This window comes from Streptomyces olivaceus (genome assembly GCF_000721235.1).
Taxonomy (GTDB): Bacteria; Actinomycetota; Actinomycetes; order Streptomycetales; family Streptomycetaceae; genus Streptomyces; species Streptomyces olivaceus.
Window position 1 is genome coordinate 168,157 of record NZ_JOFH01000004.1, and the last position, 56,079, is coordinate 224,235.

A 56,079-nucleotide genomic window follows, 5' to 3' on the forward strand; every position below is an offset into this window, starting at 1 on the left:
CCGCCCTCGGCTGGAGCCCGGCGGTCCGCGACGAGCCCGCACCCGCAGGAGTCTGACATGAGCGAGCACACCGACCACCACGCCCCCGACGGCCTGCGCACCCGCGGCACGGTCGTCGTGGTGCCCGGCCGCGGCGAGACCCGGGCGACCTACGGCCGCCTCGCGGCCCGCCTCGCGGCCGACGCCTACCGGGTCCGCGTCGTCGACGCGCCCGGCCTGGACGCCGAGGACTCCCACGGCGACGCCGCCCTCACCCGCTTCGGCGACGCGCTGGCGGAGGCGGTCGACGGCGCCGCCGGCCCCGACGGGGTCGTGGAGCCCGTGGTGCTGCTGGGCGCCGACGCGGGAGCCGCCGCGCTCGCCGCGTACCTCGGGCGGAGCGGGCGGCTGCCCGGCGGCCGGCGGCCCGACGCCGTCGTCCTCGCCGGACTGCCGGGCCGGGCGGCGACCGGCGTCGGCACCTGGGACGAGGAACTCGACGTCCGCACCTCCTGCCCCACGCACCGGGGCACGCTGAGCGACGACACGCAAGTGCGGCGGGGTTCGCTGGGCGAGGCCCTCCCGGACGGCCTGCTCGCCGCCGCCTACGAGGCCGAACTCGCCCTGCCGGCACTGTTCCTGATCGGCGGCACCGACCCGCTCGCGGACCGGGCCGCGCTGCTCCACACCGCCAAGTCCCTGCCCCGGGCCCGCCTGTCGGTGGTCCGGGACGCCCGTCACGACGTCCTCAACGACGTGCAGCACCGCTCGGTGGCCGCCGAGATCGTGACGTTCCTGGAGAGCCTGCGGGGCGGACTGGTGCCGGCGGTCGCCGTGGAGACGAGCGCCTGGTGACTCCCGCGGCCACCGCCGCCGGCCGGCGCCCCCGCTCCGGCCCGTCCCGTCGAACCCGACCGCGAAAGGGTGCCCACATGGCCGCCATCCTGTCCGTATCCGGAAGCCCCTCCCCCACCTCGCGCACCGCGCGCCTGCTGCGTCACCTGGACGACCGGCTGCGGCGGCAGGGCCACGACGTCACGCCGCTGGACGTCCGCACCCTGCCCGCGCAGGCGCTGCTGGGGGCGGACTTCCGGCACCCGGCGATCACCGACGCCACCGCCCTGTTCGAGCGCGCGGACGGGGTGGTGATCGGGACCCCGGTGTACAAGGCCGCCTACTCGGGGCTGCTCAAGTCGCTGCTCGACCTGCTCCCGCAGTACGCGCTGGCCGGCAAGACGGTGTTCCCGCTGGCCACCGGCGGGAGTACGGCCCATGTCCTGGCCATCGACTACGCGCTGCGTCCGGTGCTCAGCTCGATGGGGGCGCTGCACATCGTCCCCGGCTGGTTCACGCTGGACCGGGACATCACCGTCGACGACGGCGGGGCGACGGTCGTCGCGCCGGGCGCCGCCGAGGCACTGGCCCAGGTCACCGACCAGTTCTCGGCGGCGCTGGCCGGGCGTCCGGCCACGCTCGCGTCGACGGGGTGAGCGCCGGCCGGGCGGGGGACGTGCCCGGGTCTCCCCGTCCGCCGGGGGCGCGGGCAAGGTCGTGGTCACCGCGTGCGCCGGGGCCGGGGCGACGGGGGTGGCGGACGCGATCCGGCCGGCGGTGAGACGGGCTGTTCGCGGAATCCCCGATGGCAGTGGCTGACATCAGGTGTTACGGTCGATGGCAGCGACTGACATCGACCGCCGTCGGCGATGCCCCCGTGTCCGTCCGCTTCCGCGGCACGGACGGTCGCACGGCCATACCAGGAGGATTCTCATGCGTGTATTCGTCACCGGCGCCTCCGGCTGGATCGGCTCGGCCGTCGTTCCCGAGCTGATCGGGGCGGGGCATCAGGTCGTGGGACTCGCCCGTTCGGACGCTTCGGCCGACGCCCTCGCGGGCGCGGGGGCCGATGTGGTCCGCGGCACCCTCGACGACCTGGACGTCCTGCGCAGCGCCGCCGCGGCCTCGGACGGTGTCGTCCATCTGGCCTTCAAGCACGACATCGCCTTCACGGGGGACTTCGCGGGCGCCGGTGAGGCCGACCGGCGTGCCGTCGAAGTGATCGGAGAGGCGCTCGTGGGCTCCGACCGGCCATTCGCCGTCGCGGCCGGAACACCCTCCGTTCCCGGGCACGTGGCGACCGAGCGCGACGGCCACGACCCGGACCTGGCCGCCGCCGCCCGGGGCGACGCCCAGCACGTCCGGGCCGCCACCACCGAGCTGGCTCTCTCCCTCGCCGCTCGCGGGGTCCGCTCGTCCGCGGTGCGGCTGGCCCCCACCAACCACGGCGAGGGCGACAACGGGTTCGTCGCGGCTCAGATCGGGATCGCGCGGGACAGGGGTGTCTCCGGCTACATCGGGGACGGCGCCAACCGCTGGTCGGCCGCGCACCGCTTGGACTCCGCGCGCCTGTTCCGCCTCGCGCTGGAGCAGGCCCCCGCGGGCTCGACGCTGCACGCGGTGGCGGAGGAGGGGCTGCCCGTGCGGGACATCGCCGAGGTGATCGGCCGGCAGCTCGGCCTGCCAGTGGTCTCGGTGGCGGCCGCGGACGCGGGTGCCCACTTCGGCTGGCTGGCGGGTCCCCTGGCCTCCGAACGCGCCGCGTCCGGCGCGCTGACCCGCGAGCTGCTGGGGTGGGAGCCCGTCCATCCCGGGCTGGTCGAGGACCTGGAGCAGGGCCACTACTTCAAGTAGTCCCGCCCGTCACGCCTCCCCCGGACCCCACTCCCCCGCCCGCCTTCGTTACTCGCGCGTCCGCCCGCGGACGGGGCTCACACGAGTTCGGGCCGGGGTTCCGCGGGCTCCGGCGGTTCCGGCGCCCTCGCCGGTGCGGCCCCCGGCTCCCGGGCCCTGGTGGTCCACACGTGGCCGAGGACCACGGAGGCCGCCGCGAGGACGAGCAGCGGTCCGGCCGCCCACCGGTGCTCGGCCATCTCGACCGGCAGCACGCGGTACGCCACCAGGAGCACGGCGAACACCGTCGTGCCGTGGGCGACCAGCACGATGCCGGCCCGGTCCCAGCCCCGCGCGGACGCGCGCATCGCGGCCTCGACGGTGAGCGCGAAGACCACGCCGGCGATCAGGTCGACGCCGTAGTGGTAGCCGAAGCCGAGCGTCGCGGTGAGGGTGGCGACCAGCCAGAAGGTCCCCGCGAACCGCACGGCCCGGTTGGCCCTGCGCGAGTGGACGAAGAGCGTGGTCGCCCATGCCGTGTGCAGGCTGGGCATGCAGTTGCGCGGGGTGACCTCGTCGAACGGCACCGCGTGCGGGACACCGGGCGGCGGCAGGACGTCCGGCCACAGCTGGGCCACCGCCCACGGCCCGCCGTCCCCGCCGTAGGCGTAGACCGGCCCGACGACCGGGAAGAGCAGGTAGACGGCGGGCCCGAGCAGGCCGATGACGAGGAAGGTGCGCACGAGGTGGTGGCTCGGGAAACGGCGTTCGGCCGCCACGTGCCGCAGCTGGTACAGCCCGACGAGGGCCGCCGCCAGCGGGAGCTGGCCGTAGACGAGGTGGAGCACGTGGCCGCCGACCGGCTCGGTGGCGTGCACGAACCGGCCGACCAGCCACGAGGGGTCGCCCAGCGCGTGGTCGGCGGTGGCCACGTACGGGTCGAGCACGGCCCGCCGGGTCTCCGACGTGATGAGCAGCCAGGTGTCGCCCGTCTTGTGGCCGGCGACCAGCAACAGCCCCAGCCCGGCCCCTTTCAGCAGCAGCGTCCGCTCGCTGCCTCTGCGGCGCGTGACGGCCACGGCCGCACAGCCCAGGACCACCCACAGCGCGCCGTTGCCGAAGTTCATGTCGGCGCCGGCCGCCCAGCGCACCAGCCAGAAGACGACGTCGATGCCGACCGCGGCACCGGCGGCGAGGAGGCGCTGCCGCCAGGTCAGCACGACCATGGTCAACGCGAGGCCGGCGTAGAGCAGCGGTCCCGAGTCGGGGGCGAACACGACCTCCCGGGCCTGGTTGGTGAGCGGGCCCCGCACGCCGTAGTGGCGCGCGGCGCATTCCAGCGCGACGAGGAAGCCGGTGGTCACCACACCGGCCGCGGCCCACAGCGCGACCCGCGGCCGACGCCCGGTGGCGGGCGGACGGCCACCGTCCCTGCGCGGGGATATTCGTGTTGACGTGGTCTTCACTTGTGTGCCGTTTGCTAGAGGTTCGGACGAATGGGTCACTCGTGCCGATCGTCACGAGCTCGAACATGCTAACGGCACGCTGTGCGGGGCCGATGCGTCCGATCCGCCCTTCTCGGCGTCGTACAGGGCCTGGATCAGGGCCGCGCGGGCCCGGGCGACGCGGGAGCGTACGGTGCCGACGGGACAGTCGGTCAACTCGGCCGCTTCCGCGTAGGGCAGTCCGAGGAGCTGGGTGAGGACGAAGGCCTCCCGGCGCTCCGCGGGCAGCGCGTCGAGCAGTCCGGTGAGCGCGACACCGTCGTCGAAGCCCGGCAGTCCGGGCTCCCGGGCGCGCTCGGCGGCGGCCTCCCAGTCGTCGGTGCGGGCGGGCCACGGCCGTGCCGAGGCCTGCCGGCGGCTGTCGAGCACCGCGCGGCGGGCTATGGCCAGCAGCCAGGTGCGCGCGGAGGAGCGGCCCTCGAAACGGTGCAGGCTGCCCAGGGCCCGCAGGAAGGTGTCCTGGGTGAGGTCCTCGGCGGACTGGGGGTCGGCACCGAGGTGGGTGACGAAGCGGCGGACGTCTCGGTGGAGGGCGCGGACGAACTTCTCGACGGCCTCCGGATCACCGGCGCGGGCGGCCAGCGCCCAGCCGGTCGCCGGGTCGTCGCGTACGGGGGACGGGACGGGAGCGGTCACGTGCGGTCCTTCTCGTGGGTCCGGACGCACGGCACGCGAGGCGCGCGACGGAGCACCGGCGCACGAGAGACGGCGCACACGGGCCGGCGTACTGGAGGCGGCGTGCGCGTACGGCGTGTCACGTGTCGACGGGTCGCGCACCGGCGCACCGCGTGCTCGCGCACCCGGCGGGGCGCGGCGCACACGAGCGCGTCCGGTGCCGGACCGCCGGCCCGGTACGGGGCTCGCGGTCCGGCAAGGGCGGGGAAGCGGTGGGCGTACGTACGCACAGGTGGCGGACGTCCGCACGGGCCCGAGCGGGCCGCGCCCGGTACGCGGCACCGGGCGGCCGCCCGCTCGGGGGTCCGGCTGCCTCAGGCGGCAGCGGAGCCCGCGGGCGGCCCCCTGGACGTGAGCGCGTACACGAGGAGCAACCGCCGCGGCCGGCGGGCCGCGCGGCCGGGCCGGGCGGCACCGCCCGGGCGGTGCGGAGGTGCGGGGAGGGCGAGGAGCAGCCGCAGCGGGGCCGCGAGCCGTGCGGCGGCGGCCCGCAGGACGCGGAAGACCGCGCGTTCGCCGTACGCCAGCCACACTCCCGTCAGCAGCGCGGCCAGCAGGTGCGCGGCGAGCATGCCGGCGGAGGCCCCGGGCATCCCGGACATGGCCGGGTCGGGGCCCGGCACGGGACCTCCGGCGTGCAGGGCGTGACTCATGTGCGGCATCGGCGACGGCGCCGGGGAGGCCTGCGGCGTAGACAGGTCCTGCGCGCAGGAGAACCACAGGTGCAGCGCCGCCTGGGCGGCCACCACGACGGAGGAGACGGGAAGGAGCCCGCGCTCCCGGCCGGCCAGCGACCACCCCGCGCCGCCGGTCGCCGCCACCGCGGCGACGAGGGCGCCGCCGGGCAGCGGAGCCCCCGACATGAGGACGTGGCCCAGGGCGGCGAGCAGCACGCAGACCGCCGCGAGGACCGCGGCCCGTGTCGCGCGCAGGCACCACCCGGCAGTCATGGCGGCCCACCCCCGCATCCCGGTCCCGGCGTCTTGAGGGGGATACGCACGTTCTCCGTCCGGCAATCGACCTCGGTCATGTGATTCACCACACACGACGAGATTCGCCTAACCTGATTAGGCAGGACGACAATCGGTTGCGGATGCTCCGGAGGCGAGTCCGGAGGTCGAGGCGGAGGACACAGGTGGCACGCGTAGGGCTGACGACCGGAACCCTGATCAGGGCGGGGGCCGAGACGGCCGACGAGATCGGGTTCGAGCGGACCACGCCCACGGAGCTGGCCCGGAGATTCGGCGTCCGGACGGCGAGCCTGTACTCGCACGTGCGCAACGCCCACGACCTGAAGACCGGCATCGCGCTGTTCGCCCTGGAGGAACTGGCCGATCTGGTCTCCGACGCGGTGGCCGGGCGGTCCGGCAAGGACGCGCTGACGGCGTTCGCCAACGCCTACCGCGACTACGCGCGCCGGCACCCGGGCCGCTTCACCGCCACGCAGTTCCCCCTGGACGCCGAGGCGGCGGCGGCCGGCGCCGGTGCGCGGCACGCCCAGATGTCACGCGCCGTCCTGCGCGGATACGGCCTGGCCGAACCGCACCAGACGCACGCCGTGCGCCTGCTGGGCAGCGTCTTCACCGGTTACGTCACTCTGGAGAGCGCCGGCGGCTTCAGCCACAGCGCGCCCGACTCGCAGGAGAGCTGGACCGAGATCCTGAACGGGCTCGACGCCCTCCTGCGCACCTGGCCGACCGGCTAGTTCAGCCCGGCGATAGGGTCGGATCCGCCAGTCCCGGACGCAACGGACAAGGAGTCGGCCATGGGCCCCCAGGACCTGCGGGAGGCACAGCCCGCCGAGGACACCGCCGCCGACCTGAGGGCGATCGGCGACGAGTTGTCGGACCGGTTCTACGAACGGGCCGACGTGGTGCGGACGTTGCTGGTGACGCTCCTGGCCGGTCAGCACTCGCTGGTGCTCGGCCCGCCCGGGACGGCAAAGTCCGAGATGGCACGGGAGCTCACGGGCCGGATCGAGGGGGCGTCCTACTGGGAGATACTCCTGTCGAAGTTCACCGCGCCGACGCGGATGTTCGGCCCCATCGACGTCGCCGCGCTGGCCCGGGGCGAGTACCGGCAGGTCTACGACGGCCGCGCCACGACGGCCCATGTCGCCTTCATCGACGAGATCTTCAAGTGCTCCACGGCCGCGCTGAACGAGACCCTCGGCTACCTGAACGAGCGGATCTACCACCCCGAGAGCGGTGGTGAACCCGTCCGCTGCCCCCTGATCGGCGCCATCACGGCGAGCAACGAACTGCCCGACGGCGAGGACTCGGCCGCGATCTACGACCGGCTGCTGGTCCGGATCGAGGTCACGTACCTGGAGGACCCCTCGAACTTCGCCGCGCTCGTCCGCTCCGCCGTCAGCCGCCCGGCGGCGCCGACGCGGACCACCGTGGAACTGGCCGCGCTGCGGCGTGCCGTGGCCGAGCACGTGCCCGCCGTGGACGTCCCCGACCTGATCGTGGACGCGGTGTGCACCCTGCGGGCCGCCCTGCGCCGCAGGGAACTGGTCGCCTCCGACCGGCGCTGGCGGCAGGCGGTGGGCCTGCTCCAGGCGTCCGCGTACCTGGACGGCCGCCGGTCGGTCACCGAGAACGACCTGTCGGTGCTGACCCACGTGCTGTGGAACTCCCCCGCGGAGCGCCCGGCCGTGGAGCGCGAGGTGCTGCACCTGGTCAACCCCGACGCCAAGGAGGCCCTCGACCTCGCCGACACCATCGACGAGCTGGAGGCGCAGCTCGACGCGATGGCGGGGCAGTCCCGGGAGGCGCTGAGCGAGTGGGTGATCACGAAGGCCCACCACCAGCTCGCCACCGCGGGCAGGCGCCTGGAGAGACTCCGCGAGGAGGCGGTGGGCGCCGGCCGCTCCACCGCCGCCGTCGACCGGGTCACCGGCCGTCAGCGCGCCGTCCGCGCCCGCGTGCTCACCGAGGCCCTCGGGGTGGACGCGAGCGCGGTGCAGGCACAGCTCTGAGCGCCGGGGCGGACAGAGGGACAGCCCCGGGGCGGGGCAGAGGGACGGAGAAGGCCGTGGCGGAGACACCGGGCCGGGACGACGGCGGGCAGGCGAGCCGGGCCGGGGCGTGGCCGGCCCGTTCACAGACCGCGACCGCCGGGCACACCGGGGCGGTGGTCGCCGACCGCTTCGACCGCATGACGTGGTGGGACACCTACGAGCAGGCGGCCGCCCTGCGCGACCTCGCCGGGGAACTGGGCGGGCGCCACGCCCACGCCGCCGACCTCCTCGCCGACGTCTTCCTGGCCGCCTACCGGGTCGGCCCGCGCCTGCGCGAGCACGCCGAGATGGACCCGTCCCGGCTGGTCAACCACCGGATCCTCGGCGCGCTGCTGGAGTCTCCGCGCTTCGCCGAACTGCACCGCGAGACGGGCGGCGACCCGTACGCCGCCGCCATGGCCGTCCTCGCCCAGTCCGGAGCGCTGCGGCGCATGCTCGACGACTCCCGGCAGGCCCAGGAGCACGGCGAGCGGGCGAAAGAGGCCGGGCAGCGTGCCGAGGACGCGGCCGCGGCCGTGTCCGAGGCGCTCGGGCGGGCCGCCGACGCCGGTGAGGAGGACGGCACCGTACCGGACGCGGCGGCCGAGGCGGTCCGGCGTGCCGCCGACCGCGCGAGGACCACCGCGGAACAGGCCGCGCGGGAGGCCCGTCACGCGCTGGCCGCCCCGCTTCCCGGCATCGCCGCCGCCGCGCGGAGCGCCGTGGCGCAGTCGGCCGCCGCGGCCCGGCAGGAGGCCGCCCTGATGCGGGCCTGGGGCGTCGGACCGGGCGAACTGGAGCGGATGCCCTTCGGCGAACGGGCGCGCCTCGCCGAGCGGCTGCGCGCGGGCCGGCTGGCCCGGTGGGCCGAACTGATCGGCCGCTTCCGGCAGATGGCCGCGGGCGAGCGCGCCCGCAAGGTCGAGAACGCCACCGGGGAGCTGATCGGCGTCACCCTCGGCGACGACCTGTCCCGCGTCGTCCCGTCCGAACTGGCGAACCTCGGCCTGCCCGAACTGCGCGCGGTCTTCGCCGCCCGCTACGCGGCCGGGGAGCTGATGCTCTACGACAGCCAGGGCGAGCAGACCACCGGCCGGGGCGCCGTCATCGCGTGCGTGGACACCTCGCACTCCATGTACGAGGCGGGGCCCGGCGGCATCACCCGAGAGGCGTGGTCGAAGGCGTGCGCCCTGGCCCTGCTCGACCAGGCGCGCGACGCGGGGCGCGACTTCGTCGGCATCCTGTTCTCCGCCGCGGACAAGCTGCGGGTCTTCCGCTTCCCCGCCGGCCGGCCTGCCCCGCCCGGCCGGGTCCTCGACTTCGCGGAGTCCTTCCTCGGCGGCGGCACCAGTTACCAGCGGCCGCTGACGGCCGCGAGCGAACTGCTGGAGGAGGAGTTCAACGACGCCGGCCGGGCCCGCGGCGACATCGTGATGCTCACCGACGACGACTGCGGCGTCACCGAGGAGTGGATGCGCGGCTGGAACGAGGCCAAACGGCGGCTGGGCTTCCGCGTCTTCGGCGTCGCGATCGGTGCCCCGCGGGTCGCCGCGGCCGGTTCGGTCCTCGAGGCGCTGTGCGACAACCTCCGCTCCGTCGAGGACCTCACCGACGTGGACGCCGCCGCCGACCTCTTCCGCGTGATCTGAGGCCGGCGGCGGCCGCCCGGGACCGTTACGGCTTGCGGGCCACCGCTCCGTACATCGCGATGTCCTCGTCGCGGATGCCCTTCTCGCCGGTGCCGTCCGGATGCCACTGGTGGACCTGGACGATGCCGGGCTCGACCAGGTCGAGTCCCTCGAAGAACTCGTGGGCCTCGTCGATGGTCCGCAGCCGCATCGGCATGTCGCGGGCCGCGTACTCGCGGGCGACCCGGCCCACCTCCTGCGGGGCGAACTCGGCGGTGCCGATGGTCATGGCCAGATAGCTCCCGGAAGGCAGCGGTTCCAGGAGGCGGCGGACGATGCCGACCGCGTCGTCCTCGTCGAGGACGAAGTGCACGATCGCGATCACGGTGAGCGCGACGGGCTCGCCCAGGTCCAGGGTGCTGCGGAACTCGGCGGACTCCAGGACGGCCTCGGGGCGCTGGAAGTCGGCCTCGATGTAGGTCGTCCGGCCCTCGGGCGTGCTGGACAGCAGGCCCTGGGAGAGGGTGAGGACGATCGGGTCGTTGTCGACGTAGACCACGCGGGAGGCGGGCGCCACCGACTGCGCGATCTCGTGCAGGTTCGGGGAGGTGGGGATGCCGGTGCCGATGTCGAGGAACTGGCGGATGCCGGCCTCCTCGGCCAGCCACCGCACCGCGCGGTTCATCCAGTCGCGGTTGGCGCGCATGTGGACGGGGAGCGCGGGCCACTCCGCGGCCATCGCGTCCCCCGCCTCACGGTCGGCGGGATAGTAGTCCTTCCCGCCGAGGATGTAGTCGTAGATCCGGGCCGAATGCGCGTGCTCGGTGTCGATCCGGTCGGCCGGCCATCCGCTGTCGGACAACGTTCGCCCCTCTCCATTCGGGTCATGCTTCGGGTCGTACGGTACGAGTGAATTCCACTGAACTCCACGCGCCGACCGGCTTGTCCGGCACCGGAGGCCGTCGTGAGCACGTCCGCGTGGCCACCTCCGTGTGCCCACGCCCGCGAGGTCACCTCCGCCAGATCACCGCCGCCAGGTCACCGTCCGCGAGGTCACATCTCCTTGCGCAGCGCGCCGAGGACGCCCTCGGTGCCTCTTGCCGGCACGGCCTGGGCTCCCAGCCGGTCCAGGGCCTCGCGGTAGACCACCACGTCGTCGCGCTTGTCCAGGTAGACGGCGCCCACGAGACCGCCGAGGTAGACGATGTCGGGCAGTTCCGGGGCCCGGAAGCGGAAGAGGTCGTACGCTCCCGCCCGCATGGCGGGGTGCGGACCGGACTCGAACGGCATGATCTGGAGCGTCACATGGGGCAGCCGGCCCACCTCGATCAGATGGTCCACCTGCTCCCGCATCACCCGGGAACCGCCCACGGGCCAGCGCAGAACCGTTTCGTCCATGACCACCCACAGCCGGGGCGGGTTGGGCCGGGTGAGCAGTTCCTGGCGCCGCATGCGCAGCGCCACCCGCCGCTCGGTGGCCGTCGAGGAGGCGTGCGGATTGCCCGCGCTCAGCAACGCCCGCGCGTAGGCCGGGGTCTGCAGCAGGCCGTGCACGAACTGGGGCTCGTAGCCGCGGATGTGCAGGGCCGCCTGCTCCAGGCTCAGGTAGGCCGCGAACCAGTCCGGCATGACGTCCCGGTAGGTGTGCCACCACCCCCGCTTGTTCGCCTCGCGCGCCGACTTCAGGAAGGTGTCGATCTCCTGCTGGTCGCGGACGCCGTAGATCTGGAGCAGCTTCTCCACGTCCGGCAGGCGCAGCCGCGCCACCTTCGCGGCCTCCATGCGGCGGATCGTGGAGTGGCTCACCCCGATCGCCTCACCGGCCTGTTCGAAGGTCAGACCGGCCCGGGTGCGCAGATCCTCCAACTGCCTGCCGAGGATCATGCGCAGCACGGAGGGGGCACCGCCCCAGTCGGTCTCGGCGGTCACACCGTCTTCCTTTCGCCCGTCTTCCGCGCCCGGCTCCGGATGCGCAGTCTGTCACGCGGACGCGTCCGCCCGAGGAGCATGCCGTCACTCAGCTGCAATTTTCAACTTGGCGGTTGCGCAGTGTTGTTGACGGATGACACAGTGGCTGCACCGCCCCCTGTTTCCTCCTTTCGCCAACCGAACACCAGACCCGTCCTGCCGAGGACGCATCCCCCACCCCCGGGACGGTCCGGCATGACAACGTTCTCCTGGTGCTCCGCCGGTTGTACGCGTCGAAGGACACCCCCCATGGACCTGCAGCACACCCGTGATCCACGCCCGTCCGCGGCCACCGCGCGTGAGGGCGCGTGCACGTCCCGCAGCGCCCGGTCGCCCTTGCACGGCACTGCCGGTCCGGCCGCGCTCCGCCTCCCCGCCGGGCTGCGCTCCGGTCTCGGCCACGATGCGGTGGGGACCTGCCCGGAGCACGGTGAACGCATCCTGGCCGCCCTCCCCCGCGCCGGGTGCGTCTTCGCCGACGAGGGCCGTTGGTGGTGGATCGTCCCCTCCGGGTCCGACGTCGGAGTGGCCTGGCCGCACAGCACCCGCTACGTCTTCGGCGACCCTTCGTGGACACGCCCGACGGCAGCGGGCCGTGCAACCGGCCCGCGCCTGGTGCACGGCCCGGACGGCGACTCCCCCTACACGGCGCCCATACCGCTGTTCTTCCTCGTCTGCCGGCTCACCGGCGTGCCACCGCGCTGGTCCCTGACGCCCTGACCCTCCCCGATGCCCTGAGGCCGCGCCGACCGCGCAACTGCGGCTTCCCGTAAGCCTCGTCCGGGGAGCGTCCGGGCTTCACCCGGCTCCACCGGGTGCCGCCGACGCCGTCCCGGCGGTCGACGCGGTCGCGCACACCGGTACCGCGCGCAACTGTCCCGCGCACACCGCGCCGCGCGCACAGGTTGTTCCCGCGCGCGACTCTCCCGCGCGCAGCTTCCCCGCGCACATTCGGTCCCGCGCGCATCCGCGCCGGCCGTCGGGCAGGAACGGCAGGTCCTTCCGCCTCCACTTCCACGGATCGTCGTGGACATCGGTGGTACAGACCATCCAGCATCATGAGTGGTGGCGCACATGTCAACAACGGGATACGTAACGTCCCGCGTTCGGCGGGCACTTGCCCAATCGAGGGCTTTGTCCGCTTCACCTCTCGAACCTGGAGGGCCTTCTTCCGATTGATCTCGTTCAACTAGTTGACATGCGCAGGGAAGGGCTACAACCCTGCAAGTCCCCCCACACCAAGGAGGACCGTGTGCTTTCCCCACGCAAGCTGACGGCGTCCCTGGCCGTCGCGGCGTCCATCGGCGCCATCGCCGTCGTCGGCGGCCCGGCCGAGCACGCTTCCGCCGTGCCGGACACCATCCCGCTCACCCTGAAGAACGACTCGGGCAACGCCGAGCAGGTCTACGTCTACGTGATCGGCACCGAACTCGCTTCCGGCACGCAGGGTTACGCGGACGAGAGCGGAGCCTTCCACGCCTGGCCGGCCGGCGGCGCTCCGCCGGTCCCCGCCCCCGACGCCTCGTTCGAGGGGCCTGCAAACGGCGGGTCAAAGACCGTTCAGCTTCCGAAGTTCTCCGGCCGGGTCTACTTCTCGTACGGCAAGAAGCTGGACTTCCGGCTCGCCGACGGCGGCCTCGTGCAGCCCGCCGTCCAGAACGCCGACGACCCCAACCACGACACGCTGTTCAACTGGACCGAGTACACGCTCAACGACTCCGGTCTGTGGATCAACTCCACCCAGGTGGACATGTTCTCGGCGCCGTACTCCGTCGGTCTGACGGCGGGCGACGGCTCCACGAAGCAGACGGGTTCGCTGAAGCCCGGCGGGTACAAGGCGGTCGCCGACGGCCTCACCCAGCAGGGCGGAGGCTGGGAGGGACTGGTCCAGACCCAGGGCGACGGCTCCCCGCTGCGCGTCCTGGCCCCCGGGCACGGCATCGGCTCCGGCGACATACCCACCGACGTGCTGGACGACTACATCAACCGCGTCTGGGACAAGTACGGCACCGACACGCTGACGGTGACGCCGTTCAAGGACCAGCCGGACACGAAGTTCTTCGGCAAGGTCAACGGCGACAAGATGGACTTCACCGACGGCAGCGGCGCGGTGGTGACCTCCTTCGAGAAGCCCGACTCCGACTCGGTCTTCGGGTGCTACAACAAGCTCGACGCCCCCAACGACCAGGTGCGCGGCCCCATTTCGCGGACCCTGTGCGCCGCGTACAACCGCTCCACGCTGCTCACCAACTCCGAGCAGCCGGACGCCGACAACTCCGGGTTCTACCAGGACGACGTCACCAACCACTACGCCCGCCTCATCCACGGCCAGATGCAGGACGGCCAGGCGTACGCCTTCGCCTTCGACGACGTCGGCAACCACGAGTCGCTGGTGCACGACGGCGACCCCAAGGACGCGGCGATCACGCTCGAGTCCTTCGGCTGACCCGGCCGGCCCCACCCGCGCCCGGACAGCACGACCTTCCCCCCACCTCCTCGGCCCGCTCCCCTTCGTGGGAGCGGGCCCACGAAGGGAGAGACATGGCCTCCTCAAGACTGCTGCGCAGTTGCCTGCTCGCCACCCTGTCGGCCACCCTCGTCGCGGCCGCCGCGGTGACCCCCGCGCAGGCGGAGCAGAAGCCGGAGTCCGCCCAGGCGGTGACGTTCTCCGACACGTTCGACGGACCCGCCGGATCGGGCGTCGACTCCGGCAAGTGGCAGCTCGAAACCGGCGACAACGTCAACAACCACGAGCGGCAGTACTACACGCCCGGCACCGACAACGCGAAGCTCGACGGCCAGGGCAACCTGGTGATCGAGGCCCGCCGCGAGAACCCGGGCAACTACCAGTGCTGGTACGGCACCTGTGAGTACACCTCGGCGCGGTTGAACACCTCGGGCAAGTTCACCGCGACCTACGGTCACGTCGAGGCCCGGATGAAGATCCCGCGCGGGCAGGGCATCTGGCCCGCGTTCTGGATGCTGGGCCAGGACATCGGCGACGTCGGCTGGCCCAACTCGGGCGAGATCGACATCATGGAGAACGTCGGCTTCGAACCGTCGACCGTCCACGGCACCATCCACGGTCCCGGCTACTCCGGCGAGGGCGGCATCGGCGCGGGCTACACGCTGCCGAACGGCGAGGCGTTCGCGGACGCCTTCCACACCTTCGCGGTGGACTGGGCACCGGACAAGATCACCTGGTCGGTCGACGGCAACGTCTTCCAGACCCGCACGCCCGCCGACCTGAACGGCAACGCGTGGGTCTTCGACAAGCCGTTCTTCCTCATCCTGAACCTCGCGGTCGGCGGCTACTGGCCCGGCGACCCCGACGGCTCGACCACCTTCCCGCAGCAACTGGTCGTCGACGAGGTGACGGTCACCACCAGCGACGGCTGACCCCTGCACAACCGCCACCCCGCGCGGACGCCGGGGCTGGGAGAGGGCACGCGCCCGCTCGCAGCCCCGGCGTCCCGCGTTCAGGAGGAGGTCGTCCTGGCGGCGTCGGCCTTCGGAGCGTCCTCCTCCGGGGCCGCGGGTGGCGGAAAGATCAGGTCCTCGAGCGCGTCGGCGGCGAACAGGAAGGCCATCATCACGACGGGTAGGAGCAGCGCGAGCAGAATCACAGGACCTCCCGGCAGGTCGGTCTGTGGGCTTCGTGGCCCGGCTTCCAGGATGACCCCGAATGGCTCAGTGCGCACGGCGGGCGCCACCCCGCCCCGCGGGCTCGCCCGTCCGATGCCCGGCGCACGCCCGCGCCCGGCCGCGCCCCGGGCCCTTCCACGGTGGCGTTCGAGGGCCCCGGCGGTGTGCAATGGCCGCGTGAACAACCCCGCTCCCGGCGCAGAGCGCCCCGAACGTGCCCGTCCCGCCTCCCACAGCCTGACCGGCGTCGGTCTCGCCGTCCTCGATCCCGCCGGCCGGGTCCTGCTCGGCCTCGGTCGTGACGGGCGCTGGGAACTTCCGGGCGGCAAGGTCGACCCGGGCGAGGACTTCGAGACGGCGGCCTGCCGGGAGCTGGCGGAGGAGACCGGGCTGACGGCGGCCGTCGCGGACGTACGGGTACTCGCCGTACTGGTCGACGGCATGGCCGGTCTGACCCGGGTGACGGCCGCCGCCGTCACCGGGCGGGCGTCGGGTGCGCCCCGGGTCACCGAGCCGGACAAGATCGTGCGCTGGCAGTGGTTCGCCCGCGAGGCGGTACCGGCCGCGCTCTTCCCGCCGTCCGCCTCGGTCCTGGACTGCCTGTGGCCGGGGGCACCGCGGCGCGGTGCCGACGGGGTGCGGCACTACGACGTGACCTGAGCGTCGGGGCAGCACACCGGGGCGCCCGCCCGCCGGGACGCAGCCCGCGGGGGACGTTGTCCGCCACGGCACGCTCCATTGACATGGACGCGCCCCGGCGCGACTCTGAGAGCGCTCTCAGGATCGGTACGGACCAATTCCCCCACACCCCGCACGGAGGTGGAGAGTGCTCACGAGACTCAGACGCCGTCTGCTCGCCGTGGCCACGGCCGCAGGCCTGGCCGGTGCCCTGCTCACGTTCGGCGGCGCACCGGCCGCGGACGCCGCGGTGCCTGCCACCATTCCTCTGAAGATCACGAACAACGCCGGCCGCGGCGACGCGGTGTACGTCTACAACCTCGGCACTTCGCTGACCACCGGTCAGCAGGGCTGGGCCGACGCGAACGGCACGTTCCACGCATGGCCCGCGGGCGGCAATCCCCCCACCCCGGCACCGGACGCGTCCATCCCCGGACCGGCCGCCGGACAGACCAAGACCATCCGGATCCCCAAGCTCTCGGGACGCATCTACTTCTCCTACGGGCAGAAGATCGACTTCCGGCTGACCACGGGCGGCCTCGTGCAGCCCGCGGTCCAGAACCCGAGCGACCCCAACCGCAACATCCTGTTCAACTGGTCCGAGTACACGCTCAACAACGACGGACTGTGGCTGAACAGCACGCAGGTCGACATGTTCTCCGCGCCCTACACGGTGGGCGTCCAGCGCGCCGACGGCAGCGTGACCAGTGCCGGGCAGCTCAAGGCCGGCGGCTACAACGGGGTGTTCAACGCGCTGCGGGCGCAGTCCGGCTGGGGCGGGCTGATCCAGACCCGGCCCGACGGCACCGTCCTGCGGGCACTGGCCCCGCTGTACGGAGTGGAGACGGGGGCGCTGCCCGCGTCGGTCATGGACGACTACATCAACCGCGTGTGGCAGAAGTACGCGACGACCACGCTCACCGTCACGCCCTTCGGGGACCAGCCGAACACCAAGTACTTCGGCCGTGTCTCGGGCAACGTCATGAACTTCACCAACAGCTCAGGCGCGGTCGTCACGAGCTTCCAGAAGCCCGACGCCTCCAGCGTCTTCGGCTGCCACCGGCTCCTCGACGCCCCCAACGACCAGGTGCGCGGGCCGATCTCCCGCACTCTGTGCGCGGGCTTCAACCGCTCGACGCTGCTGAGCAACCCGAACCAGCCCGATTCCTCGGCGGCCGGCTTCTACAAGGAGTCGGTGACCAACCACTACGCCCGGATCATCCACGACCGGATGGCCGACGGGAAGGCGTACGCATTCGCCTTCGACGACGTCGGCAACCACGAGTCCCTGGTGCACGACGGCAACCCGGCGGAGGCCCGGCTCACCCTCGCCCCGCTCGACTGACCGCCCGGTACGACGCGAGCCCGCCCCCTCCCCCGCCGGCGCGGCCGGAGGGTGCGGGCTCTGCCCCCTCCGGCCCGGGGTTCATGTCGTGGGCGGGCCGGCCGGTGAGAACTGGTAGAGGAAGAAGTCGGTCACGGGCCGGTAGCCGATGCGCCGGTAGAGCCCGTTGCTGGTGGGATTGGCCAGGTCGGCGAAGAGCACGAGGTCCGTTGCTCCCCGGGCCAGCGCGGCCCGGCTCGCCGCGACCGTCGCGGCGCCCCCGTATCCGCGACCGCGCAGGTGGGCGGGGGTGTAGACGGGGGCCAGCCGGGCCTGGCCGGCCACCACCGGGCTCAGTCCCGCCATGGAGACCGGCGCGCCGTCCGGGGTCTCCCAGAACGTGACCCGCTCGCCCGCGATGCGCTCGTCGGCCCACCCGGCGGCGCCGGACGGGATCGTATGCGTGGCGAGCGCGAACTCGTCGTGCCAGGCGATGAGTTGGGCGCGGTCCCGATCGCCGGCGACCCTGGCCCGCCCTTCCGGCACCGGCGTCGGCGGGGTGAGCGTGTCCAGGCGGTAGAGGCGATGCCGTTCGGCGAGGTCCGGGGCGGCACCGGTGTGCCGCTGCCATGCCTCGGCGAAGGCGGTGGCGGTGGCGTGGTCCGCGTTCACGCCCGGCAGCAGGTGGCCGAGGGCGGACAGGCGGGCGGCGAGGGCGTCGGCGTCGTCGGAGGAGAGCCGAGTCACGCTCAAGTGGCGCGGCGGGGTGCGGAAGAAGGAGGCGACGACCTCGCCTGCCCGCTCCAGCCACCCGAAGACGGGGGTTCCGTCGCCGAACGCGTTCATCCCCCGGGTGCGGAGTGTCTCGGTCACCGTCAACTGCAGGGTGTGCGGGCCGGGTCGCGAGCGGAGGAACCCTTCGGTGCGGGCCAGGAAGTCGTCGAGGTCATGGGTGACGTGCCAGTCGTCCGGATGCATGCTTCATGATGCCGAGCACGTCCGCCCCGCGCCCCCGCTTTTCCGGGCGGCCGGTCCCGTCCGTCTGCCATCCGCACCCGCCGGGGGGGGAGGTGGGCGGGGGCGGTGAACCGGGGTTCGTGGAGGACGTGCCGGCCCGTGCGGGCGGTTGCCGGTCAGGGCACCAGGGCCGCGGCGAGTCCGGCCGGCCGGGCGGCGAACGGGCTGTGGCTGCCGGGGAGGGTGCGTACGGTGAACGGGCTGTCCGGCATCGCCCGGTCCGCTTCCCTGATCATCAGGTCCTGCACCGCCGGTGTCAGCGCGCGGTCCTCCGCACAGCGCACGAAGGTCCGCGGGATCCGCCCCCAGCGTTCGCCGGTCAACGTGACGGGGGTGGTCGGGACGGCCAGGGGCAGGTCGGTGATCAGGGCGGAGCGCCGGCGGTCGAACAGGTGCGCCGGCGTGTCGTGGTAGTGGGCCCGGCGCAGCTCCTCGACGTAGCCGGGGTCCGGGGAGAGCGGGTTGATCCGGATGGCGCCCAACTCCCCCGGGTCGCCGATGTGCAGGCCGTCGCCCTGTGCGGCGGCGTTCTCCGGCGTACCGAGGTAGTCGGCGAACCGGGGCCGTGCGGCGGGGACGAACGCGGACAGGTAGACGATCCGGTCGACCAGTTCGGGGGCCCGCTCCGCGGCGAGTGACGCGGGGCCGCCGCCCGCGCTGTGCGCGACGAGCACGACTTCACGGTACGGGCGGACCCGCCGCAGGGTCTCCAGGACGCGGTCGGCGCAGTCGTCCATGGTCACGTCGGCCAGCGGCGACTTCTCGTCGCGCAGGCCGGGTTGGCCGGGCCGGAGGTATCCGCTGGGCAGCGGGGCGTCGAGGCCGTGTCCCGGCAGGTCGACGGCCACGCTCGCGGCGCCGAGGCCGGCGAGTTCGCGCTGGGTCGCCGCCCACTGGGCGGAACTGTGCCAGGCGCCGTGGACCAGGACGAGGACGGTGCCGGACGGAGGGTGCTGTGTCATGTATGCATCCCAGCGCCCGGAGCCGCCCGTATCCAGTTCCAGATATGACACGCTGGCCGGTGATACCCACGAGATATGACGGGAGGAGGCTGCCGTGGAGGTGCGTCATCTGCGGTACGCGCTGGCTCTCGCCGAGCACGGGCACTTCGGCCGGGCGGCCCGGGCGGTGGGCATCGCGCAGCCCCCGCTGTCGAAGCAGATCGCCGACCTGGAGCGCGAGGTGGGTGCGCGGCTGTTCGACCGCACCCGGCAGGGTGTGTTCCCGACGGCCGCGGGCCGGGCGTTCCTGGCGCGGGCCCGCACGGCGCTGGACGAGATCGCCGGGGCCGCCCTCGACGCGGGCCGGGCCGCCCGGGGCGAGACCGGCCGGCTGCGGCTGGGGTTCATCGCGTCGGCGCTGCTGGATCCCCTGCCCACCGTCCTGCACCGCTTCGGTCGCGAACGCCCCGACGTGCGGCTGGAGTTGCACGAGATGGGGACCAGTCGCAGCACCGCCGCCCTCGTCGCCGGGGAACTGGACGTGGCCGTCACCCTCGGCCGGCCGCGCGGAGCCGGAGCCGAGCACCTGGTGTCAGTACCGATCGGGCACGACCATCTGGTCGCCGTGGTGAGTACCGCGCACCCCTACGCGGGCCAACCGTCGGTGAGCGTCGGCCAGTTGCGGCGACAGCCGCTGATCGTGTCGTCCGGGACGGACGAGCCCGCCGTCGTCGCCGGGCTGCACGCGCTGCTGGGCAAGGACTCGGAGGCGCTGTCGGGGGCGACCGTCGCCCGGGACATCCACACGATCATCGGCCTCGCCGCCTCGGGCGTCGGTGTCGGCCTGGGACCCTCCCGGATGCTGGCCGCGGCTCGTCCGGGCGTCCGGTTCTGCGAGGTGGCCCCGCGTACGGCCCTGCCCGACCTGGTGCTGTCCTTCGGCGCCCGCGACCACTCCCCCGTACTGGCCGCCTTCCTGGACACCGTCCGCAGGAACTGCCCCGACGTGGGCGCCGCCCTGGACCGGCGGTCGGCCCGGCCCGGCTGAGGCCCGGGGCGCCGGTGGGACACGCCTCGGCGACGGGGCCCGCCAGGTGCAGTGCGGGGGACGCACCTCGGGAGCGCCGCGTCCAGACGGTTGCCGGCCGGGCGGGGCCCCCGCGTGTCCGGGCCCGTCATGACGGGCCCTGCTCCCGATACAGCACGAGGTGTTCGTGGTACAGCACTCCGTCACGGATGTCGCCCGTCGCGGTGAACCCGGTGTCGTCGACGTAGTCCAGGTGGCTGCCGGTGACCGTGTACCGGCCGGTGTACGCGCTGCGCCGGTCGCCGCGCGCCTCGTCGTAGCGGCCGTTCGGCAGCAGCTGCTGACGGATGTATCCGTCAGCGGTTACCCAGGTCCCTACGACGTCGGGGTGCGTGGGACGATCGGTGTCCGCGGAACGGTCGTGGTCCGCGGAGCCATCACTGTTCCTGGAGCGGTCGGTGTCGGTGGGGCGGCCGGTCATGGCGGGGTCCTCTGCTCGGTGGTGTGGCTGCGTGCTCCACCGAGTCTGTGCGGGGCGCCGACGGCCGGCCAGGACACGGGCAGCCCGGGTGCGGCACACCCCGGAAGCCCGCGGCCACTCCGGAAGCCCGCGGCCGACCGGACCGCGCCGCACCCCGGGGGGCCGGCAGCTCGCCTCGGCGGCCCGGCGGTCAACCGGTCAGCACGATCCGGCCGAAGACCTCGCCGGCGTCCATCCTCCGGTGCGCCTCGGCCGCCTGTGCCAGGGGCAGCACCTCGTGGACGACCGTCTCCAGCTCCCCGCGCCCCGCGGCGGCGAACTGCTCGGCCCGCACGGCGTGCAGCTCGGCTGCGGAAACGGTGGCCGCGCTGAAGGTGGCGAAGGACATCGACTTCTGGAAGGACGCCATCAGACGGGTGCCGAAGTCCGCGGGAGGCTGCCCCGCTACCGCGCCGACGACCACCATCCGGCCGTTGGGCGCGAGCCTGTCGAAGTAGTCGGGCAGTTCCGCCCCGGCCACGACGTCCACGATGACGTCGTAGGCCCGGGGAGCGTCCGCGTCGCCCTGCCCCGAGCGGTCCAGGACATGGGTCGCGCCGAGCCCGCGCAGACGCTCGCCCCTGGCCGCCGACGACGTCGTGACCGCCACCGCGGCGGCACCGCCGCGGGCGGCGAGCTGGACCGTCATGATCCCGATGCTGCCGGCCGCGCCGCGCACCAGCACCGACTCGCCGGGGGCGAAGCGGGCGTGGGCGAGCCCGAAGTGGGCCACCACGCCGGCGCTTCCGAGCGTCACCGCGTCCACGGCGGACAGGCCGGCCGGCAGGGTGAGGAGCTCGTCGGCCGGGGCGGTGGCCTGCTCGGCGTAGCCGCCGCCCGCTCCGGTCGGCGCCCACACCCGCCGGCCGGTCCAGGCGGTGTCGACGCCGGCGCCGACCGCCGTCACGGTGCCCACGACCTCGACACCGGGGACGTACCCCTCCCGGAAGCCGTAGGAGGCCAGCGCGCCGCTGCGGATCACGGCATCGGCCCCACTCACGCCGATGGTCTCGGTGTCGACCAGTACCTCTCCCGCGGCGGGGACGGGAGCCGGCAGGTCGACGACCGCCAGACCGTCGGGGCCGCCGAACGCCTGGATCTCCACTGCCTTCATGTGCCGTCGTCTCCTCGTGCGGTGCCGGTACCGGAACGTGCCCTTCGGACGCTAACGGACGCCACCGTCCACTTCGCTAAAGTGAGAGCGGTGACCGGTCAAGTGACTCATCCCCTGCGCTCCGACGCCCGGGACAACCGCGAGCGCATCCTCGACGCGGCCCGCGCGCTGTTCGCCGCCGAGGGGCTGCACGTGCCGATGCGGGAGGTCGCCCGGCGGGCCGGCGTCGGGCCCGCCACCCTGTACCGGCGGTTCCCGACCAAGCAGGAGTTGGTCACCGAGGCGTTCGCGGACCAGCTGCGCGCGTGCCGGGTGATCGTCGACGAGGGGCTCGCCCACCCGGACCCCTGGCGCGGTTTCTGTCTCGTCGTCGAGAAGACCTGCGAGCTGCACGCGCGGCATCCGGGTTTCACCGAGGCGTTCATGGCGGCCTATCCGAACGCGATGGACTTCGCCGCGGCCCGCGCGTACTCGCTCAGGTCCGTCGGTGAACTGGCCCGGCGCGCCCAGCGCGCCGGCGGTCTGCGGCCGGACTTCGTCCTGGGCGACCTGATTCTCATGATCATGGCCAACCGGGGCATCGGGGCCGCGTCGACGACCGCTCGCGTCGCGGCCTCCCGGCGCTTCGCCGCGCTGGTGATCCAGGCATTCCGGGCCTCGTCGGAGCGCGTGCCGCTGCCGCCGGTGCCGCCGCTGGGGCCCGCGTCACCCGGCTGACCCGGTCGGCCCACGGCGGGCGTTTCCTCCCGGGCCGACGCTCGTTGGGGCGGACATGATCAAGAAGCTCGCCTGTGTCTCCGTCCTGGCCGCCGCCCTGCTGGCCTCCGCTCCCCTCGCAGAGGCCGCCCCCGTGCCCGATCCGTCCGCCGGTGTCCCCGGTGGCCCGCTCCTGAACGGGCTGCTCGGATCGCTGGAGGTGGGGCACCCCGCCACCTCGCCGCAGTCGCTCCTGCCCGCGGGCATCCTCGGCAGGTGACGGACGCCGGGCGGTCGGGGGCTCTCGCCCCGGCCCGCCCGGCGGTTCAGAGGAACTGCTGCAGCACGAGCACCACGGCGCCCGCGACCGCGAGTGCCGTGGCCGCCGTACGGGTCCTCCGGACGTTCAGCCGCCGGGTCAGGGGCCCGGCGAGCAGCACGCCGGCCACGGCGGCGGGCGCGAGGAGCACGGTGCCCCGCAACGCGTGGGCGCCGACCGTGCCGGCCGCCGTCAGCGCGGTGAGGCTCATCAGGGAGCCGACGAGGAAGAAGGCGCTCATGGTGGCGCGCAGTTCGGGGCCGCTGAGCCGCTGCCACACCATCGCCATGGGCGGTCCGCCGATGGACGTGGCCGTGCCCATCAGGCCCGAGGCCATCCCGGCCAGGACCACCGCCGAGCGCCGTTGGCTCGGTACGAAGCCCGCGACGCTCACGACGGCCCCGGTGAGGACGACCCCCGCGATCAGCAGGGCGAGGTGGCGGGCGGGAAGGGCGACGACGAGCAGTGTGCCCGCCAGGACGCCCGGCAGCCGGCCGACCAGGGCCCAGACCAGGCCGCGCAGGTCGGCCCGGCCGCGTTCGCGCAGGAGCACCGTCGCCGTCACGCCGGAGGCGAGCAGCAGGACGGCCGTGGGGGCGAGCGCCGGGTCCACGAGGGAGAAGACCGGTGCGGCGAGCATGCCGAGCCCGAAGCCGATGGAGACCTGGAGCAGCGCGCCGACGGCCACCGTGACCGAGAGCACCACGAGTTCCGGCCCGGTCAGGCCCACGAGGATCCGGCCGCCAGGGGGAAGTGGCACAGGGCGGTGTGGGGTTCGCCCCCGTCCGCGGTCCCGCGCGCGGCGGCCGGCGGGGCCTCGCTCGCGCACTGCTCCTCGGCCCGTGGGCAGCGGGTGCGGAAGCGGCAGCCCGAGGGGATGTCGAACGGTGACGGGATCTCGCCCCTGAGCTGGATCTCCTCGCGGCGGGAGCCGCCGCCGGGGTGGAGGACGGGGGCGGCCGACATCAGGGCCGCGGTGTAGGGGTGCCGGGGAGTCTCGAAGACCTCGTCGGTCTCCCCGTGTTCGACGACCTTGCCGAGGTACATCACCGTGACCCGGTCGGAGATGTGGCGCACCACGGACAGGTCGTGGGAGATGAACACGTAGGTGACGCCGAGGCGGGTGCGCAGGTCGGACAGGACGTTGAGGACCTGCGCCTGGACCGAGAGGTCGAGGGCGGAGACGGGTTCGTCGCAGACGACCAGGTCGGGGTCGAGGGCGAGCGCGCGGGCGATGCCGATGCGCTGGCGCTGTCCGCCGGAGAACTCGTTCGGGTAGCGGTGGGCGTCGCCCGCCCGCAGCCCGACCAGGTCGAGGAGCTCGCGGATCCGCTTCTCACGGGCCCCGGCGCCCGGCACGACGTCCCGGTGGGTGCGCCAGGGTTCGCCGATCAGGTCGGCGGCCGACATTCGGGCGTTGAGCGAGGCGAAGGGGTCCTGGAAGACCATCTGCACCCGTCGGCGCCAGGCCAGCAGCTCCTTGCCGCGCAGGGCGAAGGGGTCGGTGCCGTCGAAGCGGACGGTGCCCGCGTCCGGGCGCTCCAGGCCGAGCAGCACCCGGGCCAGGGTGGACTTGCCGCAGCCCGACTCGCCGACCAGTCCGAGGGTCGTGCCCCGGCCGACCTCGATGTCCACGCCGTCCAGCGCGGTCAGCCGGCGGCGGCCGCTGCCGAAGGCCTTGGTGACGCCCCGCACTTCGAGCAGCGGGGTGTCCTCCCGCGGCCCCTCGGCCGCGGGCCCGGGGGTGGTGGTGGCGGACTCAGGCACGGTCGAGCTCCTCGGAGAAGTGGCAGGCGGCCGAGCGGCCCTCGCCCGCCGGGCGCGGCACCGGCCGCTCCCGGACGCAGCGCTCGCGCACCAGGGGGCAGCGGGCCTGGAAGACGCAGCCGGCGGGCACCGCGCTCAGCTCGGGCGGGCTGCCGGGAACGGCGGGCAGCGGCCGTCCGCGCACGCTGTCCTCGGGGACCGAGTCGAGCAGTCCGCGGGTGTAGGGGTGGCGGGGTGCGGCGAAGACGTCGCGGACGGGGCCGTTCTCCACGACGGTGCCCGCGTACATGACCACCACGTCGTCGGCGCGCTGGGCGACCACGGCCAGGTCGTGGGTGATCAGGACGACGGCCATGTCCCGCTCGTCCTGGAGGTCCCGCAGCAGCCGCATGATCTGCGCCTGCACGGTGACGTCGAGGGCGGTGGTGGGTTCGTCGGCGATGAGCACATCGGGGGCGAGGGCGACGGCCATCGCGATGAGCAGCCGCTGCCGCATGCCGCCGGAGAACTGGTGCGGGTAGGACCGGGCGCGCTGTCGCGGCTCGGGGATGCCCACCCTGGTCATCAGCTCGATCGCCTTCTCCCGGGCCTGGCGGCGGGAGAGTCTCCGGTGGATGCGGAAGGGTTCGCCGATCTGCCGGCCCACCGGCTGCACCGGGTTGAGGGCGGTCAGCGCGTCCTGGAAGACGATGGACAGCACCGGACCGGCCAGCCGGCGGCGCTGCGCCGGGCTCATGCGGAGCGTGTCGTCGCCCCTGACCCGTACCGCCCCGCCGGTCACCGCCGCCGCGGGGTCGAGGAGTCCGACGACGGACAGGGCCGTCATCGACTTGCCGCAGCCGGACTCCCCCAGCAGGGCCAGGGTGCGGCCGCGGCGGACGCTGAAGCTGACCCCGTCGACCGCCCGTACGGTCCCCGAGGGCGTACTCAGCTCCACGCACAGTCCCTCGACGTCGAGGGCCGGGGTGTCGGCGTCGGAACGCGTGGGCGGGCTGGTGGTCGTCACGGGATCATCTCCGGGGGTACGGGGGCCGAGCGGGGCCGGCGCCTCTTGGGCAGCGTCAGGCGCCAGCGCTGGGCGGGGTCGGTGGCGATGCGGGCCCAGGCGGCGAGCACCGTCGCGGACACGGTGGTGAGCACGATGGCCAGGCCCGGCAGCACGGTGATCCACCAGGCGGTCTGCAGGTACTGCCGCCCCTGGGCGACCATGAGGCCCCAGCTGACGTCCGGGGGCTGGATGCCGATGCCGAGGAAGCTGAGCGAGGACTCGGTGAGCATGACGAAGCAGAAGTCGAGGGTGGCGACGGTCAGCAGGGTCGGCAGGGCGATCGGCAGGACATGCCGGTAGATGATCATGCGGCTGGGGGTGCCGAAGGTGCGGGCCGCGTCCACGAAGAGGCGGCTGCGCAGCTCGGCCGCCTCCGCGCGCGCGGTGCGCAGGTATACGGGGATGCGGGTCACGGCCAGGATCAGTACGAGGTTCAGCGCGCTGGGCGAGAAGACGTAGAGGACGACGACCGCGATCAGCAGCGAGGGGAAGCTGAGGATCACGTCGGCGACCCGCATCGCGACGCTCTCGCGGCGTCCGCCGTGGTAGCCGGCCCACAGTCCGAGGGCCGAGCCGATGGCGAGGGAGCACAGCACGGCGGGGACGGCCACGGAGAGGGTGGTGGCCGTCGCCTCGACCAGCCGGGCCACCATGCTGCGTCCCAGGACGTCGGTGCCGAGCAGCCCGTACACCCCGTCGTCCAGGGACGGTGGCCGCAGGGAGGCGTCGAGTTCCTGGCGCCGGGCGCGGTCGCCGATGGCCGGGCGGCCGAAGAGGGCCACGAGGGCGACCACGGCGATGATCACGGCGCCGACGGCCGCGGCCCGGTCGCGGCCCAGCATCCGCCAGTGGCTCGGCCGGCGGGGGCGGGCGGCGGACGCCCCACCCGCGGCGTCCGCCACGTCGGTGGTGTCCGGGGAGTTGGTGGCTTCCGGGGCGTCGGTCTCTTCTCGGGGCATGGTGCTTCCTTCGCTCACGCCGGCACCGCCTGACGCACGCGGGGGTCGGTCAGCGCGTGGCAGACGTCGACGAGGATGTTGAGCGCGAAGATCGTCACGGCGGTCATGAGCACGGCCGCCTGGAGGACCGCGAAGTCGCGCTGCAGGATGGAGTCGATCATGAGCTTGCCGATGCCGGGCCAGCCGAAGATCGTCTCGACGATCACCGCGCCGTTGACGAGGCCCACGGCCAGGTCGCCGGCCACGGTGAGGACCGGGGTCACGGCGTTGCGCAGGGCGTGGCCGAAGACGACGCGCCGGGGCGTGGCGCCCTTGCTCCGGGCGATCTTGACGTAGGGCGCGGACAGCGCGGTGACCATGCTGCCGCGCACCACCTGGACGAGGACGCCGAAGGGGCGGATCAGCAGGGTGGCGACGGGCAGCACCCAGATCTCGGGGCCGCCGATCGTGCCCGAGGTGGGCAGCAGGCCGAGGCTGACGCCGAAGACCAGGACGCCCATGACCGCGAACCAGAAGTCGGGAATGCTGGCGGCCGTCATCGACAGCAGGCTCGCGATCCGGTCGATCGGGGAGTTGGGCCGGTAGGCGGCGAGGCTGCCCACCAGTACGGCCCCGGTGACGGCCAGCAGCATGGTGACGCCGGCGAGTTGCAGGGTGACGGGGAAGGCGTCGAAGACCATCTCGCCGGCCGGCCGGCCGGTCCGCAGCGAGGTGCCGAAGTCCAGGTGGGCCGCGTCGGTGAGGTAGTTCCACAGCTGGACGGGGATCGACAGGTCGAAGCCGTGCGCGGCGGAGAACTCGGCCCGCTGCTCGGGCGTGGCGCTCAGCGGCAGGTAGAGGTCGACGGGGTTGCCGGTCATCCGGGCCAGGAAGAACACGCCGAGGACGACGCAGACCAGGGGGACGGCGCTGGAGAGGATGCGTGTGCGCAGGAACGGGATCATGTCAGTCCTTCGCCCCCTTGGCCGGGTGGACCTCGGACAGCCGCAGCTCGTCCCCGGTGGCGGAGTTCGGTTCGTAGCGGATCGACCGGGACAGGCCGAGGAGTCCGCTCATGTGCGCGATGTGGGCGTACTGGACGACGTCCTCGTTCTGCTCGGCGAGCAGGCCGGCGAAGGCGCGCTGCCGCTTCTCGCCCGACAGCGCGCCGGCCTCGGTGATGCGGCGGTCCAGCGCCTCGGTGCCGAACGTGGACTGGGGGCCGTCGCCGAGCAGGTACTGGCTGGTGGTGAACCCGGCGTCACCGGCCTGGTTGCCGTGCATGATCAGCAGGGCGATCGGGCCCACGTCCTCGGGCAGCGGGCGGAGCTGGTACTGGAGGTGGGTGGCGGTGTCGGCCATGCGGACCTTGACGTTCAGCCCGATCTGCTGCATCTGGTACTGCAATGCCTCCGCCGTCTCCGACACGCCCGAGAACATGCCGTTGCGGGCGACGAGGGTGATCTGCCGGCCGGTGGGCACGCCGTCGGCCGCCGCCCGCTCCACCAGGGCGCGGGCCTCGGTGACGTTCTGCCGGGTCGGTGAGATCTCGTCGCTGTGCCCGACCACGCCGGGCGGGACGAGCTGGCCCGCCGGTTCGGCGAGGCCGCCGAGGAGGGCGTCGACGATGCCCTCGCGGTCCACGGCCAGGTCGACGGCCCGGCGCACGCGCAGGTCGTCGAGGGGGGCCTCACGGCCGTCGAGTCTGAGGGCGGTCGTCTCGTTGTTGGGATAGGCGGCCGTGGTGTCCTTGCCGGCCTCCATCGGGTCGAGCGCGACGGCGATCTCCGCCTCGCCCTTGTCGATCATCGCGGCGCGCACACTTGCGTCGCTGCGCCACACGTAGCGGGCCCGCGCGAAGTCGGGGGCCTCGCCCCAGTAGCCGTCGTAGCGGTCGAGGGAGATGGCCGCCCCGGCCTTCCAGGAGCCGACCGCGTAGGGCCCGGTGCCGACCGGGACGCGGACCTTGGCCCCGGTGTCGGTGGTGCGGGGCACGATCTCCACGAAGCTGATGCGCAGCGGCAGGATCGGGTCCGGTTCCTCGGTGGTGACGGTCAGCCGGTGGTCGTCGACCGCCTCCACCTCGAGGTCGTCGTTGCCGAAGACGTAGCCCTCGACGTTGCAGGCGAGGTCGGAGTTGACCGCGCGGTCGATGGAGAAGGCGGCGTCCTCGGCGGTGAGGGGCGCGCCGTTGTGGAAGGTCACTCCGGAGCGGATGTCGAAGGTCCAGGTACGTGGCGCCGTCTGCTTCCAGCCGGTGGCCAGCAGGGGGTCGAGCTCGCCCGAGGCGGGGTCCCGTTCGACCAGCGGCTCGGTGATGTTGGAGCGGACCACGACGCCGGTACCGGTCAGCGAGGCCTCGCAGGGTTCCAGGGTGGGCGGTTCCTGGGTGAGCACGACCCGCAGGGTGCGGCCGTCGGCCCGGCCGGCGTCACCGCCCGCGCTGCCTGCCACGGCGCATCCGCTGGATGCGAACACGAGGCCCGCCAGCAGCATCGCGCCCACGGCGCGGGGTCGCCCCGGCGCGGCGCGCCGGGTGGATGAAACGGAGGACTTCATCGTCACGTGTCTCCGGGGAAGTGCTGATGTGTCACGTTCCGAACTCGGGGGCTGTGAGGCGGCTTCCACGAGCTGTTTACACTTGCGCACTCGGTCTGCATCTGTGAACGCCGAAGCTAAACCGGTGCCGGGGCAGCGTCAAGACATACGGAGGACCTGACATTCCCCGGGGCGACGCCCGCGCCCGGCACCCCGCATCCGACGGGAGCACCACCATGCCCAAGTCCCCCGCCACCGCCGCCTCCACCGATGCGCCGGACACCGTCCTGCAGGTGTCCGCCCTGCTGCCTGCGCTGGAGAGCGCGCTCGACGAGCACTACCGCACCGTCCGCCTGCACGAACTTCCCGACCGGGACGCCTGGTTGCGCGCCCACGGGCACGAGGTGGCGGCGGCGGTGACGAGCGCGCGGACCGGGGTGGACGACGCGCTCATGGACGCCCTGCCGCGGCTCGGGGCGATCGTGCACTTCGGGGTCGGCTACGAGACCACCGACGTGGTCCGCGCCCGGGCCCGCGGCATCGACGTGAGCAACACGCCCGACGTGCTGACCGACTGCGTGGCCGACCTCGCCGTGGGGGCGCTCGTCGACGTGATGCGCCGGCTGTCGGCCGCCGACCGGTACGTGCGCGCCGGCGGCTGGCCGGCGGCGCCGTTCCCGCTCGCCGACCGGGTGAGCGGGAAGCGGGTCGGCATCCTGGGGCTCGGCCGGATCGGGCGGGCGGTGGCACGTCGGCTGGAGGGCTTCGGCGCGGACCTCGCGTACTGCACGCGGACGCCGGTGCCCGGTGTCGCCCACCGATACCTGCCGAGCGCCGAGGCGCTGGCCGGGGCGTGCGACGCGCTCGTCGTCACGGTGGCCGGCGGCCCGGGCACCCGGCACCTGGTCTCGGGAGCGGTCCTGGACGCCCTCGGACCGCGCGGCTACCTGGTCAACGTCGCGCGGGGCAGCGTCGTCGACGAGGCGGCCCTGGTCGCGGCGGTGACGCGGGGGCGGATCGCGGGAGCCGCGCTCGACGTGTTCGCCGACGAGCCGCACGTGCCGCGGGCGCTCGTCGAGTCGGACCGGGTGGTGCTGCTCCCGCACATCGCGAGCGCCACCCACGAGACCCGGGCGGCCATGGGCGACCTGGCGCTCGGCAACCTGCGGCGGTTCATGGCCGAGGGGACTCTGCTGACGCCGGTCCCGGACCGTCCGGCCCATTGACACCGCCGCGATGCGTGCCGTCAACTGTGTGTCTACAAATGAGAACGCCGACCATATATGAGGATGGCATGCAGGCAGGCACCTCCGAACGCATCGTCGACGTCACCGTGACCCCCGTGGCCTTCCGGGACCCTCCGCTGCTCAACTCGGTGGGTGTGCACGAGCCCTACGCGCTGCGCACCGTCGTCGAGATCACCACGGAGAGCGGGGTCAGCGGCGTCGGCGAGACGTACGGCGGCACCCTGCACCTGGAGCGGCTGCGCCGCACCGCCGCCGAGCTGGACGGCCTGGACGTCTGGAACCTCAACGACCTGGTCGCCCGCACCACCCGCGCGCTGGGCACCGACACCAGCGGCGGCGACGGCATGGCCGGGATGGTCACCGGCAGCAGCACCGTGGACCGGGTCGTGTCCCCGTTCGACGTCGCCTGCATGGACGTCCAGGGCAAGCTCGTGGGCCGCCCGGTCAGCGACCTGCTCGGCGGCGCCGTGCGGCCCTCCGTCCCCTACAGCGCGTACCTCTTCTACAAGTGGGCCGGGCATCCAGGTCAGGAGGAGGACGACTGGGGTGCGGCCCTCGACCCGGCGGGCCTGGTCGACCAGGCCCGCCGCATGATCGAGACGTACGGCTTCTCGTCCATCAAGCTCAAGGGCGGTGTCTTCCCGCCGGACGAGGAGATCGCCGCGGTCCGCGCCCTGCGCGAGGCGTTCCCGGACCACCCCCTGCGCCTGGACCCGAACGCCGTCTGGAGCACGGAGACCTCGCTGCGGGTCGCGCGGGAACTGGAGGGCGTGCTCCAGTACCTGGAGGACCCGGCCGCCGGCATCGACGGCATGGCGGCCGTCGCCGCCGGGACGCCGACGCCGCTGGCGACCAACATGTGCGTGGTCTCCTTCGACGACCTCGCTCCCGCGGTGGCCCGGGACGCGGTCGGCATCGTGCTCTCCGACCACCACTTCTGGGGCGGTCTGCGCCGCTGCGGCCAACTCGCCACCATCTGCGAGACCTTCGGTCTCGGCCTGTCCATGCACTCCAACTCGCACCTGGGCATCAGCCTCGCCGCGATGACCCACCTCGCGGCTGCGACGCCGCGTCTGACCTACGCCTGCGACACGCACTGGCCGTGGAAGCGCCCCGACGAGGACGTGGTGGACCCGGCCCCGCTGCGGTTCAGCGAGGGCGCCGTCGCCGTGCCCACGGCCCCGGGCCTCGGCGTGGAGCTGGACCGGGACGCGCTCGCCCGGCTGCACCGCCAGTACCTCGACTGCGGGCTGCGCGACCGCGACGACACCGGCTACATGCGCCGCTTCGAGCCGTCCTTCTCCTCCGAGACCCCCAGGTGGTGACCCCCGCGTGCGCATCCTGCTGACCCACCGCATCCTGAGCCGCTTCCACGCACCGCTCATGGCGCGCACCGAGGGCGACCACGAGTGGCTGGACGCCTGCGACTGGGACGCGGCCCGGATCTCCGAGGCGCTCGCGGACGCGGACGTCCTCGTGGGGTCCGGACTGTCCGCCGACGACGCCCGGCAGGCCGCGCGCCTCCGGCTCGTCCACGTCGTCGGCGCCGGGTACGACGGCGTCCCGCTGGACGCGCTGGGCCCCGGTGTCACGGTCGCCACCACCCACCACCACGGCCGCTCCATCGCCGAGTGGGTGGTGATGTCGGTGCTGATGCTCTCCCGCGACGTGCTGGGCGCCGACCGCGCCCTGCGCGCGGGACGGTGGCGCAACGTGGCCGTGGAACCCGGGCTGCCCTTCGGCACGACACTGCACGGCCGCCGGGTGGGTGTCGTCGGCTTCGGCGAGACGGGCACCGAGGTCGCCCGGCTCTGCCAGGCGCTCGGCCTCGGCGTGCGTGCCGTGCGGCGCGATCCGTCGGCCCCGTACCCGGCCGACCTGCGGCCCGACTGGGTCGGCGGCGACGACCGGCTGCCCGACCTGCTCGCCGAGTCCGACGTGGTCGTGGTCACCGTGCCGCTGAACGCCGCGACCCGCGGGCTGATCGGCCCGGCCGAACTCGCCGCCATGCGGCCCGGGGCGCTGCTCGTCAACGTGGCGCGGGGGCCCGTGGTGCAGGAAACGGCGCTCTACGAGGCACTGCGGTCCGGCGCCCTCGGCGGAGCCGCGCTGGACGTGTGGTGGGCGGGGCCGCCCGAGGCACCGAGCCGGCTGCCCTTCGCCGACCTGCCCAACGTGCTCATGACGCCGCACCACTCGGGTCACACCGGTGACACCTTCGCCGCGCGTGCGGCGGAGATCGCCGACAACATCGGGCGCCTGTCGCGCGGCGAGCCGCTCACCGGCGTGGTGCGCGCCGCCACCGGACCCGCCGCCCCCTCCCCTGCCGCCTCCGCGAACAGTTAGGAAGCCACCCGTGCTCGAAGGCGTTCTCTTCTTCCCCGTCACCCCCTTCACCGGCACCGGCGAGGTCGACCTCGACGCGTTGCGCCGGCACGTCACCGCGGGTGTGGACGCGGGCCCCGGCGGCGTGTTCGTCGCCTGCGGCACCGGCGAGTTCCACGCCCTGGACCTCGACGAGTACGCCGCGGTCACCCGTACCGCCGTCGACGCGGTGGCCGGCCGCGTCCCGGTCTACGCCGGGGTGGGCGGCGCCCTGGGGCACGCCCGGCAGTTCGCGCGGGCCGCGGCCGGGGTCGGCGCGGACGGGCTGCTGCTCATGCCGCCGTACCTGGTGGACTCCCCCGCGGCCGGGCTCGTCGCCTACGCCCGTGCGGTGGCCGGGGAGACGGAGCTGCCGCTGATCGTCTACAACCGGTCCAACGCCCGTTTCGACGAGCACTCGGCGGCCGAGGTGGCGCAGGTGCCGACCGTGGCGGGCTTCAAGGACGGCACGGGCGACCTCGACCTGCTCGCCCGCATCGTCCCCGCCGTGCGCGAGGCGCTGAGCGGGTCGGGCAAGGACTTCCAGTTCTTCAACGGCATGCCCACCGCCGAGGCGAGCCAGCCCGCCTACCGGGCGCTCGGCGTGCAGCTGTACTCCTCGGCCGCCTTCGCTTTCGCCCCGGACCTCTCCCTCGCCTTCCACCGCGCGGTCGAGGAGGGCGACGACACGCTCGTCCAGGCGCTGCAGGCGGCCTTCTTCCACCCGCTGGTCCGGCTGCGCCGGCGGGTCCCGGGGTACGCGGTGTCGCTGGTGAAGGCCGGCGTGACCCTGTCCGGCCTGGACGCGGGCCCGGTCCGCCCGCCGCTGACGCCGCTCACCGCGGCCGAGACGGAGGAACTGGCGGCGGTCGTCGCGGCCGGGCGGGCGGTGCTCGCCTAGAGCGTGGCCGCTCCGTCGTTGGCGCAGCGGAAGCCGAGGTTGCCGGACGAGGACTCCGGCGTGTTGGAGGAGCGGGCGGCGACGCGGTAGCGGTTGCAGTAGGAGTCGTGGCAGAGGTAGGAACCGCCGCGCATCACCCGCGCGGTCCCGTCCCCGGGGCCCTGCGGGTCCGCCTCGGGCGAGCGGGAGTAGTAGGCGGGCGAGAACCAGTCCGCGCACCACTCCCAGACGTTGCCCGCGGTGTTCCACAGGCCGAAGCCGTTGGGCCGGTACGTCTTGACCGGTGCGGTGGTCACATGGCCGTCCTCGGCGGTGTTGACGTGCGGGAAGCGGCCCTGCCAGATGTTGCAGCGCCACCGGCCCCCGGGCGTCAGCTCGTCGCCCCAGGCGTACCGGCGGCCGGCGAGTCCGCCGCGGGCGGCGTACTCCCACTCGGCCTCGGTCGGCAGCCGCTTGCCGGCCCACCGGGCGTACGCGGCGGCGTCGTTGAAGGAGATGTGGACGGCGGGATGGTTCTGCCGCCGGGCGATGTCGGACCGCGGGCCCTCGGGGCGGCGCCAATGGGCACCCCGTACGTTGATCCACCACGGGGTCCCGGCCGCGCCGCCCAGGACGTCGGCGGGGACCGCGTCCACCACGAGGTGGAAGACCGCCGAGGAGCCGTACCGCTCGGCGTCGGTCACATGGCCGGTGGCCTTGACGAACGCCGCGAACTGGGCGTTGGTGACGGCGGTCTCGTCGATGTGGAAGGGCGCCAGCCGCACCGTGTGCACCGGCGTCTCGCCGTCGGCGGGATACCCCTCGTCGAAGGCGTCGCCCATCGCGAACTCCCCGCCGGGCAGGCTCACCTGCCCGCGGGTCGACCGCGGCCCGGCGGCGGGCCCCGGCCCGGACGGGGCCGCCGTGACGGCGGCGGGTGTCCCGGAGGGGGCGCAGCAGGGGCGGTGGTCGTGGCTCATGGTTCCTCGAAAAGCTCTCGGTCGCGGGGGCCGGCGCCGGTTCCGGGCGCCGGCCCCGCGGCGGTCAGGCCTGCGCCGCACCGTCCCGGTAGGTGGACTCGTCGAGCCCGCTCAGTGTCGGGTCGTGCCCCACCTCGCCGACGTCGTACATCGACGTCATCCAGTGGTAGAAATTGTCGCCGCGCTCGCGCAGCACGTCGTACAGCCTACGCATCATGCGGCCGCGGACCCCGGCCCGCTCCGGATGGGCGTAGACGTTCTGCAGCTCGTCGGGGTCGGTGTGCAGGTCGTAGAGCTCGTTGACGGAGTCGGGGTTGACGACGAGCTTGTAGCGGTCCTCGCGCAGCATGCGCTGGGGGTAGGGGAAGTGGTGGCCGTGGAACTCGCAGACGATGTCCTGCTCCCAGTCCACCGTCTCGCCCCGCACGAGCGGCAGCAGGCTGCGCGAGTCGACGGCGGGTTTCGGGTCGGCGCCCGCGAGTTCGAGGATGGTCGCGGTGCAGTCGAGGAGGCTGACGAACTCGTCGCGCACCTGGCCGGGTGGCGCGCCGGGGACCCTGAGCAGCCCGGGGGTGCGGTAGATGTCCTCGTACATGGCCGGGCCCTTGTCGTGCAGCCGGTGTGCGCCGGTGAACTCGCCGTGGTCGCAGGTGAAGAAGACCGCGGTGTCGTCCACCAGGCCGAGCCGTTCCATGGCCGCCATGACCCGGCCGATCTGCGCGTCGATGAGTGCGACGTAGCCCCAGTAGACGGCGATGAGCTTGCGGGTCGTCTCGATCGGCATGGTGTCGAAGGTCCAGTGCGCGCTGTAGTTGCGCTGGACCGGCGGTTTGCCCTCGAAGGTCTCCGACACCGACCGCGGCAGCTCCACGCCGGCCGGGTCGACCAGGTCGAAGTACTCGTCGGGCAGGATGTAGGGCAGGTGCGGTCCGAAGAAGTGCAGGGCCAGGAAGAAGGGCTGTCCGCGTTCGCCGGAGTCCGCCGCGTAGCGTTCGAGCTGCTCGATGGCGCGGGTGGCCAGGTAGTACTCGAAGGTGGCCTCGACCGGCTGGTGCAGGCGGGCGGCCAGCAGGTTGCCGGGACCTCCGTTGGGCAGGGTGCCGCGGACGCGGTCGCTGATCTCGTACGGCGGCAGGTCGTGCTCGGCGAGGTAGGCCAGGTAGTCGGGGTGGTCGACGGGGTTGTGCCAGCCGGGCAGGTCGGGGCCGTCGAAGCCGAAGTCGGCGGCCGTGCGCCTGGTGCCGGTGTGCCACTTGCCGAACAGGCCGCAGTTGTAGCCGCGCTCGCGCAGCGCCCGGGAGAACGCGAACTGGTCCTCGGCCAGGTCCTCCAGGTAGCCGACGTTGCGTTCGTGGTTGGCGAGGAGCTTGTGGCGGAAGGGCGCCTGGCCGGTCAGGAGGCTGGCGCGGGCCGGGGTGCAGATCGCGGTGGGGGTGTACCAGCGGTCGAAGCGGGTCCCGGTCGCGGCCAGTTCGTCGAGGACGGGGGTGCGGGCCAGCGGGTTGCCGTAGGCACCGAGCGTGTCCGTGCGGTGCTGGTCGGTCATGAGGAAGAGGATGTTCTTCCCCGGGGCCTTCCCTGCTGCCTTCCCGGACTCACCGGACTCGGCACCCGTCTCGGCACCGGTCTCAACACCGGCCCCGCTCACTTGCCCGCTCCCGTGAAGAGGTCGCCGGTGTAGTAGGTCTTCGGGTCGGCGGGCTTCTTGAGCTTGCCGGTCCCCTCGAAGTACTCGTTCATGCCCTGCAGCCACTTGACGACGGTGCCGTCCTCGGTCAGCTTGTCGAGTTCCGCGACGCTGAGCACCTTGTTGTTCGCGGCGTCGGCCTCGACCTGGTCGACGGGGATCTTCAGCTTGCCGGCGGTGATCTCGATCGCCTCGTCGGTGTGGTCGGAGCGGAAGGCCATGGCCTCGCGCAGTACGGCGAGGACCTTCTTGGTCTTCTCCGGCTGGTCCTTCACCACCTTGTTGCCCGCGACGAAGGCGGTGGGGAAGGAGACCTCCTTCTCGAAGTCGGCGTTCTTGGCCAGCTCGACCAGGTCGGGCACCTGCTTCTTGATCGTCGCCGCGGCCGGGTACCAGAAGCCCGCTCCGTCGACCTGCTTGGAGGAGAAGGCGGAGACGATGGTGGACGGATCCATCGGGACGACCTTCAGGTCGTCCTTGGTCATCCCGGCCTTCTCCAGGGCGAGGGAGAGGATCATGTCGCCGGAGGTGCCCTCGGGCACGGCCACGGTCTTGCCCTTGAGCTGCTGCATGGAGGTAATGCCCGGCTGGGCGAGGACGCGGTCGGAGTTGCCGAGCGTGTTGACGGCGACGACCTTGGCCTGGCCGGAGGCGGGGAGCCACATGGCGCCGGGGCCTATGTAGCCGAAGTCGAGGTTGTCCGTGCCGAGGGCCTGGATCTGCAGCGGTCCGTTGGTGAAGACCTTGCTCTCCGCCGTCAGCCCGTGCTTCTTCCACAGGCCCTTGGCCTCGGCGATCGCGATCAGGCTGGCGCCGTTGAAGTCGTTGATGTAGCCGAAGCGGACCTTGTCGCCCGAGGAGCCGGAGGACGATCCGTCGCCGCAGGCGGCGAGCAGGGCCATCGCGGCCACGCCGGCCAGGGTGGCGGTCAGGCGCCTGCGGGTGGGGGTGGTGGACATGGCGGTGCGTCCCTTCCGGGTCATGACGGGGTGTCGGTGCGGGAACCGGAAAGGGCGGCGGTGCGGCCTTCCTGGTGGTAGACGGAGCGCCAGACCCGGTTGCGCAGGGCGGCGAACTCGGGGCTGAGCCGGAAGGCCTCGTCGCGCACGACGGCGGGGTCGACCTCGACGACGTCGTAGACGCGTCCGGGGCGGGCGGCCATGACGACGACGCGGTTGGCCAGGAACACGGCCTCGTCGACGTCGTGGGTGATGAACAGCACCGTGCGCCTGTCCCGGCTCCAGGTCCTGAGCAGCTGTTCCTGGAGCTTGACCCGGGTGAGCGCGTCGAGGGCGCCGAAGGGCTCGTCCATCAGCAGGATCGAGGGGTCGACGGAGTAGGCGCGGGCGATGGCGCAGCGCTGGCGCATGCCTCCGGACAGCGTCTTGGGCAGGGCGTCGGCGAAGGCCTCCAGGCCGACGAGCTCGATGAAGTGCTCGGCGCGGGCGCGGCGTTCCTGCTTGGGCACGCCGGTGGTGCGCAGTCCGAACTCGACGTTCTGACGCACGGTGAGCCAGGGGAAGAGGGCGTACTGCTGGAAGATGACGCCGCGTTCGGGTCCGGGTCCCGAGACGGGGACGCCGTCCACCAGGGCCCGGCCCGAGGTGGGGGTCTCGAGTCCGGCGAGGATGTTCATCAGGGTGCTCTTGCCGCAGCCCGACGGGCCGACGACGGTGACGAACTCGTGGTCCGCGATGTCGATCGAGACGTCGTCGAGTGCGGTGAAGGCCTCCCGGCCCAGGGCGAAGGTCTTGGTGACGCCCTGGACGGATATCTTGGCGGGCTTGCTGGTCATCGGCGTTCCTGCCATCGGGTGAGCCGGCGTTCGGCGAGGAGGAGGATCCGGTCCATGAGCAGACCGAGGATTCCGATCGAGATCAGGCCGACGAAGATGGTCGGCAGGTCGTAGTAGAGCTGGGCGTTCTGCATGCGGTAGCCGAGGCCCTCCTGGGCGGCGATCAGCTCCGCGGCGACGAGGGTCGCCCAGGCGGAGCCGAGGCCGACCCGCATGCCGACGAGGATGAACGGCGTGGAGGCCGGCACGACCACGCGGGCGAAGATCGTGAGGTCCTTGGCACCCAGCACCCGGGCGGCGTTGATCAGGGTGCGGTCGACGCTCACCACGCCCTGGAAGGTCGAGATCACGCAGGCCAGGAAGGCGGCGAGGAAGATGACGAAGATCTTCGGCGTCTCGTCGATGCCCATGGCGACGACGGCCAGCGGGAGGATCGCCAGCGGCGGGATGGTGCGGAAGAACTGGATCCAGGGTTCGATCAGTCCGCGCAGGATGCCGTACCAGCCCATCAGGAAGCCCACCGGGATCGCGACGGCCGTACCCAGTGCGAAGCCGATCAGGACCCGGGTCAGGCTGGCCAGGGCGTCCGTGCCGAGCGTGCCGTCCCCGATCAGCGTCCGGGCCCGGGAGACGACCTCCGGCGGGGTCGGCAGCTTGAAGCCGGCGGACGCCAGGAGCCACCAGACGGCGATGCCGAGGGCGACGGACACGGCGTTCAGAGCGAGGGTCAGGCCGCGCCGGCCGGTGCGTTGCCGCGTCCGCGTGGTCCTGCCCGCGCCCTGGCCGGTGCCGCCCGGGGCGGTGTCGTCCAGGGCGTCGGAACTCTGTCCGGGCAGCGGGTGCCCCGGGCCGGCACCCCGCTTGTCAAGAACGGACATGGGCGGCTCCTTCGGAGGCGGAGTGGGGTGCATCGGAACGGCCCTTCACGTCGGCGGTTTCGGGGTACCTCGCCAGGAGGGGTGAGCTGTGGAAGACCGCGGCGAGGGCGCCGATGGCGCCGTCGTCGTCGGAGAGGCGGGCCGCCGCGACGACGGGTCCCGCGGAGGCGGTCGGGAAGATCTCGGCGGCGAGGGTGGCGGCGACCTGCTCGACGATGACGGGAGCCAGGCGGGTGATCTCGCCGCCGACGACCACCTTGGCCGGGTTCAGCATCATGGTGGCGGCGCCGACGACGCGTCCCAGCGCCCCGGCGGCCTCGCGCAGCACCCGGTCCACGACGGGGTGGGCGCGGCGCACGGCGGCCGCCAGGTCGTCCAGGTTCTCCAGGCGCAGGCCGAACTCCCAGCAGGCGGCGAGGATGCCGGGCACCGAGGCCACGGTCTCCAGGCAGCCCCGTTTGCCGCAGCGACAGGGACGGCCCGCGGGTTCGACGGTGACGTGTCCCAGCTCGCCGGCGAGTCCGGTCGAGCCGGTCACCAGCTGGCCGCCCACGACCAGCCCGCCGCCGACGCCGTCGGACAGGCGTACGTAGACGAGGTCGGCGACGCTGTCGGCGCCGCTGATCGCCTCGGCGAGGGCGGCCAGGCGGGTGTTGTTGTCGACGATCACGGGGGCGTCGAAGCGTTCGGCGAAGGCGACGTCGACGCCCTCGGGCGCCGGGCGCAGCACCGTGGCCGCGGTGGTGGAGCGCGGCCAGGCGGCCCCGTCGGGCGCCGGGTAGGGTCCGGGCACGCCGATGCCGATGCCCTGCAGCGCGCCGTAGTGGACCCCGGCCTCGCCGCTCAGCCGGTCGACCAGGGCCAGGGCCAGTTCGGTGCGGGTCCGCCAGGTCGCGGTGGCCTCGTACCGAACGGAGCCCGAGACCATGATCTCGTGGGCGGCGTCGGCGACGACGACGTGCACGCGCCGGTGTCCGAAGTCGACGCCCATGAACTGCGCCGAGGCCGGGTCGAGCGCCAGCCGCTCGGCGGGCCGCCCGCTGCCCTCGCGCCGGGAGGCGTCGGTGTCGACGACCACGATGGCGCCCCGCTGGAGCAGGTTGCCGGTGATCTCGGACAGCGTGGTGCGGGACAGGCCCACGACGCGGGCGATCTCGCCGCGGCTCATGGCGCCGTTCTCCTGCAGCGCACGCATCACCCGCTCTTCGTGGGTCCGCCGGACCAGTGCGTGCACTCCGCTGGGCATCTGCATGCCGGTCAACGTAGGGAGGCCCGATTATTCCGTCAACAGTCCGGCAGAAAGATGCAATCAAGCGTTCACAATGCCTGGTGGGCCCGTCCCTGCGGTTCTTCCACGTCATCGATTATTCGTCCGCCCTGTTGACGTAAATGAGCGGGCGTTCGCATGCTGTGCGCCATGCCCCGTCGCGCGGCTCCCGCGCCGCCCTCGGTTCCCGGACGGGGACGACGAAGGAGTACGCGACCGATGACCCATGCCCAGAACGGACCGCACAGACGATCCCTGCTGGCCGGCGCCGCCGGCCTCGGGGCGGCGTTCGCCCTGCCCGCGGGCGCCGCACAGGCGTCGGACACGGGCGCCGCACCGGCGTCACCGGCGACGGAGCGGAGCGCGTCGCCGGGCCGGTACCCGGCCAACTGGCCCGACCCGGAGTCCTACGGCGTCGCGGACACCCGGCCCGACCTGTGGCCGCGCGAGGACAACTCGTTCGTACTGCCGCTGGAGTTGCGCCCCCGCGACCAGGAGCGCGGCACGGTCTGGATGCGGGACACCTACGTCAACTGCTTCACCGTGAAGGGCCGTACGGTCTACGTGGCCACCGGCACGACCCGGGTGCCGGGCCTGGAGGCCGCCGGCCCGTGGAACGACGGCATCTTCGTGTGGCTGGCCCCGACCCTGAAGGGCCCGTGGCGGCTGGCCGACACCACCGGCATCCGGCCGGACGCCGAGAAGGGCAAGGTCTGGTCGCCGGAGTTCGTCGGCGAGAACCGGCCCGGACGCACGGTCGTCGCACCGTGGCAGGAGTACTGGCAAGACGAGCAGTTCGGCAAGCGCGGCCAGGCCTGGGCGCCGGAGCTGCACTACTTCCGGGGCAAGTGGTACCTCGTCGCCTGCATGGGCGACCACTCCCGGAAGGTCGGCTCGTTCATGCTGGTCAGCGAGGGCGGGGTGGAGGGCCCGTACCGGCTGATCGAGGGGAACCTGGAGAAGCCCTTCGGCGACTCCTTCATCGGCGGCCCGGAGTTCATCGAGCCCGGCGCGTACCACCACATCGACGGCAGCCTCTACTCCGAGGGCGACGACGCCTGGCTCGTCCTCCACAACGACCTGTACGCCAGGTTCCGGGACGACATGGAGGACATCGTCCCGACCACGGACCTGCCCCGGTTCCGGCAGACGCCCTACTCCCCCGAGCCGTATCTCGAAGGGGCCTACGTCTTCAAGTACCGCGGCAAGTACTACCTGGTGCACGCCGCGTGGGACCGCGCGTCGCTCGACGCGTACGGCAGTACCCGGCACGCCTACGACCCGCCCGGCACGGGCCGCGTGCAGTACCAGTACGACGCGGTCGTCGCCGTCTCCGACCACTTCGAGGGGCCGTACTCCGAGCGGTGGACGGCGGGGGTGGGCGCCGGGCACAACAACTTCTTCGTCGACCGCTCCGGCGACCTGTGGGCGACGTTCTTCCGCAATCCCAACTTCGGGTACTGGGCCGACCCCTCCCGCCTGGCCGACGCCGCCGTGCCCGGTGTCGTACGCCTCGAGTGGACGGGCCCTCGGGACAGCCGCCTCTACGTGCGGCGCAGGCCGGGCGGGCGCGGCGACTGACCGCCCCGGCGGCGCCCGGCGGCCCCGCCCGCCTCGCGTGCCGTAGGGGCGGTACGGGCGTAGTGTCCAGGTATGCGCGACGTTCGGTGCGGCTGATGGACTCCGCGATGGCCGCGGTGGTCCGTGCGAGCGGTGCGTTCGGAGGGATCCTGTACGCGCTGCCGCCGGGCGAGGACGCCCTGTGGCAGGTCCTGGTGGCGGGGGTGCCCGAGGAGATGGCCGCACCGTGGCGGCGCGTCGCCCTCGACGACCCGATGCCGGTGGCGGACGCGGTCCGCGACCGGGAGCTGACGTGGTGCAGCGGCCGGGAGGAGATGGCCCGCCAGTACCCGCGGCTGGCGCTCGTCCTGCCGTACGAGTTCGCGCTGGCGGCCGCCCCGGTCGTCTCGGGCGGAGCCGTCCGGGGCGCTCTCGTGCTGCTGTGGCCCGGGGGCCGTCCGGCGGACCTGGACCCCGGTGAGCGCGAGGTCCTCCGCACGGGGTGCCGGCGCCTCGCGGAGTGCCTGCGGCGGGCGGCCGACCGCGGCGACCCGCTGCCGCCGGCCGACCGGCCCCGCACCCTGCCGCCGCCCGCGCCCCGCACGCCCTCCCCCGCCGAGGCGACCGCGCTGTCCGCCTTCGTCGGCCGGCTGCCCGGCGGGTCCTGTGCGCTGGACCTGGAGGGACGCATCACCTTCGTGACCCCGGGGGCGGCCGGACTGCTCGGTGCCGACCGGGCCGGCCTGGTGGGCGCCCTGCCGTGGGAGGCGCTGCCCTGGATGGACGTCCCGCACGTCGAGGACCGCTACCGGGCCGCGCTGGTCAGCCGCCGGCCGCAGGCCTTCACGGTGCTGCGCCCGCCCGGGACATGGCTGTCCTTCGAGCTGTACCCGGACGCCACGGGGCTCAGCGTCCGCATCACCCGCGGCGCCCCGGACCGGGACCGGACCCCGGACCGCCCGGCGGCGGGCTCCGTGCCCAGCCGCGCCACCGTGCTGTACCACCTGATGCACCTGGCCTCCACCCTGACCGAGGCAGTGGGGGTGGACGAGGTGGTCGAGCAGACGGCCGGCCAGCTGATGCCGGCCCTGGGCGCGCAGGCCATGGTGGTGATGGCCCCGGAGGACGGCCGGCTGAAGATCATCGGCCACCGCGGCTACGACGCCGGCCTCATGGAGCGGTACGACGCGGCCCCGCTGACCTCGGACATTCCGGCCGTCGACGTCATGGCCACCGGGCTGGCGGGATTCTGGACGACGTTCGCCGAACTCCACGCCGCCTACCCCGCGACCGTCCACGAGGACGGGATGGCCGCGTGGGCCGTGCTGCCGCTGATCGCCTCCGGCCGCCCCATCGGTTCGCTGCTGCTCGCCTACGCCCGTCCGCACGTCTTCCCGCCCGGCGAGCGCGCCGCCCTCACCTCGCTGGCCGGCCTGGTCGGGCAGGCGCTGGACCGGGCCCGGCTCTACGACGCCAAGGACCACCTCGCGCACCGCCTCCAGTCCGCGCTGCTGCCGCACACCCTGCCCCGCCTGCCCCGCCTGAACGTCGCCGCCCGCTACCTCCCGGCCGCGCGGGGCCTGGGCGTCGGCGGCGACTTCTACGACCTCATCCGCCTCGACGAGCACACGGCGGGTGCCGCCATCGGCGACGTCCAGGGGCACAACGTGGACGCCGCGGCCCTGATGGGGCAGGTCCGCACCGCCGTGCACGCGCACGCCACGGTGGGCGCTCCCCCGGACGACGTCCTCGCCCGCACCAACCGCCTGCTCACCGATCTGGACCCCGGGCTGTTCGCCAGCTGCGCGTACGTGCACCTGGACCTCGCCGCGCACCGGGCCTGCGTGGCTCTCGCCGGCCATCCGCCGCCGCTGGTGCGCCACGCCGACGGCCGCGTGGAGCCGCTGCGGGTGCCGCCCGGTCTGCTGCTCGGCATCGCGGCGGACACCCGGTGTCCCGCGGTGGAGTTCCCCTTCCCCGCCGGCAGTGTGCTCGCCCTCTACACCGACGGGCTGGTGGAGGCGCCCGGAGTCGACATCGACGACGCGATCGCGGCCCTCGGCGGGCTCCTCGAACACGGCGATCCCGCCGACCTGGACGGCATGGCCGACACCCTCGTCCGGCACGCGCCCACTCCGGGCGACGACATCGCCCTGCTGCTCCTGAGCCCTCGCTGGTGACCGGGGCACTCGGCCGGGCGACGGATCGTTTGCACTGGTAGGAAGCACGGGACGCCGGACCGTACCGGCCGGCAGCGGAGGAGAAGACCCTTCATGAGACACCAGAGGGTGAGCGATCTGATGAGCGACGCCGTGGTCCGCGTGCAGCGGGGCACGCCGTTCAAGGAGATCGCCCACCTGCTGCTGGAGTACGACATCACGGCGGTGCCGGTCGTCGACGGGGACAACCGCCCCCTGGGGGTGGTGTCGGAGGCGGACCTGCTGCAGAAGATGTGGGGCGGGGAGCCCGACGGCTCCGCCGCGCACGCCGAGTGGTCCCGGTCGGCCGGTGCCAAGGCGTCCGCCACGGACGCGGCCGGGCTCATGACCTCGCCTGCGGTCTCGGCCCGGGCGGACTGGAGTGTCGTCGACGCCGCCCGGGTGATGGCGCGGCACCGCGTCAAGCGGCTCCTGGTCGTCGACGAGGAGGGGCGGCTGGCGGGGGTGGTCAGCAGGAGCGACCTGCTGCGGGTCTTCCTGCGCACGGACCGGGCGATCCGCACCGAGATCATCGAGGAGGCCCTGGTCAAGGCGCTGGGCCTGGCCCCCTCCTCGGTGCAGGTGGACGTGGAGCACGGGCACGTGGTGCTCAGCGGCCGCCTGCCGGGCCATGTGTCGGCCCCGCTCCTGGAGGAGCACTGCAGAAGCGTGGACGGCGTCGTCGCCGTGGAGTTCCGCCCGGCCTGAGCGGCGGGCGCGGAGGCGCGAGCGGCGCGGCGCCGCGCCCGGTGCGGTGCGCGGAAGGGGCCCGCCCGTGTCCGCCTCCCGGGGGTGGGGAGGCGGACACGGGCGGAGTGCGGCCGGAGGTCGTCAGACTCCGGTCGGGTCCTTCACCGCGGACGAGGCGTGCGGTCCGGCCGGCTCCTCGGCCGGCGTCTGCGCGGGGCCGCCCTCGCTGAGCCCGAACCGTCCGTGGAACCGGCGCAGGAGGGGCGGCGCGTACCAGGCCGAGCGACCTAGCAGCCGCATCGCCGCGGGCACCAGGACACCGCGCACGGCGACCGCGTCGATGAGGATCGCCAGCCCGCTGCCCACGGGTCCGAGATCTTCCGCTCCTCGGTGCGGATGATGGTCGAGGACATCCACCGCCGGATCCCGGCGGGCGCACCCGCCTAGGGAGTGCACCCGCCGGTGTCGCGGCCGGGAGCGGCGGGCGCCGTGAGGGCCGGGATCTCCGGGTGGTCGCGGAGAGCGGCGATGACCGCGCCGACCGCCGCGCGCTGCGGGGCGTCGCGGCGCACCACGACGGCGACGTTGCGGTGCACGGCCGGGCTCAGCCGCCGGGTGACGACGCCGTGGTCCGCCGTCACCGCCAGGGCGGGCAGCAGGGCGACGGAACCGGCCGTCTCGACGTGCCGCAGCAGCATCAGGTAGTTGCCGAACCGGCAGGCGACCCTGGGTTCGAATCCCGACTCACGGCACAGCCGCACGGTCAGGTCCGCCATGTACGACTGCGGCCGGTCGCACGCCCAGGACTCGTCCTTGCACGCCGCGAGGTTCACCGCGGTGCGGGAGGCGAGCGGGTGGCCGGGCGGGAGCACGAGGACGACCCGGTCACTGCCCAACGAGACGACCTCCAGGTCCGTGCCCCAGGAGAGTCCCGCGTAGTCGGTCGTCGTGACGATGACGTCCGCCTCCCCCGAACGCAGGGCGGGGCCGCTCTCGTGCGGCTCCATCTCGGCCAGTTCCACGTGCAGGTGCGGGTGGGTGGTGGCCAGGCGGGCCGCCGCCGGTACCGCGAGGCTGAAGATCGCGCTCTGGAACACCCCGAGCCGCACCGTGCCGATGGGCTCGTCGTTCAGCGCGCGCAGTTCGGCCTCCGTGCCGGCCATCCGGTCCAGGATCTCCCGGCCCCGCCGGGCGAGCAGCAGCCCGGCCGGGGTCAGCCGCACCCGGCGCCCGGTCCGCTCGATCAGCCGGCACCGGGTCTCCGTTTCGAGCACCGCCAGCTGCTGGGAGACCGTCGACGCGCTCAGGTGCAGCGTGTCGGCGACCGCGCGGACCGTGCCGAGGGTGTCCAGCAGGCTGATCAGCTGCAGCCGTTGCGAGTTGAGCACCCGGCGATTGTACGGTCATACCGCACAGCAGCGTCGAATGTGTGCGATGGACACGCGCAGCGATCCGTCCCTACCGTCGGTCGCATGCCTTCCGAGACCCCCGGCACCGATCCGGGCCGCCACCTGATCCGCTACTCCGGCCACGCACCGTTCTCCCCCGAGGTCGTCGTCCGCGCCGCGGGCACCTCCGTGTTCACCGAGAGCGGCCGCGAACTGCTCGACTTCACCTCCGGTCAGATGAGTGCCATCCTCGGCCACTCCCACCCGGCGATCGTCTCCACGGTGCGGGAGCAGGTCGCGCACCTGGACCACCTGCACAGCGGCATGCTGAGCCCGCCGGTGACCGAACTGGTCCGCCGCCTCGCGGGCACCCTGCCCGAGCCGCTGGAGAAGGGGCTGCTGCTGACCACGGGCGCGGAGGCGAACGAGGCCGCGGTGCGGATGGCGAAGCTCGTCACCGGCCGCCACGAGGTCGTCTCCTTCGCCCGTTCCTGGCACGGCATGACCCAGGCCGCCGCGAACGCCACCTACAGCGCCGGCCGCAAGGGCTACGGCCCCGCCGCACCGGGCAACTTCGCGCTGCCGGTGCCGGACCGCCACCGCCCCTCCGTCGTCGGCGCGGACGGCGAACTGGACTGGCGCCGCCAGCTCGACCTGGGCTTCGAGATGATCGACGCCCAGTCGGTGGGCAGCCTGGCCGCCTGCCTGGTCGAGCCGATCCTGTCCTCGGGCGGCGTGGTCGAGCTGCCGCCGGGCTACCTCGCCGCGCTGGCCGCCAAGTGCCGCGAGCGCGGCATGCTGCTGATCCTCGACGAGGCGCAGACCGGGCTGTGCCGCACCGGCGACTGGTACGCGTTCCAGCACGAGGGCGTCGTCCCGGACATCCTCACGCTGTCCAAGACACTCGGCGCGGGCCTGCCGCTGGCGGCCGTGCTGACCAGCCCGGAGATCGAGCAGCGGGCGCACGAGCGCGGGTTCCTGTTCTTCACCACCCACGTCAACGACCCGCTGCCCGCCGCCGTGGGCAACACCGTCCTCGACGTCCTGGTCCGCGACCGGCTCGACGAGCGGGCCCGGGTGCTCGGCGCGACCCTGCGCGGCGGCCTGGAGAAGCTCGCGGCCCGTCACGAGGTGGTCGCCGACGTCCGCGGGCGCGGGCTGCTGCTCGGCATGGAGCTGGCCGGGGACGAGGTGCTGGGCGAGGGCGGAGCCGACCGGCTGGGCGCCGAGGTCACCCGGCGCTGCTACGAGCTGGGGCTGCACATGAACATCGTCCAGCTCCCGGGCATGGGCGGCATCTTCCGCATCGCGCCGCCGCTGACGGCGGGCGACGACGAGATCGCCCGGGGCGTCGCCGTCCTCGACGAGGCGCTCACCGGGGCCACGCGGGGGCTGTGAACCGGCCGGGGGGCCGGGCGGCACCGCCCCGCCCGGGGGCCGTGACCCGGCCGGCCCCGGCGACCCGGGTGCCCGGGTCACCGGGGCCGGCCGCACGTGCGTCCGGTCACGTGCGGCCGGTGCCGCCGGGGGTCAGACGCCGGCGGTCTCCGGCTCGCGCGCGGGCCGCTCGGGCGGGGCGGTGTCGCCCAGTTCCCGGTGCAGCTTCTCGCCCTCGACGTCGACGTTCGGCAGCAGGCGGTCCAGCCACTTCGGCAGCCACCAGGCCCTGTTGCCCAGGAGGGCGAGGACCGCGGGCACGATGGCCATGCGGACCACGAAGGCGTCGAAGAGGACCGCGATCGCCAGGCCGAAGCCCATCATCTTGATCATGGCGTCGTTCTCCAGGACGAAGCCGGAGAAGACGCTGATCATGATGACCGCGGCCGCGGCGACGACCCGGCCGCCATGGGTGAAGCCCGTGGTGACGGACTCGGCGGCGGACTGCCCGTGGACGTATGCCTCCCGCATGCGGGTGACGAGGAAGACCTCGTAGTCCATGGCGAGGCCGAAGACCACACCGATCATGAAGATGGGCATCATCGACATGATCGGGCCCGGCTGGTCCACGCCGAAGACGTCGGCGAGCCAGCCCCACTGGAAGACCGCGACCACCGCGCCGAGCGCCGCGGCCACCGAGAGCAGGAAGCCGAGCGCCGCCTTCAGCGGGACGAGGACCGAGCGGAAGACCAGCATCAGGAGCAGGAAGGCGAGTCCGACGACCAGTGCGAGGTACGGGACGAGCGCGTCGTCGAGGGTCAGCCGCATCACGCAGGCGTCGACGAGGCGGACGTCTCCGTAGAACGAGTGCTCCCAGACCTGCTCCAGGAGCTGCGGGCGCGAGTACACCTGTCCGGGAGTGGCGGTGAGGAACAGCAGCAGCTTCAACTCGGAGGGTGCCAGGGGGAGTTCGGTACCGTGCTTGGTCACGACCAGGGTGGTGCGGTCCACCGTGAGGTCCGCGTACCGCTCGGGGCCGGCGACCGCGGGCTGCTCCGCGCCGCCGTCCCGGGCGGGCGCGACCCGGCGCAGGACCGCCCTGATCCGTGCCTCGAGCAGCTCGGCACCGGCCGGTTTGACGACGTAGTCGTCGGCGCCCGCCTCCAGGCCGACGACCATGTCGATCTCGTCGCCGCGCGCGGAGAGGATGATGACCGGGATCTGCTTGCTCTCCCGGATCCGCCGGCACACCTCCAGGCCGCTCATGTTCGGCAGCATCAGGTCGAGCAGCACCAGGTCGGGCCGGTGCCGCTCCAACGTCATCAGCCCGGTCTCGCCGCTGCCCGCGACGGCCACCTCGTGCCCCCGGCGCTTCAGCGCGAGCGAGACGCCTCGCTGCACGGCGGGGTCGTCTTCGATGAGCAGGACTCGTGCCATGTGGGTGTGCTCTTCTCCGTCTTGCTCGGCTCCGTCTTGCTCGGCCGGGGCGGACGCCGTCCGGCACCAGAGTGCTCGAAGCCTATGACGCCCGGTTCCGCGTCGTGTGAGCAAACGATGACAGCCCTCCCCTGCCCGGGAGCGTGTACGGCACCGGTGCGGCCGGGCGGGCTGCCCGGGAGAAGGAAGGAGGCCCGGCCGCCCCCGCTCGGGGAACCTGCGCCCGGCCGGCCGGGGCCGTCACACCCGCTGGACCCGGTCCGCGCCCGCCGGCTCGGCGGCAGGGGCGCCCGTCACGACGCGCGACCGGCCGTGCAGCCGCAGCGACACGGCGACGAAGCCGATCGCGACCAGGGTCATCGCCGCGCCCGCCCAGGCGGTGGCCGCGTAGCCGAAGTCCGCGTCGATGACCGTGCCGCCGAGCCAGGGTCCGCCGGAGTTGCCGAGGTTGAAGGCGGCCGTGGTGGTGGCGCCGGCGAGGGTCGGGGCGGCGCCGGCGACGTTGAACATGCGGGCGTTGAGCGCGGGCGCCGTGTAGAACGCGGAGACGCCGAGCAGCAGCGACAGGGCGACGACCACGGCGGGGCTGGAGGCGAACAGCGCCAGCGCGGCCAGCAGGACCGTCGAGGCGGTGATGCCGGAGAGCAGTACGCCGAACAGGTGGGCGTCGGCGACCCGGCCGCCGATCGCCGTGCCGATCAGCGCGCCCACGCCGAAGAGCGCCAGCACGCCGGGCACCCAGCCGTCCGCCAGCCCGGCCACGTCGGTGAGCAGGGGCGCGAGGTAGGAGAAGGCGCAGAACACGCCGCCCGCGGCGAGCGCGGTCACCACGATCGACAGCCACACCTGGCGGTCCCGGTAGATGGCCAGCTCGCCCTTGAGACGCGGGTGCCGTGCGGGCCGCGGAATGTGCGGGATCAGGGTCACCACACCGGCGAGCGCGACGGCGGAGGCGGCACCGACGGCCCAGAACGCGGACCGCCAGCCGAGGTGTTCGCCGAGGAAGGCGCCCGCGGGGACGCCGAGGACGTTGGCGATGGACAGCCCGCCGATCATGACGGCCATCGCCCGGGCCCGGGCGGTCACCGGCACCATCGCGATGGCGACGGCCGCGCCCACCGCCCAGAAGCCCGCGCAGGCGAGCGCGCTCACGACACGTGAGACGAACAGGACCTCGTACGTCGTCGCGAGCGCGCCCGCGACCTGGCCGAGGCCGAACACGGAGATCAGCGCGACCAGGGTGGTCTTGCGCGGCAGGCGCAGGGTCGCGACGGCCAGCAGGGGCGCGCCGACCACCATGCCGATCGCGAAGGCGGATATCAGCAGGCCGGCCTGCGGGATCGACACGTCCATGTCGTCGGCGATGGGCGGCAGCAGCCCGGAGAGCATGAACTCGCTGGTGCCGAGCGCGAAGACGGACAGGCCTAGGATGTAGACGGCGAGCGGCATGCGGGCGGCCGGACCGGCGGTGCGGTCCGGGGCGGCCGCGTCGGGAGCGGAGGAGACGGGCATGACAGGTGTCAACGGAGCCGTCGATCATGTCATTCCCGTACCGCCGGCCGTCTCACGATGCGGCGGCGCGGCGTCCGTGCTCCCTGTGCTCAGTGCGCCGGCGGCAGGGGCCGCACCGGTCGTTCCAGCCTGATCAGGATGCCTTTGGAGGTGGGCTGGTTACTGATGTCGGCCACGCTGTCCAGCGGCACCAGGACCTGCGTCTCGGGGTAGTAGGCGGCCGCCGAGCCCGGTGCGGTCGGGTACGGCACCACCTCGAACCCCTCGGCGCGGCGTTCGGCGTCGTCGTGCCAGACGCTCACCACGTCGACCCGGTCCTTCTCGCGCAGGCCGAGGGCCGCCAGGTCGGCCGGGTTGACGAGGACCACCCGGCGACTGCCGTGGATACCCCGGTAGCGGTCGTTCTGCGTGTAGGGGACGGTGTTCCACTGGTCGTGGGAGCGCAGGGTCTGGAGCAGCAGGTGGCCCTCGGGCACGTGCGGCGGCTGCCAGGTGTTGCGCGTGAACAGCGCCTTGCCCGTGGCGGTGCGGAACACGCCCTCGTTGACCGGGTTGGGCAGCCTGATGCCACCGGGGCGGGCCACTCGCCGGTTGAAGTCGTGCAGGCCCGGCACGATCCGGGAGACGCGGTCGCGGATGGCGCCGTAGTCGCTCTCGAACTCTTCCCAGGGCAGGTGTCCGGGGCCGTCGCCGAGGGTGCGGCGGGCGATCCGGCACAGGATGGCGACCTCGCTGAGCAGCAGCGGGGAGGCGGGCTTCAGCCGGCCGCGGGAGGTGTGCACCTCGCTCATGGAGTTCTCGACCGTCACGAACTGCTCGCCGCCCGCCTGGTGGTCCCGCTCGGTCCTGCCGAGGGTCGGCAGGATGAGCGCGGTCCGTCCGCAGACGGTGTGGGAGCGGTTCAGCTTGGTGGAGACGTGGGCGGTGAGGCGGCAGCGCCGCATCGCCTCCTCGGTGACGGCGCTGTCCGGGGCGGCCCGGACGAAGTTGCCGGCGACGCCCAGGAAGACCTTGATCCGTCCCTCGCTCATCGCCCTGATCGAGTCCACCGAGTCCAGGCCGTGGGCGCGCGGCGGTTCGAAGCCGAACTCGTCCCGCAGGGCGTCCAGGAAGGAGTCGGGCATCTGCTCCCAGATGCCCATGGTGCGGTCGCCCTGGACGTTGCTGTGCCCCCGCACCGGGCAGGCACCGGCGCCGGCGCGGCCCAGGTTGCCGCGCAGCAGCAGGAAGTTGACGATCTCCCGGATGGTGGGGACGCCGTGCTTGTGCTGGGTGATGCCCATCGCCCAGCAGACGACGACCCGTTCGCTGCCGAGGACGTCGTCGCGGACGTCCTCGATCTCCTGCCGGGTCAGTCCGGTGGCGGCGAGGACGTCCGGCCAGGAGGTCTCGCGCACGTGCTCGGCGAACTCCTCGAAGCCGCTGGTGCTGTCGCGGACGAAGTCGTGGTCCAGCACCTCGCCGGGCCGGGCGTCCTCGGCCTCCAGGAGCAGGCGGTTCAGCGCCTGGAACAGCGCGAGGTCGCCGCCGGGGCGGATGTGGAGGAAGCGGTCGGCGATCTCGGTCCCGCCGCCGATCACCCCGCGCGGCTTCTGCGGGTTCTTGAATCTGAGGAGCCCCGCCTCGGGCAGCGGGTTGACGGCGACGATGCGGGCGCCGTTGCGCTTGGCCTCCTCCAGCGCGGACAGCTGCCGCGGGTGGTTGCTCCCCGGGTTCTGCCCCACGAGGAAGATCAGGTCGGCGTGGTGCAGGTCCTGGAGGCTGACCGTGCCCTTGCCCGTGCCGAGCGTCTCGTGCAGCGCGAAACCGCTGGACTCGTGGCACATGTTGCTGCAGTCGGGCAGGTTGTTGGTGCCGAAGGCGCGGGCGAAGAGCTGCAGGACGAAGGCGGCCTCGTTGCTGACCCGCCCCGAGGTGTAGAAGACCGCCTCGTCGGGGGTGTCCAGCGACTTCAGCTCCTCGGCCAGGAGGCCGACGGCGTCGATCCAGCTGATCGGCTCGTAGTGGTCGCGGCCGGGCCGCTTGACCATCGGCTCGGTGAGCCGGCCCTGCTGGTTGAGCCACATGTCCGAGCGGCGGCCCAGGTCCGACACGCTGTGCTCGCGGAAGAAGCCGGCGCTGATCCGGCGCGTCGTCGCCTCGTCGTTGATGTGCTTGGCGCCGTTCTCGCAGTACTCGTTGCGGTGCCGGTGCCCCGGTGCGGGGTCGGCCCAGGCGCAGCCGGGGCAGTCGATGCCGCCGACCTGGTTCATGGTGAGCAGGTCCACCGCGGTCTGCCGCGGGTGCGTCTGCTCCAGTGAGTACTCCAGCGCGTGCACCACGGCGGGCACGCCCGCGGCCCAGGTCTTGGGCGGGGTGACGGTCAGTTCGTCCCGGGGTTCTTCCCTGGGCGGCTTCTTCATCCGAGGATCGCCTCTCGTTCCCTGTCGTCCCGTACGGCGGTCAGCCCACCGGCCACACCGGTACCCGGCTCCTCGGCGGCTCCGCCTCCGCCGGCCGCACCTGCCCGCCGCGAATGGTGCCCCGCCAGCCCCCGCAGGCCTCGCCGAATCCTTCGATGTACGTCCTGAAGTTCGCCAGCTCCCGCCGCAGGACGCGCCCCGCCGCCCCGGGGACGGCGGAGAACAGGCCGGCCGGTCCGTACGGCTCCATCCACATCCGCACCGTGACGGCGGTGCGGCCCTCACCGGCCTGCCGGAACCTCACCTCGCCCCGGTGCCGGGGGCGCCGGCCGAGGCTGCGCCAGACCAGGTGCGAGTCGGGCACCTGCTCCACGATCTCGGTGACGAACTCGCGGCACACCGGCCCGCGACCGATCACCCAGTGGGTCACGGCGGGCCTGACCTGCTCGACCCGCCTGACCGTGGCGCTGAACCGCGGAAAGCTCTTGAACTGGGTCCACTGGTCGTAGGCGACACGCACCGGAACCGCCACCTCGACCGTCTCCTCGACGCTGGTCATGCGCCGACCCTCCTTCACGGGCTCCGCCGGAGCGCCCCGGACGGCTCCGGGACACGGTGGCGAGTCGTCTCCACCGAAACCCGCCGACGACGCCTCCGCAAGCGGAACGGCGCGCACGCACACCTGATCAACAAGCTGCCGGGCGCGACAGCGGGCCCGCCGAGCCCGCGGCGTGGGTGCGGGTGCGGGGGCCACGGTGGGCCGCCGTCACCGGCCGGGCGCCGGAAACGGGGAGTGTACGTTCGTACGCACTGGCTGTAGGCTCCCGCGCATGACTGTCGACGTACTGCACCCGGCCGCGCCGGCCGACCGGCGCGCCCGGGTGGCCGTGGCCGTGCTGTTCTTCACGAACGGCGCCCTGTTCGCCAACCTCCTGCCGCGCTATCCGCAGATCAAGGCGGACCTCGGCATCGGGAACGCCGCCTACGGCCTGGCCGTCGCGGCGTTCCCGGCGGGCGCGATCGCCGCCGGGCTCGCGGCCGGGGTGCTGGTGCGCCGGTTCGGCTCGGCCCGGGTGGCGGTCGGCGGCACCCTGCTGACCGGGGTGGGGATCCTGGCGGCCGGCCTGGCGGAGTCGGTCGCGGTGTTCGCGGCGGCGCTGTTCCTGGCCGGTGCGATGGACGCGTTCACCGACGTCGCGCAGAACGCGCACGGCCTGCGGGTGCAGCGCCGCTACGGGCGCTCCATCATCAACTCCTTCCACGCCATCTGGTCCGTCGGAGCCGTCACCGGCGGTTCCATGGCGGCCGGCGCGATCGCACTCGGCGTGCCGCGCGGGCAGCATCTGCTGTTCTCCGCCGTGGTGTTCGCGGTCGCGGCCTGCGTGGCACTGCGGTACTGCCTGCCCGGGCCGGACACGGAGGCGGCCGAGGAGACGGCGGCCGGCACCGGGACGCCCGCGGCCGGGTCCGTACCGGCGGCGGGGCGGCGGACCACCTATGTCCTCGCGGCGCTCGTCCTCATCGCCACGGCCGGCACGCTCGTCGAGGACGCGGGCAGTTCCTGGGCCACCCTCTACCTCTCCGACTCGCTGCACGCGTCGGTGGCGCTGGCCGCCTCCGGCTATGTCGCCCTGGTCGGGGCGCAGTTCGTCGGCCGGCTCATCGGCGACCGGCTGGTGGACCGCTTCGGCCAGCGGACGGTGGCCCGCTCCGGCGCCCTGATCGCCGCGGTCGGCATGGGCCTGGCGCTGGCCGTCCCCACGGTGCCGGGAACGGTCCTCGGGTTCGCCGCGGCCGGGTTCGGTGTGGCGACGCTGGTACCGGCGGCGATGCACGAGGCGGACGAGCTGCCGGGCCTGAAGCCCGGGTCGGGGCTGACCATCGTCTCCTGGCTGATGCGGCTGGGCTTCCTGCTCTCCCCTCCCGTCGTGGGTCTGGTGGCCGACGCGTCGAGCCTGCGGGTGGGACTGCTGGTGGTGCCGTTCGCGGGAGTGCTCGTGCTGCTGCTGGCCGGAGTCCTCGGACCACGGCGCCGCTGAGCGGGCCGCCCCGCGCCGCCTCCGCGGGCGGCACGGCGCGTCACGCGGGCACGGTGAGTGTACGTTCGTACGCTTCAGGGGGTACGATCCTGCGCATGCCGACGGACCACTTCGCGGGCGACTCCCGCACCAACCTCGAACGGATGCTGGCGGGCGACCTCTACATCGCCGACGATCCGGAGATCGCCCGCAGGCAGCAGCAGGCCGTGCGCCTGGCCGCCCGCTACCAGGCCGCCTACGCCGAGGACGCGGTGGCCGCGCGGCCGATCCTCGCCGAGCTGCTCGGCCACCTGGGGGCCGAGGCCCATGTGCGGCCGCCGCTGTACGTGGACTACGGCAGCAACATCACGATCGGTGCGCGCACCTTCGTCAACTACAACCTGACCGCGCTGGACGTCGCGGCGATCACCATCGGCGAGGACTGCCAGATCGGGCCGGGCGTCCAGCTCCTCACCCCGACCCACCCCCTGGAGGCGGAGCCCCGCCGGGACAAGCTGGAGGCCGCCAGGCCCATCACCATCGGCGACAACGTCTGGCTGGGCGGCGGCGCGATCGTGCTGCCCGGCGTGAGCATCGGGGACAACTCCGTCATCGGCGCCGGCGCGGTCGTCACCAAGGACGTGCCCGCGGGCGTCGTGGCCGTCGGCAACCCCGCCCGGCCGGTGCGGAACGTGTAACCCTGCTGCCATGGCTACCGGACACACGGACCCGCAGCGGCGCGAACGGATCATCGCGGCCACCCTCGACCTGATCGCCGAGGAGGGCATCGCGCGCGTCTCCCACCGGAAGATCGCGACCCGTGCCGGGGTGCCGCTCGGCTCGATGACCTATCACTTCAGCGGGATCGACCAGCTGCTGCGGGAGGCATTCGGCCGTTTCACCGACCACATCGTGGCCGTGTTCGACGCCCACCTCGGTGCCGCGGCCGACCGCGAGCAGGCACGGCAGGCGGTGGCCGACCTCGTGCACGAGCTGTCCGAGGGCAGCCAGCGGGACCTGGTGCTCACCCAGGAGCTGTACACGCTCGCCGCGCGGCAGCCCGCCTACCGGGAGCTGACCCACGAGTGGATGCGCCGCAGCCGCGTACACCTCGAGAAGCACTTCGACCCGGCCACGGCCCGCCAGCTCGACGCCCTCATCGAGGGGCTGACGCTGCACCGCGCCCTGGCCCGGGAACCGCACGGGCGGGACCTCACCCTGGAGGCCGTCGCCCGCATCACCACCACGGACCCGCGCACTTCCTGACCGCCCGTGCGGCGCAGGCCTGACCCCTGTGCCGCACGGGCACTGCCCGTTCAGCAGACGCCGTCGCCCGGCTTCGGGTTGCCCAGGCCGAACAGGGGACGCAGCTTCAGGCCGACCCAGGTGCCGGCCAGGGCG

At 73.4% G+C, this 56,079-nt stretch carries 53 protein-coding genes and 3 pseudogenes (2 of these 56 cut by a window edge); 26 read left to right on the forward strand and 30 right to left on the reverse strand.

Translation table 11 applies throughout. The features are described 5' to 3' along the window. The 4 genes from IG94_RS0106855 to IG94_RS0106870 all read left to right on the forward strand — a co-directional run. On the forward strand, window positions 1-56 hold the end of the coding sequence (locus IG94_RS0106855; protein ID WP_031032480.1) for an LLM class flavin-dependent oxidoreductase. The gene continues 976 nt to the left of window position 1, outside the view; only the last 56 of its 1,032 coding nucleotides appear in the window; its start codon lies beyond the left edge, outside the window; it ends in the stop codon at window positions 54-56. Between the two features lies 1 nt (window position 57). Further along, window positions 58-834 carry a serine aminopeptidase domain-containing protein gene (locus tag IG94_RS0106860; protein ID WP_031032484.1) on the forward strand — a complete coding sequence of 259 codons (777 nt, stop codon included), beginning with the start codon at window positions 58-60 and terminating at the stop codon, window positions 832-834. A gap of 77 nt (window positions 835-911) precedes the next feature. Further along, on the forward strand, window positions 912-1,469 hold the full coding sequence (gene ssuE / locus IG94_RS0106865; RefSeq protein WP_031032489.1) for an NADPH-dependent FMN reductase: 558 nt from the start codon (window positions 912-914) through the stop codon (window positions 1,467-1,469). A 277-nt stretch (window positions 1,470-1,746) separates the two neighbouring features. Beyond that, window positions 1,747-2,667: an SDR family oxidoreductase gene (locus IG94_RS0106870; RefSeq protein WP_031032492.1), complete on the forward strand. Its 921-nt coding sequence runs from the start codon at window positions 1,747-1,749 to the stop codon at window positions 2,665-2,667. A 77-nt stretch (window positions 2,668-2,744) separates the two neighbouring features. On the opposite strand, the gene IG94_RS0106875 is transcribed toward IG94_RS0106870, so the two are convergent. The 3 genes from IG94_RS0106875 to IG94_RS0106885 form a co-directional block, all read right to left on the reverse strand. Continuing rightward, the gene (locus tag IG94_RS0106875) at window positions 2,745-4,112 is read right to left on the reverse strand and encodes a phosphatase PAP2 family protein (protein WP_043483043.1); all 1,368 of its coding nucleotides are present in this window, start codon (window positions 4,110-4,112) and stop codon (window positions 2,745-2,747) included. Window positions 4,113-4,163: 51 nt separating this feature from the next. Then, complete coding sequence (locus tag IG94_RS0106880) at window positions 4,164-4,787, reverse strand: sigma-70 family RNA polymerase sigma factor (protein WP_031032497.1); 624 nt, start codon at window positions 4,785-4,787, stop codon at window positions 4,164-4,166. Between the two features lie 353 nt (window positions 4,788-5,140). Then, the gene (locus IG94_RS0106885; protein ID WP_031032499.1) at window positions 5,141-5,776 is read right to left on the reverse strand and encodes a hypothetical protein; all 636 of its coding nucleotides are present in this window, start codon (window positions 5,774-5,776) and stop codon (window positions 5,141-5,143) included. A gap of 185 nt (window positions 5,777-5,961) precedes the next feature. Here IG94_RS0106885 and IG94_RS0106890 point away from each other — a divergent pair, with 185 nt between their 5' ends. Genes IG94_RS0106890 through IG94_RS0106900 form a run of 3 tightly spaced genes read left to right on the forward strand, consistent with a single transcriptional unit; the run spans window position 5,962 to window position 9,479 of the window. Next, window positions 5,962-6,531, forward strand: coding sequence for a TetR/AcrR family transcriptional regulator (locus IG94_RS0106890; protein WP_031032501.1), 570 nt, complete (start codon window positions 5,962-5,964; stop codon window positions 6,529-6,531). Window positions 6,532-6,591: 60 nt separating this feature from the next. Next, window positions 6,592-7,809: an AAA family ATPase gene (locus IG94_RS0106895; protein WP_031032503.1), complete on the forward strand. Its 1,218-nt coding sequence runs from the start codon at window positions 6,592-6,594 to the stop codon at window positions 7,807-7,809. Between the two features lie 56 nt (window positions 7,810-7,865). After that, window positions 7,866-9,479 carry a vWA domain-containing protein gene (locus IG94_RS0106900; protein ID WP_031032505.1) on the forward strand — a complete coding sequence of 538 codons (1,614 nt, stop codon included), beginning with the start codon at window positions 7,866-7,868 and terminating at the stop codon, window positions 9,477-9,479. Between the two features lie 25 nt (window positions 9,480-9,504). On the opposite strand, the gene IG94_RS0106905 is transcribed toward IG94_RS0106900, so the two are convergent. Both IG94_RS0106905 and IG94_RS0106910 read right to left on the reverse strand, forming a co-directional pair. Then, complete coding sequence (locus tag IG94_RS0106905) at window positions 9,505-10,320, reverse strand: SAM-dependent methyltransferase (protein ID WP_031032507.1); 816 nt, start codon at window positions 10,318-10,320, stop codon at window positions 9,505-9,507. Window positions 10,321-10,511: 191 nt separating this feature from the next. Beyond that, on the reverse strand, window positions 10,512-11,387 hold the full coding sequence (locus tag IG94_RS0106910; protein ID WP_031032508.1) for a helix-turn-helix domain-containing protein: 876 nt from the start codon (window positions 11,385-11,387) through the stop codon (window positions 10,512-10,514). 288 nt (window positions 11,388-11,675) lie between these two features. Here IG94_RS0106910 and IG94_RS0106915 point away from each other — a divergent pair, with 288 nt between their 5' ends. The 3 genes from IG94_RS0106915 (at window position 11,676) to IG94_RS0106925 (ending at window position 14,825) form a co-directional block, all read left to right on the forward strand. Then, window positions 11,676-12,146: a hypothetical protein gene (locus IG94_RS0106915; RefSeq protein ID WP_031032509.1), complete on the forward strand. Its 471-nt coding sequence runs from the start codon at window positions 11,676-11,678 to the stop codon at window positions 12,144-12,146. Window positions 12,147-12,678: 532 nt separating this feature from the next. After that, a complete protein-coding gene (locus IG94_RS0106920) occupies window positions 12,679-13,872 on the forward strand; it encodes a glycoside hydrolase family 64 protein (protein WP_031032510.1) in 1,194 nt (397 codons plus the stop codon). A 95-nt stretch (window positions 13,873-13,967) separates the two neighbouring features. Then, the gene (locus tag IG94_RS0106925) at window positions 13,968-14,825 is read left to right on the forward strand and encodes a glycoside hydrolase family 16 protein (protein WP_031032512.1); all 858 of its coding nucleotides are present in this window, start codon (window positions 13,968-13,970) and stop codon (window positions 14,823-14,825) included. Window positions 14,826-14,905: 80 nt separating this feature from the next. Here IG94_RS0106925 and IG94_RS41530 read toward each other — a convergent pair whose 3' ends face one another. After that, complete coding sequence (locus tag IG94_RS41530; protein ID WP_037770726.1) at window positions 14,906-15,052, reverse strand: hypothetical protein; 147 nt, start codon at window positions 15,050-15,052, stop codon at window positions 14,906-14,908. Between the two features lie 196 nt (window positions 15,053-15,248). Between IG94_RS41530 and IG94_RS0106935 the strand changes: the two genes are divergently transcribed. Next, window positions 15,249-15,731, forward strand: coding sequence for a nucleotide triphosphate diphosphatase NUDT15 (locus IG94_RS0106935; RefSeq protein WP_031032515.1), 483 nt, complete (start codon window positions 15,249-15,251; stop codon window positions 15,729-15,731). Between the two features lie 166 nt (window positions 15,732-15,897). After that, complete coding sequence (locus tag IG94_RS0106940) at window positions 15,898-17,094, forward strand: glycoside hydrolase family 64 protein (RefSeq protein WP_031032516.1); 1,197 nt, start codon at window positions 15,898-15,900, stop codon at window positions 17,092-17,094. A gap of 81 nt (window positions 17,095-17,175) precedes the next feature. Here IG94_RS0106940 and IG94_RS0106945 read toward each other — a convergent pair whose 3' ends face one another. Further along, complete coding sequence (locus tag IG94_RS0106945; protein ID WP_031032517.1) at window positions 17,176-18,051, reverse strand: GNAT family N-acetyltransferase; 876 nt, start codon at window positions 18,049-18,051, stop codon at window positions 17,176-17,178. A 155-nt stretch (window positions 18,052-18,206) separates the two neighbouring features. Then, window positions 18,207-19,052, reverse strand: coding sequence for an alpha/beta fold hydrolase (locus IG94_RS0106950; RefSeq protein ID WP_031032518.1), 846 nt, complete (start codon window positions 19,050-19,052; stop codon window positions 18,207-18,209). 94 nt (window positions 19,053-19,146) lie between these two features. Here IG94_RS0106950 and IG94_RS0106955 point away from each other — a divergent pair, with 94 nt between their 5' ends. Then, a complete protein-coding gene (locus IG94_RS0106955) occupies window positions 19,147-20,079 on the forward strand; it encodes a LysR family transcriptional regulator (protein ID WP_031032521.1) in 933 nt (310 codons plus the stop codon). A 127-nt stretch (window positions 20,080-20,206) separates the two neighbouring features. Here the strand turns inward: IG94_RS0106955 and IG94_RS44020 are convergent, their stop codons facing one another. Both IG94_RS44020 and IG94_RS0106965 read right to left on the reverse strand, forming a co-directional pair. Continuing rightward, window positions 20,207-20,539: an Atu4866 domain-containing protein gene (locus IG94_RS44020; RefSeq protein WP_031032523.1), complete on the reverse strand. Its 333-nt coding sequence runs from the start codon at window positions 20,537-20,539 to the stop codon at window positions 20,207-20,209. Window positions 20,540-20,729: 190 nt separating this feature from the next. After that, window positions 20,730-21,692 (reverse strand): zinc-binding dehydrogenase, encoded by a 963-nt coding sequence (locus tag IG94_RS0106965; RefSeq protein WP_031032525.1) that lies wholly within the window; start codon window positions 21,690-21,692, stop codon window positions 20,730-20,732. A 90-nt stretch (window positions 21,693-21,782) separates the two neighbouring features. On the opposite strand from IG94_RS0106965, the gene IG94_RS0106970 reads away from it, so the two are divergent. Then, complete coding sequence (locus tag IG94_RS0106970; RefSeq protein WP_031032534.1) at window positions 21,783-22,409, forward strand: TetR/AcrR family transcriptional regulator; 627 nt, start codon at window positions 21,783-21,785, stop codon at window positions 22,407-22,409. Window positions 22,410-22,464: 55 nt separating this feature from the next. Beyond that, window positions 22,465-22,668: a hypothetical protein gene (locus tag IG94_RS0106975; protein ID WP_031032536.1), complete on the forward strand. Its 204-nt coding sequence runs from the start codon at window positions 22,465-22,467 to the stop codon at window positions 22,666-22,668. A 46-nt stretch (window positions 22,669-22,714) separates the two neighbouring features. Here the strand turns inward: IG94_RS0106975 and IG94_RS41535 are convergent, their stop codons facing one another. Genes IG94_RS41535 through IG94_RS0107005 form a run of 6 tightly spaced genes read right to left on the reverse strand, consistent with a single transcriptional unit; the run spans window position 22,715 to window position 28,914 of the window. Further along, entirely contained in the window at window positions 22,715-23,467 is a 753-nt protein-coding gene (locus tag IG94_RS41535) for a sulfite exporter TauE/SafE family protein (RefSeq protein ID WP_224326409.1), read from the reverse strand. Further along, entirely contained in the window at window positions 23,428-24,474 is a 1,047-nt protein-coding gene (locus tag IG94_RS41540; protein ID WP_031032540.1) for an ABC transporter ATP-binding protein, read from the reverse strand. The genes IG94_RS41535 and IG94_RS41540 overlap by 40 nt, the downstream gene beginning before the upstream one ends. Continuing rightward, entirely contained in the window at window positions 24,467-25,480 is a 1,014-nt protein-coding gene (locus IG94_RS0106990; RefSeq protein WP_031032541.1) for an ABC transporter ATP-binding protein, read from the reverse strand. Before IG94_RS0106990 ends, IG94_RS41540 begins: the two co-directional genes overlap by 8 nt. Further along, window positions 25,477-26,481, reverse strand: coding sequence for an ABC transporter permease (locus tag IG94_RS0106995; protein WP_078892194.1), 1,005 nt, complete (start codon window positions 26,479-26,481; stop codon window positions 25,477-25,479). The genes IG94_RS0106990 and IG94_RS0106995 overlap by 4 nt, the downstream gene beginning before the upstream one ends. A gap of 14 nt (window positions 26,482-26,495) precedes the next feature. Beyond that, entirely contained in the window at window positions 26,496-27,425 is a 930-nt protein-coding gene (locus IG94_RS0107000; RefSeq protein WP_031032545.1) for an ABC transporter permease, read from the reverse strand. A 1-nt stretch (window position 27,426) separates the two neighbouring features. Then, window positions 27,427-28,914: an ABC transporter substrate-binding protein gene (locus IG94_RS0107005; protein ID WP_224326407.1), complete on the reverse strand. Its 1,488-nt coding sequence runs from the start codon at window positions 28,912-28,914 to the stop codon at window positions 27,427-27,429. Window positions 28,915-29,234: 320 nt separating this feature from the next. Here IG94_RS0107005 and IG94_RS0107010 point away from each other — a divergent pair, with 320 nt between their 5' ends. The 4 genes from IG94_RS0107010 (at window position 29,235) to IG94_RS0107025 (ending at window position 33,510) form a co-directional block, all read left to right on the forward strand. After that, a complete protein-coding gene (locus IG94_RS0107010; RefSeq protein ID WP_052410578.1) occupies window positions 29,235-30,224 on the forward strand; it encodes a 2-hydroxyacid dehydrogenase in 990 nt (329 codons plus the stop codon). A 68-nt stretch (window positions 30,225-30,292) separates the two neighbouring features. Beyond that, the gene (locus IG94_RS0107015; RefSeq protein WP_031032549.1) at window positions 30,293-31,570 is read left to right on the forward strand and encodes a glucarate dehydratase family protein; all 1,278 of its coding nucleotides are present in this window, start codon (window positions 30,293-30,295) and stop codon (window positions 31,568-31,570) included. 7 nt (window positions 31,571-31,577) lie between these two features. Then, the gene (locus tag IG94_RS0107020; protein WP_031032552.1) at window positions 31,578-32,591 is read left to right on the forward strand and encodes a 2-hydroxyacid dehydrogenase; all 1,014 of its coding nucleotides are present in this window, start codon (window positions 31,578-31,580) and stop codon (window positions 32,589-32,591) included. Between the two features lie 10 nt (window positions 32,592-32,601). Further along, entirely contained in the window at window positions 32,602-33,510 is a 909-nt protein-coding gene (locus tag IG94_RS0107025) for a 5-dehydro-4-deoxyglucarate dehydratase (RefSeq protein ID WP_031032554.1), read from the forward strand. Here IG94_RS0107025 and IG94_RS0107030 read toward each other — a convergent pair. The 6 genes from IG94_RS0107030 to IG94_RS0107055 all read right to left on the reverse strand — a co-directional run bounded on the left by IG94_RS0107030 (window position 33,507) and on the right by IG94_RS0107055 (window position 40,081). Further along, a complete protein-coding gene (locus IG94_RS0107030; RefSeq protein WP_031032555.1) occupies window positions 33,507-34,469 on the reverse strand; it encodes a formylglycine-generating enzyme family protein in 963 nt (320 codons plus the stop codon). The two genes, IG94_RS0107025 and IG94_RS0107030, sit on opposite strands and share 4 nt — an antisense overlap. A 64-nt stretch (window positions 34,470-34,533) precedes the next feature. Next, window positions 34,534-36,027, reverse strand: coding sequence for a sulfatase family protein (locus tag IG94_RS0107035; RefSeq protein WP_281946285.1), 1,494 nt, complete (start codon window positions 36,025-36,027; stop codon window positions 34,534-34,536). 86 nt (window positions 36,028-36,113) lie between these two features. Next, the gene (locus IG94_RS0107040) at window positions 36,114-37,115 is read right to left on the reverse strand and encodes an aliphatic sulfonate ABC transporter substrate-binding protein (protein ID WP_031032559.1); all 1,002 of its coding nucleotides are present in this window, start codon (window positions 37,113-37,115) and stop codon (window positions 36,114-36,116) included. A gap of 20 nt (window positions 37,116-37,135) precedes the next feature. Beyond that, on the reverse strand, window positions 37,136-37,951 hold the full coding sequence (locus IG94_RS0107045) for an ABC transporter ATP-binding protein (protein ID WP_031032561.1): 816 nt from the start codon (window positions 37,949-37,951) through the stop codon (window positions 37,136-37,138). Next, window positions 37,948-38,829, reverse strand: a complete 882-nt coding sequence (locus IG94_RS0107050) for an ABC transporter permease (RefSeq protein ID WP_031032563.1) — start codon at window positions 38,827-38,829, stop codon at window positions 37,948-37,950. Before IG94_RS0107050 ends, IG94_RS0107045 begins: the two co-directional genes overlap by 4 nt. Then, entirely contained in the window at window positions 38,816-40,081 is a 1,266-nt protein-coding gene (locus IG94_RS0107055; RefSeq protein ID WP_031032565.1) for an ROK family transcriptional regulator, read from the reverse strand. Before IG94_RS0107055 ends, IG94_RS0107050 begins: the two co-directional genes overlap by 14 nt. A gap of 234 nt (window positions 40,082-40,315) precedes the next feature. Here IG94_RS0107055 and IG94_RS0107060 point away from each other — a divergent pair, with 234 nt between their 5' ends. The 3 genes from IG94_RS0107060 (at window position 40,316) to IG94_RS0107070 (ending at window position 44,562) form a co-directional block, all read left to right on the forward strand. Further along, window positions 40,316-41,677: a family 43 glycosylhydrolase gene (locus tag IG94_RS0107060; protein WP_031032567.1), complete on the forward strand. Its 1,362-nt coding sequence runs from the start codon at window positions 40,316-40,318 to the stop codon at window positions 41,675-41,677. Window positions 41,678-41,772: 95 nt separating this feature from the next. Further along, the gene (locus IG94_RS0107065) at window positions 41,773-43,836 is read left to right on the forward strand and encodes a SpoIIE family protein phosphatase (RefSeq protein ID WP_031032573.1); all 2,064 of its coding nucleotides are present in this window, start codon (window positions 41,773-41,775) and stop codon (window positions 43,834-43,836) included. A gap of 93 nt (window positions 43,837-43,929) precedes the next feature. Next, window positions 43,930-44,562 (forward strand): CBS domain-containing protein, encoded by a 633-nt coding sequence (locus tag IG94_RS0107070; protein ID WP_031032576.1) that lies wholly within the window; start codon window positions 43,930-43,932, stop codon window positions 44,560-44,562. 123 nt (window positions 44,563-44,685) lie between these two features. Here the strand turns inward: IG94_RS0107070 and IG94_RS0107075 are convergent. Both IG94_RS0107075 and IG94_RS0107080 read right to left on the reverse strand, forming a co-directional pair. Further along, a pseudogene (locus IG94_RS0107075) lies at window positions 44,686-44,910 on the reverse strand (hypothetical protein); the annotation flags it as partial. 77 nt (window positions 44,911-44,987) lie between these two features. Then, on the reverse strand, window positions 44,988-45,932 hold the full coding sequence (locus IG94_RS0107080; protein WP_031032581.1) for a LysR family transcriptional regulator: 945 nt from the start codon (window positions 45,930-45,932) through the stop codon (window positions 44,988-44,990). An 84-nt stretch (window positions 45,933-46,016) separates the two neighbouring features. Between IG94_RS0107080 and IG94_RS0107085 the strand changes: the two genes are divergently transcribed. Continuing rightward, window positions 46,017-47,330 (forward strand): aspartate aminotransferase family protein, encoded by a 1,314-nt coding sequence (locus IG94_RS0107085; RefSeq protein ID WP_031032583.1) that lies wholly within the window; start codon window positions 46,017-46,019, stop codon window positions 47,328-47,330. Window positions 47,331-47,462: 132 nt separating this feature from the next. Here IG94_RS0107085 and IG94_RS43080 read toward each other — a convergent pair. The 5 genes and pseudogenes from IG94_RS43080 to IG94_RS0107105 all read right to left on the reverse strand — a co-directional run. Next, window positions 47,463-48,125: pseudogene (locus IG94_RS43080) on the reverse strand (MMPL family transporter); the annotation flags it as partial. Window positions 48,126-48,140: 15 nt separating this feature from the next. Then, window positions 48,141-48,746 (reverse strand): annotated as a pseudogene (locus tag IG94_RS43085) (response regulator transcription factor); the annotation flags it as partial. Between the two features lie 240 nt (window positions 48,747-48,986). Next, window positions 48,987-50,195, reverse strand: a complete 1,209-nt coding sequence (locus IG94_RS0107095; protein ID WP_031032586.1) for a Cmx/CmrA family chloramphenicol efflux MFS transporter — start codon at window positions 50,193-50,195, stop codon at window positions 48,987-48,989. 152 nt (window positions 50,196-50,347) lie between these two features. Continuing rightward, window positions 50,348-52,660, reverse strand: a complete 2,313-nt coding sequence (locus IG94_RS0107100) for an FdhF/YdeP family oxidoreductase (RefSeq protein WP_031032587.1) — start codon at window positions 52,658-52,660, stop codon at window positions 50,348-50,350. A gap of 40 nt (window positions 52,661-52,700) precedes the next feature. After that, complete coding sequence (locus tag IG94_RS0107105; protein WP_031032588.1) at window positions 52,701-53,219, reverse strand: SRPBCC family protein; 519 nt, start codon at window positions 53,217-53,219, stop codon at window positions 52,701-52,703. A 271-nt stretch (window positions 53,220-53,490) separates the two neighbouring features. Between IG94_RS0107105 and IG94_RS0107110 the strand changes: the two genes are divergently transcribed. The 3 genes from IG94_RS0107110 to IG94_RS0107120 all read left to right on the forward strand — a co-directional run bounded on the left by IG94_RS0107110 (window position 53,491) and on the right by IG94_RS0107120 (window position 55,944). Continuing rightward, window positions 53,491-54,699: an MFS transporter gene (locus IG94_RS0107110; protein ID WP_031032589.1), complete on the forward strand. Its 1,209-nt coding sequence runs from the start codon at window positions 53,491-53,493 to the stop codon at window positions 54,697-54,699. A 95-nt stretch (window positions 54,700-54,794) separates the two neighbouring features. Beyond that, entirely contained in the window at window positions 54,795-55,376 is a 582-nt protein-coding gene (locus IG94_RS0107115; protein WP_031032591.1) for a sugar O-acetyltransferase, read from the forward strand. 10 nt (window positions 55,377-55,386) lie between these two features. Next, a complete protein-coding gene (locus IG94_RS0107120) occupies window positions 55,387-55,944 on the forward strand; it encodes a TetR/AcrR family transcriptional regulator (protein WP_031032594.1) in 558 nt (185 codons plus the stop codon). 50 nt (window positions 55,945-55,994) lie between these two features. Here IG94_RS0107120 and IG94_RS0107125 read toward each other — a convergent pair whose 3' ends face one another. Then, window positions 55,995-56,079, reverse strand: the final stretch of a protein-coding gene (locus IG94_RS0107125) for a YeeE/YedE family protein (protein ID WP_031032596.1). It continues 1,214 nt past the right edge of the window; the window shows 85 of its 1,299 coding nt (coding positions 1,215-1,299); its start codon lies beyond the right edge, outside the window; its stop codon occupies window positions 55,995-55,997.

What these genes read in the sequence shown, in the direction of transcription:
- IG94_RS0106860 (WP_031032484.1), top strand. Translation starts at nt 58, where the DNA reads ATGAGCGAGCACACCGACCACCACGCCCCCGACGGCCTGCGCACCCGC.
- ssuE (WP_031032489.1), top strand. Translation starts at nt 912, where the DNA reads ATGGCCGCCATCCTGTCCGTATCCGGAAGCCCCTCCCCCACCTCGCGC.
- IG94_RS0106870 (WP_031032492.1), top strand. Translation starts at nt 1,747, where the DNA reads ATGCGTGTATTCGTCACCGGCGCCTCCGGCTGGATCGGCTCGGCCGTC.
- IG94_RS0106885 (WP_031032499.1), bottom strand. Translation starts at nt 5,776, where the DNA reads ATGACTGCCGGGTGGTGCCTGCGCGCGACACGGGCCGCGGTCCTCGCG.
- IG94_RS0106895 (WP_031032503.1), top strand. Translation starts at nt 6,592, where the DNA reads ATGGGCCCCCAGGACCTGCGGGAGGCACAGCCCGCCGAGGACACCGCC.
- IG94_RS0106915 (WP_031032509.1), top strand. Translation starts at nt 11,676, where the DNA reads ATGGACCTGCAGCACACCCGTGATCCACGCCCGTCCGCGGCCACCGCG.
- IG94_RS0106925 (WP_031032512.1), top strand. Translation starts at nt 13,968, where the DNA reads ATGGCCTCCTCAAGACTGCTGCGCAGTTGCCTGCTCGCCACCCTGTCG.
- IG94_RS0106945 (WP_031032517.1), bottom strand. Translation starts at nt 18,051, where the DNA reads ATGCATCCGGACGACTGGCACGTCACCCATGACCTCGACGACTTCCTG.
- IG94_RS0106950 (WP_031032518.1), bottom strand. Translation starts at nt 19,052, where the DNA reads ATGACACAGCACCCTCCGTCCGGCACCGTCCTCGTCCTGGTCCACGGC.
- IG94_RS44020 (WP_031032523.1), bottom strand. Translation starts at nt 20,539, where the DNA reads ATGACCGGCCGCCCCACCGACACCGACCGCTCCAGGAACAGTGATGGC.
- IG94_RS0106965 (WP_031032525.1), bottom strand. Translation starts at nt 21,692, where the DNA reads ATGAAGGCAGTGGAGATCCAGGCGTTCGGCGGCCCCGACGGTCTGGCG.
- IG94_RS0106975 (WP_031032536.1), top strand. Translation starts at nt 22,465, where the DNA reads ATGATCAAGAAGCTCGCCTGTGTCTCCGTCCTGGCCGCCGCCCTGCTG.
- IG94_RS0106995 (WP_078892194.1), bottom strand. Translation starts at nt 26,481, where the DNA reads ATGCCCCGAGAAGAGACCGACGCCCCGGAAGCCACCAACTCCCCGGAC.
- IG94_RS0107000 (WP_031032545.1), bottom strand. Translation starts at nt 27,425, where the DNA reads ATGATCCCGTTCCTGCGCACACGCATCCTCTCCAGCGCCGTCCCCCTG.
- IG94_RS0107010 (WP_052410578.1), top strand. Translation starts at nt 29,235, where the DNA reads ATGCCCAAGTCCCCCGCCACCGCCGCCTCCACCGATGCGCCGGACACC.
- IG94_RS0107015 (WP_031032549.1), top strand. Translation starts at nt 30,293, where the DNA reads ATGCAGGCAGGCACCTCCGAACGCATCGTCGACGTCACCGTGACCCCC.
- IG94_RS0107030 (WP_031032555.1), bottom strand. Translation starts at nt 34,469, where the DNA reads ATGAGCCACGACCACCGCCCCTGCTGCGCCCCCTCCGGGACACCCGCC.
- IG94_RS0107040 (WP_031032559.1), bottom strand. Translation starts at nt 37,115, where the DNA reads ATGTCCACCACCCCCACCCGCAGGCGCCTGACCGCCACCCTGGCCGGC.
- IG94_RS0107045 (WP_031032561.1), bottom strand. Translation starts at nt 37,951, where the DNA reads ATGACCAGCAAGCCCGCCAAGATATCCGTCCAGGGCGTCACCAAGACC.
- IG94_RS0107050 (WP_031032563.1), bottom strand. Translation starts at nt 38,829, where the DNA reads ATGTCCGTTCTTGACAAGCGGGGTGCCGGCCCGGGGCACCCGCTGCCC.
- IG94_RS0107055 (WP_031032565.1), bottom strand. Translation starts at nt 40,081, where the DNA reads ATGCAGATGCCCAGCGGAGTGCACGCACTGGTCCGGCGGACCCACGAA.
- IG94_RS0107060 (WP_031032567.1), top strand. Translation starts at nt 40,316, where the DNA reads ATGACCCATGCCCAGAACGGACCGCACAGACGATCCCTGCTGGCCGGC.
- IG94_RS0107065 (WP_031032573.1), top strand. Translation starts at nt 41,773, where the DNA reads ATGGACTCCGCGATGGCCGCGGTGGTCCGTGCGAGCGGTGCGTTCGGA.
- IG94_RS0107070 (WP_031032576.1), top strand. Translation starts at nt 43,930, where the DNA reads ATGAGACACCAGAGGGTGAGCGATCTGATGAGCGACGCCGTGGTCCGC.
- IG94_RS0107085 (WP_031032583.1), top strand. Translation starts at nt 46,017, where the DNA reads ATGCCTTCCGAGACCCCCGGCACCGATCCGGGCCGCCACCTGATCCGC.
- IG94_RS0107095 (WP_031032586.1), bottom strand. Translation starts at nt 50,195, where the DNA reads ATGCCGCTCGCCGTCTACATCCTAGGCCTGTCCGTCTTCGCGCTCGGC.
- IG94_RS0107100 (WP_031032587.1), bottom strand. Translation starts at nt 52,660, where the DNA reads ATGAAGAAGCCGCCCAGGGAAGAACCCCGGGACGAACTGACCGTCACC.
- IG94_RS0107105 (WP_031032588.1), bottom strand. Translation starts at nt 53,219, where the DNA reads ATGACCAGCGTCGAGGAGACGGTCGAGGTGGCGGTTCCGGTGCGTGTC.
- IG94_RS0107110 (WP_031032589.1), top strand. Translation starts at nt 53,491, where the DNA reads ATGACTGTCGACGTACTGCACCCGGCCGCGCCGGCCGACCGGCGCGCC.
- IG94_RS0107115 (WP_031032591.1), top strand. Translation starts at nt 54,795, where the DNA reads ATGCCGACGGACCACTTCGCGGGCGACTCCCGCACCAACCTCGAACGG.
- IG94_RS0107120 (WP_031032594.1), top strand. Translation starts at nt 55,387, where the DNA reads ATGGCTACCGGACACACGGACCCGCAGCGGCGCGAACGGATCATCGCG.